At 76.2% G+C, this 56450-nt stretch carries 50 protein-coding genes, 1 tRNA gene and 1 pseudogene; 28 read left to right on the top strand and 24 right to left on the bottom strand.

What is annotated here, in order from left to right:
• Window positions 1-56: 56 nt before the first annotated feature.
• The 7 genes from MHY85_RS02905 (at window position 57) to MHY85_RS02875 (ending at window position 5499) form a co-directional block, all read left to right on the top strand.
• A complete protein-coding gene (locus MHY85_RS02905) occupies window positions 57-1067 on the top strand; it encodes a LacI family DNA-binding transcriptional regulator (protein WP_239192983.1) in 1011 nt (336 codons plus the stop codon).
• Window positions 1068-1152: 85 nt separating this feature from the next.
• Complete coding sequence (locus MHY85_RS02900; RefSeq protein WP_239192980.1) at window positions 1153-2586, top strand: PTS ascorbate transporter subunit IIC; 1434 nt, start codon at window positions 1153-1155, stop codon at window positions 2584-2586.
• Window positions 2587-2627: 41 nt separating this feature from the next.
• Window positions 2628-2930 (top strand): PTS sugar transporter subunit IIB, encoded by a 303-nt coding sequence (locus MHY85_RS02895; protein WP_158370097.1) that lies wholly within the window; start codon window positions 2628-2630, stop codon window positions 2928-2930.
• Window positions 2921-3364 carry a PTS sugar transporter subunit IIA gene (locus MHY85_RS02890; RefSeq protein ID WP_239192977.1) on the top strand — a complete coding sequence of 148 codons (444 nt, stop codon included), beginning with the start codon at window positions 2921-2923 and terminating at the stop codon, window positions 3362-3364. The genes MHY85_RS02895 and MHY85_RS02890 overlap by 10 nt, the downstream gene beginning before the upstream one ends.
• Window positions 3361-4077 (top strand): sugar isomerase domain-containing protein, encoded by a 717-nt coding sequence (locus MHY85_RS02885; RefSeq protein ID WP_239192974.1) that lies wholly within the window; start codon window positions 3361-3363, stop codon window positions 4075-4077. The genes MHY85_RS02890 and MHY85_RS02885 overlap by 4 nt, the downstream gene beginning before the upstream one ends.
• Window positions 4078-4198: 121 nt before the next feature.
• Entirely contained in the window at window positions 4199-4933 is a 735-nt protein-coding gene (locus MHY85_RS02880) for a GntR family transcriptional regulator (protein WP_239192971.1), read from the top strand.
• 104 nt (window positions 4934-5037) lie between these two features.
• Window positions 5038-5499 (top strand): hypothetical protein, encoded by a 462-nt coding sequence (locus MHY85_RS02875; RefSeq protein ID WP_239192968.1) that lies wholly within the window; start codon window positions 5038-5040, stop codon window positions 5497-5499.
• A gap of 13 nt (window positions 5500-5512) precedes the next feature.
• Here MHY85_RS02875 and MHY85_RS02870 read toward each other — a convergent pair whose 3' ends face one another.
• Entirely contained in the window at window positions 5513-5743 is a 231-nt protein-coding gene (locus MHY85_RS02870) for a hypothetical protein (RefSeq protein ID WP_205692870.1), read from the bottom strand.
• 137 nt (window positions 5744-5880) lie between these two features.
• On the opposite strand from MHY85_RS02870, the gene MHY85_RS02865 reads away from it, so the two are divergent.
• Window positions 5881-6111, top strand: coding sequence for a DUF6480 family protein (locus MHY85_RS02865; RefSeq protein ID WP_239192965.1), 231 nt, complete (start codon window positions 5881-5883; stop codon window positions 6109-6111).
• A gap of 59 nt (window positions 6112-6170) precedes the next feature.
• Complete coding sequence (locus tag MHY85_RS02860; RefSeq protein WP_239192962.1) at window positions 6171-6920, top strand: hypothetical protein; 750 nt, start codon at window positions 6171-6173, stop codon at window positions 6918-6920.
• A 55-nt stretch (window positions 6921-6975) separates the two neighbouring features.
• Here the strand turns inward: MHY85_RS02860 and MHY85_RS02855 are convergent, their stop codons facing one another.
• Window positions 6976-8094: an AI-2E family transporter gene (locus tag MHY85_RS02855; RefSeq protein ID WP_239192959.1), complete on the bottom strand. Its 1119-nt coding sequence runs from the start codon at window positions 8092-8094 to the stop codon at window positions 6976-6978.
• A 41-nt stretch (window positions 8095-8135) separates the two neighbouring features.
• Entirely contained in the window at window positions 8136-8993 is an 858-nt protein-coding gene (locus tag MHY85_RS02850) for a thioredoxin domain-containing protein (protein ID WP_239192957.1), read from the bottom strand.
• Window positions 8994-9380: 387 nt separating this feature from the next.
• On the opposite strand from MHY85_RS02850, the gene MHY85_RS02845 reads away from it, so the two are divergent.
• The gene (locus MHY85_RS02845) at window positions 9381-11000 is read left to right on the top strand and encodes a methyl-accepting chemotaxis protein (RefSeq protein ID WP_239192954.1); all 1620 of its coding nucleotides are present in this window, start codon (window positions 9381-9383) and stop codon (window positions 10998-11000) included.
• A gap of 182 nt (window positions 11001-11182) precedes the next feature.
• On the opposite strand, the gene MHY85_RS02840 is transcribed toward MHY85_RS02845, so the two are convergent.
• On the bottom strand, window positions 11183-12034 hold the full coding sequence (locus tag MHY85_RS02840; RefSeq protein WP_239192951.1) for a GNAT family N-acetyltransferase: 852 nt from the start codon (window positions 12032-12034) through the stop codon (window positions 11183-11185).
• A 203-nt stretch (window positions 12035-12237) separates the two neighbouring features.
• Between MHY85_RS02840 and MHY85_RS02835 the strand changes: the two genes are divergently transcribed.
• Window positions 12238-13350, top strand: a complete 1113-nt coding sequence (locus MHY85_RS02835; protein ID WP_239192948.1) for a glycoside hydrolase family 99-like domain-containing protein — start codon at window positions 12238-12240, stop codon at window positions 13348-13350.
• A gap of 3 nt (window positions 13351-13353) precedes the next feature.
• On the opposite strand, the gene MHY85_RS02830 is transcribed toward MHY85_RS02835, so the two are convergent.
• Window positions 13354-14529 carry a GDSL-type esterase/lipase family protein gene (locus MHY85_RS02830; protein ID WP_239192945.1) on the bottom strand — a complete coding sequence of 392 codons (1176 nt, stop codon included), beginning with the start codon at window positions 14527-14529 and terminating at the stop codon, window positions 13354-13356.
• Window positions 14526-15116 (bottom strand): TetR/AcrR family transcriptional regulator, encoded by a 591-nt coding sequence (locus MHY85_RS02825; protein ID WP_239192942.1) that lies wholly within the window; start codon window positions 15114-15116, stop codon window positions 14526-14528. The genes MHY85_RS02830 and MHY85_RS02825 overlap by 4 nt, the downstream gene beginning before the upstream one ends.
• Window positions 15117-15178: 62 nt before the next feature.
• On the opposite strand from MHY85_RS02825, the gene MHY85_RS02820 reads away from it, so the two are divergent.
• Entirely contained in the window at window positions 15179-16036 is an 858-nt protein-coding gene (locus MHY85_RS02820; protein WP_239192939.1) for an HAD hydrolase family protein, read from the top strand.
• A 120-nt stretch (window positions 16037-16156) separates the two neighbouring features.
• Complete coding sequence (locus tag MHY85_RS02815) at window positions 16157-16612, top strand: hypothetical protein (protein ID WP_239192937.1); 456 nt, start codon at window positions 16157-16159, stop codon at window positions 16610-16612.
• 206 nt (window positions 16613-16818) lie between these two features.
• Here the strand turns inward: MHY85_RS02815 and MHY85_RS02810 are convergent, their stop codons facing one another.
• The 10 genes from MHY85_RS02810 to MHY85_RS02765 all read right to left on the bottom strand — a co-directional run bounded on the left by MHY85_RS02810 (window position 16819) and on the right by MHY85_RS02765 (window position 31321).
• Complete coding sequence (locus MHY85_RS02810) at window positions 16819-17088, bottom strand: hypothetical protein (protein ID WP_239192934.1); 270 nt, start codon at window positions 17086-17088, stop codon at window positions 16819-16821.
• A gap of 189 nt (window positions 17089-17277) precedes the next feature.
• Window positions 17278-18480, bottom strand: a complete 1203-nt coding sequence (locus MHY85_RS02805) for an acyltransferase (protein WP_239192932.1) — start codon at window positions 18478-18480, stop codon at window positions 17278-17280.
• Between the two features lie 133 nt (window positions 18481-18613).
• Window positions 18614-20242: an MFS transporter gene (locus MHY85_RS02800; protein ID WP_239192930.1), complete on the bottom strand. Its 1629-nt coding sequence runs from the start codon at window positions 20240-20242 to the stop codon at window positions 18614-18616.
• A gap of 96 nt (window positions 20243-20338) precedes the next feature.
• The gene (locus tag MHY85_RS02795; RefSeq protein ID WP_239192928.1) at window positions 20339-21475 is read right to left on the bottom strand and encodes a hypothetical protein; all 1137 of its coding nucleotides are present in this window, start codon (window positions 21473-21475) and stop codon (window positions 20339-20341) included.
• The gene (locus tag MHY85_RS02790) at window positions 21475-22458 is read right to left on the bottom strand and encodes a signal peptidase I (protein ID WP_239192926.1); all 984 of its coding nucleotides are present in this window, start codon (window positions 22456-22458) and stop codon (window positions 21475-21477) included. Before MHY85_RS02790 ends, MHY85_RS02795 begins: the two co-directional genes overlap by 1 nt.
• 137 nt (window positions 22459-22595) lie before the next feature.
• Entirely contained in the window at window positions 22596-23333 is a 738-nt protein-coding gene (locus MHY85_RS02785) for an alternate-type signal peptide domain-containing protein (RefSeq protein WP_239192924.1), read from the bottom strand.
• Window positions 23334-23414: 81 nt separating this feature from the next.
• Window positions 23415-24326 (bottom strand): hypothetical protein, encoded by a 912-nt coding sequence (locus tag MHY85_RS02780; RefSeq protein ID WP_239192922.1) that lies wholly within the window; start codon window positions 24324-24326, stop codon window positions 23415-23417.
• Window positions 24327-24337: 11 nt separating this feature from the next.
• Entirely contained in the window at window positions 24338-25009 is a 672-nt protein-coding gene (locus tag MHY85_RS02775) for an alternate-type signal peptide domain-containing protein (protein ID WP_239192920.1), read from the bottom strand.
• Window positions 25010-25178: 169 nt separating this feature from the next.
• Complete coding sequence (locus tag MHY85_RS02770) at window positions 25179-28142, bottom strand: hypothetical protein (protein WP_239192918.1); 2964 nt, start codon at window positions 28140-28142, stop codon at window positions 25179-25181.
• A 167-nt stretch (window positions 28143-28309) separates the two neighbouring features.
• Window positions 28310-31321 carry a hypothetical protein gene (locus MHY85_RS02765; protein WP_239192916.1) on the bottom strand — a complete coding sequence of 1004 codons (3012 nt, stop codon included), beginning with the start codon at window positions 31319-31321 and terminating at the stop codon, window positions 28310-28312.
• A 473-nt stretch (window positions 31322-31794) separates the two neighbouring features.
• Here MHY85_RS02765 and MHY85_RS02760 point away from each other — a divergent pair, with 473 nt between their 5' ends.
• Together MHY85_RS02760 and MHY85_RS02755 are read left to right on the top strand one after the other, a co-directional pair.
• Window positions 31795-34380 carry a LuxR C-terminal-related transcriptional regulator gene (locus tag MHY85_RS02760; RefSeq protein WP_239192914.1) on the top strand — a complete coding sequence of 862 codons (2586 nt, stop codon included), beginning with the start codon at window positions 31795-31797 and terminating at the stop codon, window positions 34378-34380.
• 64 nt (window positions 34381-34444) lie between these two features.
• Window positions 34445-36079, top strand: coding sequence for a proton-conducting transporter membrane subunit (locus tag MHY85_RS02755; RefSeq protein ID WP_239192912.1), 1635 nt, complete (start codon window positions 34445-34447; stop codon window positions 36077-36079).
• 24 nt (window positions 36080-36103) lie between these two features.
• Here MHY85_RS02755 and MHY85_RS02750 read toward each other — a convergent pair whose 3' ends face one another.
• Both MHY85_RS02750 and MHY85_RS02745 read right to left on the bottom strand, forming a co-directional pair.
• Window positions 36104-37423, bottom strand: a complete 1320-nt coding sequence (locus tag MHY85_RS02750; protein WP_239192910.1) for an amidohydrolase family protein — start codon at window positions 37421-37423, stop codon at window positions 36104-36106.
• Window positions 37420-38706, bottom strand: a complete 1287-nt coding sequence (locus MHY85_RS02745) for a threonine/serine exporter family protein (protein WP_239192908.1) — start codon at window positions 38704-38706, stop codon at window positions 37420-37422. The genes MHY85_RS02750 and MHY85_RS02745 overlap by 4 nt, the downstream gene beginning before the upstream one ends.
• A gap of 304 nt (window positions 38707-39010) precedes the next feature.
• Here MHY85_RS02745 and MHY85_RS02740 point away from each other — a divergent pair, with 304 nt between their 5' ends.
• The 9 genes and pseudogenes from MHY85_RS02740 to MHY85_RS22020 all read left to right on the top strand — a co-directional run.
• Window positions 39011-39862 carry a glycosyltransferase family A protein gene (locus tag MHY85_RS02740; protein WP_239192906.1) on the top strand — a complete coding sequence of 284 codons (852 nt, stop codon included), beginning with the start codon at window positions 39011-39013 and terminating at the stop codon, window positions 39860-39862.
• 276 nt (window positions 39863-40138) lie between these two features.
• On the top strand, window positions 40139-41362 hold the full coding sequence (gene ftsW, locus MHY85_RS02735; protein ID WP_239192904.1) for a putative lipid II flippase FtsW: 1224 nt from the start codon (window positions 40139-40141) through the stop codon (window positions 41360-41362).
• A 351-nt stretch (window positions 41363-41713) separates the two neighbouring features.
• Window positions 41714-43315, top strand: coding sequence for an ABC-F family ATP-binding cassette domain-containing protein (locus tag MHY85_RS02730; RefSeq protein ID WP_239192902.1), 1602 nt, complete (start codon window positions 41714-41716; stop codon window positions 43313-43315).
• A gap of 139 nt (window positions 43316-43454) precedes the next feature.
• Window positions 43455-45785 (top strand): Ig-like domain-containing protein, encoded by a 2331-nt coding sequence (locus MHY85_RS02725; RefSeq protein WP_239192900.1) that lies wholly within the window; start codon window positions 43455-43457, stop codon window positions 45783-45785.
• Between the two features lie 240 nt (window positions 45786-46025).
• Window positions 46026-46098, top strand: a tRNA-Arg gene (locus MHY85_RS02720).
• 148 nt (window positions 46099-46246) lie between these two features.
• Window positions 46247-46606: a VOC family protein gene (locus MHY85_RS02715; protein WP_239192898.1), complete on the top strand. Its 360-nt coding sequence runs from the start codon at window positions 46247-46249 to the stop codon at window positions 46604-46606.
• Between the two features lie 91 nt (window positions 46607-46697).
• Window positions 46698-47195, top strand: coding sequence for a hypothetical protein (locus MHY85_RS02710; protein WP_239192886.1), 498 nt, complete (start codon window positions 46698-46700; stop codon window positions 47193-47195).
• Entirely contained in the window at window positions 47192-47500 is a 309-nt protein-coding gene (locus MHY85_RS02705; RefSeq protein WP_239192883.1) for a transcriptional regulator, read from the top strand. Before MHY85_RS02710 ends, MHY85_RS02705 begins: the two co-directional genes overlap by 4 nt.
• A gap of 178 nt (window positions 47501-47678) precedes the next feature.
• Window positions 47679-47843, top strand: a pseudogene (locus MHY85_RS22020) (phosphoadenosine phosphosulfate reductase family protein); the annotation flags it as partial.
• A 414-nt stretch (window positions 47844-48257) separates the two neighbouring features.
• On the opposite strand, the gene MHY85_RS02700 reads toward MHY85_RS22020, so the two are convergent.
• The 6 genes from MHY85_RS02700 to MHY85_RS02675 all read right to left on the bottom strand — a co-directional run bounded on the left by MHY85_RS02700 (window position 48258) and on the right by MHY85_RS02675 (window position 53492).
• Window positions 48258-49100 (bottom strand): aldo/keto reductase, encoded by an 843-nt coding sequence (locus MHY85_RS02700; RefSeq protein ID WP_239192879.1) that lies wholly within the window; start codon window positions 49098-49100, stop codon window positions 48258-48260.
• Window positions 49097-49816, bottom strand: coding sequence for a gamma-glutamyl-gamma-aminobutyrate hydrolase family protein (locus tag MHY85_RS02695; RefSeq protein WP_239192876.1), 720 nt, complete (start codon window positions 49814-49816; stop codon window positions 49097-49099). Before MHY85_RS02695 ends, MHY85_RS02700 begins: the two co-directional genes overlap by 4 nt.
• Complete coding sequence (locus MHY85_RS02690; protein WP_239192874.1) at window positions 49813-50685, bottom strand: ABC transporter substrate-binding protein; 873 nt, start codon at window positions 50683-50685, stop codon at window positions 49813-49815. Before MHY85_RS02690 ends, MHY85_RS02695 begins: the two co-directional genes overlap by 4 nt.
• Window positions 50686-50773: 88 nt before the next feature.
• A complete protein-coding gene (gene solA, locus MHY85_RS02685; RefSeq protein WP_239192872.1) occupies window positions 50774-51934 on the bottom strand; it encodes an N-methyl-L-tryptophan oxidase in 1161 nt (386 codons plus the stop codon).
• Window positions 51934-52698 carry an amino acid ABC transporter ATP-binding protein gene (locus MHY85_RS02680; protein WP_239192869.1) on the bottom strand — a complete coding sequence of 255 codons (765 nt, stop codon included), beginning with the start codon at window positions 52696-52698 and terminating at the stop codon, window positions 51934-51936. Before MHY85_RS02680 ends, solA begins: the two co-directional genes overlap by 1 nt.
• Entirely contained in the window at window positions 52695-53492 is a 798-nt protein-coding gene (locus MHY85_RS02675) for an amino acid ABC transporter permease (protein WP_239192866.1), read from the bottom strand. The genes MHY85_RS02680 and MHY85_RS02675 overlap by 4 nt, the downstream gene beginning before the upstream one ends.
• 180 nt (window positions 53493-53672) lie before the next feature.
• Here MHY85_RS02675 and MHY85_RS02670 point away from each other — a divergent pair, with 180 nt between their 5' ends.
• From MHY85_RS02670 to MHY85_RS02655, 4 genes are all read left to right on the top strand, one after another.
• Window positions 53673-54425: a transcriptional regulator gene (locus tag MHY85_RS02670; protein ID WP_239192856.1), complete on the top strand. Its 753-nt coding sequence runs from the start codon at window positions 53673-53675 to the stop codon at window positions 54423-54425.
• Window positions 54418-55587, top strand: coding sequence for a MalY/PatB family protein (locus MHY85_RS02665; RefSeq protein WP_239192854.1), 1170 nt, complete (start codon window positions 54418-54420; stop codon window positions 55585-55587). The genes MHY85_RS02670 and MHY85_RS02665 overlap by 8 nt, the downstream gene beginning before the upstream one ends.
• A gap of 31 nt (window positions 55588-55618) precedes the next feature.
• On the top strand, window positions 55619-55963 hold the full coding sequence (locus MHY85_RS02660) for a carboxymuconolactone decarboxylase family protein (protein ID WP_239192852.1): 345 nt from the start codon (window positions 55619-55621) through the stop codon (window positions 55961-55963).
• Window positions 55964-56253: 290 nt separating this feature from the next.
• Window positions 56254-56450, top strand: a 197-nt coding sequence (locus MHY85_RS02655) for a hypothetical protein (RefSeq protein WP_239192850.1), incomplete at its 3' end; no start/stop codon positions are given.

The raw sequence follows: 56450 nt of genomic DNA, 5'->3' as shown, positions 1-56450 counted from the left end.
CCCGCGCGTCACCTTTTCGTCGTACGCTGCCCGGAGCCACGAGGACAGGGGGACCCATGACGACCGACGCACCCGGCCGCCGCCAGGCCACGCTGCGCGACGTCGCGCAGCTCGCCGGCGTCTCGGTCGCCACGGCGTCCAAGGCGATCAACGGCAAGGCCGAGGTCAGCCCCGACACCCGCCGCCGGGTCCTCGACGTCGCCGAGCGGCTCTCGTTCACGCCGAACGCGCTGGCGCGGGCGATGCTCGACGGCCACACCGGCACCGTGGGCCTGCTCACGCACGACCTCGAGGGCCGGTTCTCGCTGCCGATCCTCATGGGCGCCGAGGACGCGTTCGGGGCCGGGCGGTCCAGCGTGCTGCTCTGCGACTCCCGCGGGGACGCGATCCGCGAGCAGCACCACCTGTCGACCCTGCTCGGCCGCCGGGTCGACGGCCTGATCGTCGTGGGGTCGCAGACCGACGCCCGGCCGCCGCTCGGCCGGGACCTGCCCGTCCCCGTGGTCTACACCTACGCCCCCTCCACCGACCCGGCGGACGCCTCGGTGGTGCCGGACAACGTGACCGCGGGCCGGATCGCGGTCGAGCACCTGCTCGCGACCGGCCGCCGGCGCATCGCGCACGTCTCCGGCGACGTCACCTACGCGGCCGCGACCGATCGCGCCGCGGGCGCCGACGCCGCGCTCGCCGACCACGGCCTGGAGCGCGTCGGGCCCGTCCGGTACGGCTCGTGGTCCGAGGCCTGGGGCCGCTCCTCGGTCACGGCGCTGCTGGAGCAGGACGTGGACGCGATCGTCTGCGGCAGCGACCAGATCGCGCGCGGCGTGCTCGACGCGCTGCACGACCGCGGCGTCCGGGTGCCCGACGACGTCGCCGTGATCGGGTTCGACAACTGGGAGCCGATGATCGCCGGGTGCCGGCCGGCGCTGACGAGCATCGACATGAACTTCCAGCTCATGGGCCGCCGCGCGGCGGAGCGGCTGTTCGCGTCCCTCGAGGGCCGGGACCCCGGGGGCGTGGAGATGATCGCCCCGCGCGTGATCGTCCGGGAGTCCACGGGCGGCTGACACGTCCCGCGACCCCCTTGTCGCGCCGGACGGATCGCCGGTATGGTCCGGTATATACCGGTCCACCCCGCGAAGGGACGATGCAATGGTGCAGGACATCCTCCAAGGCCTCGCCGACAACCTGCTCAGCCAGGTGCCCATCCTCATCGGGCTGATCGCGCTGGTCGGCCTGCTGCTCCAGCGCAAGCCCGCCGAGGACGTCATCGGCGGCACGCTCCGGGCGGCCATCGGCGTCGTCATCATGACCATCGGCATCGACGTGTTCGTCGGCGGGCTGTCGAGCTTCCAGGCGATCGTGTCCAGCGCCGTGGGCGTCGAGCCGCCCGCGGCCACCACCACGCTCGACGACTTCCTGGCCGGCCCCGGCGCCGCCGCCCCGCTGATCATCGCGGGCGGCTTCGTGCTGCACCTGGTGCTGGTGCGGGTCTTCCGGTCCGCGCGGTACGTCTACCTGACCGGGCACCTCATGCTCTGGATGAGCATCGTGATCGCCGCCTGCTTCGTCGAGGCGTTCGGCGACCTCGACCGGTGGACGCTGGTCGGCGCGGGCTCCGTCGTGCTGGCCTGCTACTTCACGCTGCAGCCGCTGTGGATCGCCCCGCTCATGCGCCGGGTGATGGGCCACGACCAGTTCGGCCTGGCCCACACCACCTCGACCCTCGCGCTCGCGACCGGCTACGGCGCGAAGGCGCTCCGGCTGGGTGACCCCGTGAAGCACGACACCGAGAAGCTGCGGATGCCGCGCGGCGTCGCGTTCCTCAAGGACATGAACGTCGCCACCGCGCTCGTGGTCGGCGTCATCATGCTGGTCGCCCTCGCGTTCGCCGACCCGGAGACGGTCGCCGCGGTCGCCGGCGAGGACCTCGCGCCGTTCGCCTGGGGCGTCATGCAGGCGCTGCGGTTCGCGGGCGGCATCGCGATCCTGCTGTTCGGCGTCCGGATGTTCCTGGCGGAGATCGTCCCGTCGTTCAAGGGCATCTCCGACAGGCTGCTGCCGGGCTCGCGCCCCGCGCTGGACATCCCGGTCATCTTCCCGAAGGCGACCACGGCGGTGATGGTCGGCTTCCTCGCCTCGACCGCGACGTTCCTGGTCCTGCTCGGCGTGTTCGCCGCCGCCGGCTGGTTCGTCCTCGTGCCGCCGATGATCATGCTGTTCTTCGGCGGCGGCGCCGGCGGGGTGTTCGGCAACGCGGTCGCGGGCTGGCGGGGGGCGGTGTTCGGCGGCGTGCTGAACGGCGTCGTCCTGGCGGTCGGCCAGTGGGTGTTCTGGGGCGTGTTCTCCGGCACCGCGCCCGAGCTCGCGACCCTCGCCGACCCCGACTGGTACGTCGTCTCCGCCGCGCTGGTCGCGGCCGGCGGGGTGCTGGAGCCGCTGGGCGCCGCGGCGGTCTGGGTGATCGCCGGCGTCGTGCTCGCCGCCTCCGTGGTCGTGCTGGCCGTCCTGAGCCGGCGCGCCGCCCGGGCCGAGCGGCTCGCCGCCGCGCAGTCCGCCGCCGACGACGACCTGGTCCGTCCCTGACCGAGCGACCCGATCCCCCCACCGAACCGAGGAGCACCCCGATGCCCGACCGCCCCGTCCCCCTGACCGTGCTGGCCGTCTGCGGCCTCGGCATGGGCACCAGCCTCATCCTGCGGATGACCTGCGAGACCGTGCTGCAGCGCCTCGGCGTCGAGGCACGGGTCGACAACACCGACCTGTCCACCGCCAAGAGCCAGTCCCCCGACGTCCTGGTCGGCCAGGGCATGCACATGGACGACCTGGCCGGCGTCGCCACCGTGAACGTCGTGGTCGACGACTTCGTCGACGACCGGGCGCTGGAGGAGCGGCTCCGCCCCGCGCTGGAGGAGGCGGGATGGCTGTGACCGCCGCACCGACCCGCGCCCGGCACGTGCCCGGGGCGGCCGACTGGGCCGCGGCCGTCCGGCTCGCGGGGGACCTGCTGGTCGACCTCGGCGTCGCCGGCCCCGAGTACGGCGAGGCGTGCGTCGCCTCCGTCCGGGAGCGCGGTCCGTACATCGTGCTGGCGCCCGGCCTGGCGCTCGCGCACGCCCGCCCCGAGGAGGGCGCCACCGGCACCGGGGTGGTCCTCGTCCGGCTGGGCGAGCCCGTGGTGTTCGGGCACCCCGCCAACGACCCGGTCGACCTGGTGCTCGCGTTCGCGACCGCCGACGCCGAGGCGCACCTCGACGTGCTGCGCGCGCTCGCCACCGCGCTCGGCGCCGGCCTCGCGGCGGACCTGCGGGCGGCCCCGGCCGACGGGCTCGCGGACCTGCTGGCCGGGGCGGTGACCCGATGACCGACGCCGTCGCCGACTACGGGGCCCGGGTCGACGCGCACCTGCGCCGGGTGGCCACCGCCAACGCGGACGCGGTCCGCGCGGCCGCCGCCGTGGTGGTCGAGGTCGCCCGGGCGGGGCGGGTGCTGCACACCGCCGGCGCCGGGCACTCGCTCGCCGGCGTGCTGGAGACGTTCTTCCGCGCGGGCGGCCTGCCGTTCGTGAACCCGCTGTGGCACCCCGAGGTGCTCCCGCTGAACGGCGCGGCGGCCTCCACCGACGCCGAGCGCCGGCCGGGGCTCGGCACCCGGGTCGCCGCCGAGGCGGGGATCCGCGCGGGCGACGGCCTCGTGGTGTTCTCCAGCTCCGGCATCAACCCCTACCCCGTCGAGATCGCCGAGGCCGCCCGCGCCGCCGGCGCGCGCGTCGTCGCGGTGACCTCCCGGGCCGCGTCCGCCGCGGCCCCGCTGCGCGCCGGGCACCGGCTCGCCGACCTCGCGGACGTGGTGCTCGACACCGGCGCGCCGCCCGGGGACGTCGCCTGGCCGCCCGAGGACCCGCGCACCGCCCCGCTCTCCTCGCTCGCGAACGCGCTGTGCTGGAACCTCGTGCTCGTCGCCGCGCTCGACGCCGAGCCGGACCTGCCCACCTGGCGGAGCGCGAACACCGGCGCGCCTGCGGACCACAACGCCCGGCTGCAGGAGCGGTACCGCGCCCTCGTGCCGGCGATCTGAGCCGGCGCGCCCGCGTGACCGACGGCAGGGGGCGGTCCGCGGGAACGGCCCCGGACGCCCCGGCGCACCCTGCACAATGGGCTCGGCGGGAGCAGCCGCCGGCCGCACCGGAAGGACAGCCGTGACCCCTCTGACCCGCGAGGTCGTCGGCACGCCGCCGCCGTCGGTGGCGAAGTACGCGTGGCTCAAGTCCGTGCTGGTCGACCACATCGACCGCGACCTCGCGCCCGGCGACCCGGTGCCGTCGGAGCGCGAGCTCGCCGACGGGCTCGACGTGTCGCGGATGACCGCCCGCCGGGCGCTGTCCGAGCTGGTCGACGAGGGGCGGATCCGCCGGGTGCCGGGCCGCGGGTCGTTCGTGAACGAGCCCACCATCCGGCTGCCCATCCAGCTCACGTCGTTCACCCACGACATGCAGCAGCGCGGCTACACCTCCGGGGCGCGCACGCTGGAGGGCGGCCTCGTCGCCGCGGACGACTGGCTGAGCAGCGTGCTCGACGTGCCGCGCGGCCACCCGGTGCTGCGGATCGTCCGCCTGCGGACCGCCGACGGGCAGCCCGTCGCGCTCGAGCGGGTGCACCTCAACGCCGACGCGGTGCCGGGCCTGGCCGACGTCGACCTCACCGACCGCTCGCTCTACGGGGTGCTCGCCGACCGGTACAGCATCGTGTTCGACGGCGGGCGGCAGATCATCACCGCACGGCTCGTCGACCCCGGCGACGCCGTGCACCTCGACCTGCCGGAGGGGTCGCCCGTCCTGCACCTCGTGCGGACGTCGACCTGGCGGGGCCGGCTGCTGGAGTACACCGTGTCCGCGTACCGCGGGGACCGGTACGAGCTGAGCAGCGCGCTGTAGCGCCCCGGTCACCGACGGCCCGGACCGGTCCCCACCGGCGGGATTCCCTGCCGGACCGGCGAGTGTGAGACAGTGCGTCTCCCCCAGCACCCGGAGGAGCCCCGATGACCGCGTCGACCGATGTGGACCCGACGTCCTCGTACCTCGACGCGTTCGCCGCAGCGGCGGCCGCGCGGGTGGGCGTGCCGACCGAGTGCAGCATCATCCTGCGCAACCACCACCTGCTCGACCAGGTCGCGAGCAGCAGCGAGCGCGCCGCCCGCTGCGACCGCGCGGAGGTGAGCTCCGGGGAAGGCCCCTGCGTGGTGGCGATCCAGCAGCTCCGCGGCGAGCTGGTCCCCGACGTGCTGGCCGAGGAGCGCTGGCCCGAGTGGCGCGCGGCCGCGACCGAGGCCGGCTTCCGGTCGACCGCGGCACTGCCCGGCCAGGTGGACGCCGAGACGACGGTGGCCCTCAACCTGTACTCCGAGTCCGTCGACCCGTGGGACCGCGACATCCTCGTCCGGATGGACCGGTTCGTGCAGGAGGTCGCGGAGGCGATCCGGACCCGGGGCCTCACCGCCTGACCACGGCGGGGCGTCAGCCCTGCAGCCTCCGGGCGAGCATCGCCTTGGACTGCTCGGCGCCCTTGTGGCTCTCGTGCTGCGCCCGGCGGAAGAAGTCGGCGAGCTCCGCGTCCCCCGCCCGGTCGGCGTCCTGGGCGTACTGCTCCAGGCGCAGGACGTTGCTCAGGCACGCCTCGGCGAACCAGATGAGGTTGTAGTCCTTGTCCGGGGTGCCCGTGACGCCCCCGGTCTCGCTGTCCGACATGATGACCCCCTCGTCACGCGACGGCCGCGTGCCCCTCACGCTAGGCCCGCCCCTCGCGGCCGGCGACCGCGGGCCGGTGACGGGCGCCCGGCCTCTCCCGGGTCGCCGGGCGGGCCGCCCGTGCCTAGCGTGGCCGCATGATGAGCACCCCCGACCCGGACCCGGAGAACACGCCCGGCCTCGAGCCCGGCGGCGGCGTCGCCCCCGGCGACACGCCCCCCGGCGAGTCCAGCACCTCCGGCGCGGCGTTCCAGGAGCCCGACCTGCCGAGCCGCCGGACCAACTGGCTCGTGTACGCCCTGGTCGGCGTGGTGGTGGTGCTCGCGCTGCTGCTGTTCGTCGGGTACGTCGTGGGTCTGCTGGGCTGAGCCGGTAGTGTCCGGACGGAGCCGCCCGGAGGCGGGTGGCCGCGACCCGAGGAGCGCCGGTGCCGACCGACCCGACCGCGCCCGGCGTCGGCGACGCGCTCCGGTTCGGCCGGGACGCCGTCCGCGCGCGCCTCGGGACGGCGACCGGGCTGTTCGCGGTGCCGGTCACGCTGCTGCTCGCCGGGACCGCCGCGCTGTCGCTGCCGGTCCTCGCGGCGACGGTGGACCTGCTCCGGACCCAGGCCGAGGCGCAGTCCGCCGCGGCGCGGGCCGGCGGGTCGTTCGCCGGGACGAGCGCGGCGGTCGCGCCGGGTGCGCTCGGCGCGTTGCTCGGCGCCCTGATCGCGCTCCAGGTCCTGACGGTGCTGCTGCAGGTGCTCGGGGCGCGGTTCGGCCTCGCGGCGGTGGACGGCCGGGCGATGGGCGCGCGGGACCTCTGGACGCCGCGCGGGCTGGGACGGCCGGCTGCCACCGCCGTGCTGCTCGGGGTCCTGACCGCCCTCGGGGCGCTGCTGCTCTCCCTGCCCGGCGTGGTGGTCGCCCTGCTCGGCCAGTACGCGGTGCTCCTGTCGCTCGACCGGGGGTTCGGGCCGGCGACGGCCCTCCGGGAGAGCGCCCGGCTCGCGAGCCGGCACCCGGGGACGACCGTGCTGCTCGCGCTCGCCGTGGCCCTGGTCGGGGTCGCCGGGTGGCTGGCCTGCGGCATCGGGCTCGTCGTGGCGTACCCGGTCGGGTGGGCGACGACCGCGTGGCTGTACCGGCGGCTCGACGGCCTGCCCGCCCGCGCCGCGGGACGCGCGGCGTCCTGACGGCCCGGGGCGCCGCGGCCGGGGGCTCGCGGCCCGCGCCGACGGGGCCAGGCCGCTAGGCGGGCTCCGCCTCGGGCTGCCGGGCCGCCCCGGGCTCCGTCCCCTGCGCCGGCTCGGGCTCCGGCTCCGCGCCCTCCGTCCCCAGGCCGGGGAACCGGTCGTGCCCGTGCAGGTAGCGGACCATCGTGTTCAGCGTCGCCGCCACCGGCACCGCGAACAGCGCACCGACGATGCCCGCGGCGATGGACCCCGCGCTCACCACGAGGAGCACCGCGACCGGGTGCAGCGCCACCGCGTGGCCCATGAGGAACGGCTGCAGCACGTTGCCCTCGACCTGCTGCACGACCAGCACCACCGCCAGCATGAGCAGCGCGGTCACCGGGCCCTGCGCGACGAGCGCGACCAGCACCGCGATGGCACCCGTGCTCACGGCGCCCACGAACGGGACGAACGAGGCCACGAACACCAGCACGGCGATCGGCACCGCGAGCGGCACCCCCAGGATCGCGGCACCCAGGCCGATGCCGACCGCGTCCACCGCGCCGACCAGGATCTGGGTGCGGGTGTAGGCGGCGAGGGTGACGAGCCCGCGGCGACCCGCCTCGTGCACCCGCGGGCGGGCGCCGGGCGGCAGCAGGCCGACGGTCCAGGCCCACATCGGCCGGGCGTCGCGCACGAAGAAGAATGCGCAGAACAGCGCCATCACGGCGCCCGCGAGGACCTGCCCGATCGTCAGGGTGGCCGACCACGCCCCCGTCAGCAGCGTGCCCGCGTTGTCGCGGAGCGCGTCCTGGCCCTGGGCCACGAGGGCGTCGATGCGGTCCACCTCCAGGCCCAGCGGGCCGTCCGCCAACCACGCGAGCGCCTGGTCCACCCCGGCCAGCGCCTGGTCGGCGAGGTCACCGAGCCCGGTCGCGATCGACCGCCCGGACAGCACCCCGAGCGCGGCGACCAGCGCGACCAGCCCGAGCACCCCGGTCAGGCTCGCCAGCCAGGGCGGGAACCGGGCGCGGCGCTCCAGCAGGCGGGCGAGCGGGGTGAGCAGGACGGCGAGCAGCAGGCCGACCGCGACGGCCACGACGATCACGCGGAAGGCATCGACCAGCCACAGCCCGACGGCGGCGGCCCCGGCGATCGCCAGCAGCCGCCAGGACCACGCGGCGGTGGCACGCACCGACGGCGGGACGGGGTGCCCGCCGGTCGCGGGACCCGCCGTCACCCGCGCGCCGCGACCGCCGCGGCGACCAGGTCCGTCAGGCTGCCGGGCTCGGTCCAGTCGTCGACGGGCACCCCGTCGACGAGGATCGTCGGCACCCGGACCTCGTCCAGGTCGAGCGCCGCCTGGTGCGTCGCGGCGGCCACCCACGGCGCGAACACCCGGGACGTCGCGGTCCGCTCCTCGGTCCCGCCGTCCGCGGTCGTCGCCCGGTACGGGGTCGCGGCCACGGCGGTGAACCGCTCCGCGACGTCCGCCGGGACGCCCGCCTCGACGGCCAGCCGCGCGATCTCCTCGTCGGGCAGGCCGGCGGTCTCGTCGGTCGGCGGCTGGGCGGCCATCAGGGCGTGCAGGACGGCGACGTAGTGCTCGGGCGACTCGTCGGCCACGACCGCCAGCGCGTTCACCACGCGGGTCGAGTACGTCCCGCCGAACCGGGCGTCGAGGAACGCGAGCGGCCGGTGCACGACGGTCAGGCCGCCCTGGTCCACCAGGTCCATGAGGGCGTCGGAGTACTGCGCGTCGAACCGCTGGCACCACGGGCACCAGGGGTCGGCGTACACGTCGACGACCACGTCGCCCTCGCCCGCCACCCCCACCCCGGCCGCGCTGATCGGGATGCCGCCGCGGTCGTCGGCCGCCGCGGGGGCGGTCACGTCCGCGAGCGCCGGCGCGACCACCGCCTCGTCGCCACCGCCGTACGTGACCTGGTCGCCGTCGTCGGACGGCGCGTCGCCGCCCCCGCACGCCGCGAGCGGGACGGCCACCAGGCAGGCGACGAGCGCCGCGCGCAGCGCCCGGGCGACGCGGGACGGACGGCCCGCACGGGCGCGTGCGGGCGTCGGTGTGGTCGTCATGTCGGATGACTCCTTCGGGTGTGCCCCCCTCGAAGTGTCGGACCCAGGATCGCACGGCCCCACGCCCCGCCGGCGGCCCCAAGGTCCCCGCCGGTGCCGTCCCGCCACGACCTCCCCGGGACCTCCACGGGGTCCACCCGGGACCTCCCGCGCGCGCTCCGGCTCCGAGGGCGCGGCTCCGGCGCGCCCGGCTCCCGGCGCCGAGCGGGCAACCGACACGTCGAGGGGGTACCCGGCGCATGCTCGCTCGACGTGTCGGGTACCCCCTCGCGGGCGGTCCTCGCGGCAGCGCCCGCCCGGTTCACCCGGGCCGATCTCTCCCGCGCGGACCGTCCCTGCCGATGGGACGCGGCGTCCGACCTCCTCCCTCACCCGAACGGCGGTCCCGTGACCAGCAGCTGGAACCGGCAGTCCATCGGCGCACGCATGGCGGCGGTCTTCGGGCTGCTGACCTCGCTCATCGTCGTCGCGATCGCCCTCGGGGTGGTCACGGCCCAGGTGCAGCGCACCTACGCCGAGCGGATCGCGCAGGCCGACCGGGTGCTGCGGCTGGCCGAGGAGGCCCGGTTCCAGATCGCCGACGCCACCGGGTGGCAGGGGCTGGTCGTGGCGGACACCGCGGCGCTGGGCCCCGAGGCGGCGCTCGCCGACTCGGCGTACAACCGCTCCAGCCTGCTCGCCACGGAGGCGGACGTGCGGGCCTGGCTCGCCGACCTCGACACCACCGGGGCGACCGCCGAGGAGCAGGAGGCGTTCGCGGGGCTGGCGGGCGCGTGGGACGCGTTCTTCGCCGGCGACGACGCCGTGGTCGCGCTGCTCGCGACCGGCGCACCCGAGGACTACGCCGCGGCCCTGGAGTCCATCAACGAGGGCGCGGCCGGCGCCTCCTACGACGAGGTGCTGACGCTAGTGGACCGGATCCAGGGCTCGGCCGAGTCCCGGGTGCAGGACCTGCAGGCGCGGCAGCAGGCCGAGCAGGAGCAGGGCCGGGCGGTGCTCATCGGGATCGGGGTGCTCTCGGCGGTGTTCGCCGCGTACGCCGGGCGCAAGGTCACCCGGGACATCGCCGGTCCGGCGGGCCGCATCTCGGAGGTGGCGGCCGCGCTGGCGGAGGGCGACCTGACCCGCCGCACCGGCCTGGACGCGGGTGGCGAGATCTCCCGCGCGGGCAAGGCGCTGGACGACGCCGTCGACGCGGTGTCCGCGCTGGTGGGCGAGGTGGCCCGGACCGCGCAGGGCTCCGAGGCGACGGTGGGCGCGCTGCGCGGGGCCGCGGCGGAGGGCGCCGCCGCCGCACGGGAGACGAGCACCCAGGTCGGGGCCGTCTCGGCGTCCGCCGAGCAGGTGTCGCGCAACGTGCAGGCGGTCGCGGCGGGCGCGGAGCAGATGGGCGCGTCGATCCGGGAGATCGCGCAGAACGCGTCGCAGGCGGCGAAGGTGGCCGCGCAGGCGATGACGGAGGTGGTGGCCACGAACGAGACGGTCGCCCGGCTCGGCACCAGCAGCCAGGAGATCGGCGCGGTCGTCAAGGTGATCACCTCGATCGCGGAGCAGACCAACCTGCTGGCGCTGAACGCGACCATCGAGGCCGCCCGGGCCGGCGAGGCGGGCAAGGGGTTCGCCGTCGTGGCCGGCGAGGTCAAGGAGCTCGCCCGGGAGACCGCGACGGCCACCGAGGACATCGCCCGGCGCGTCGAGGCCATCCAGGGCGACACCGCCGGCGCGGTCGGGGCGATCGACGGGATCTCGCAGGTGATCGCCCGGATCAACGACTACCAGCTGACCATCGCCTCGGCGGTCGAGGAGCAGACGGCGACCACGTCCGAGATGTCCCGGGGCGTCGCGGAGGCCGCCGCCGGGGCGGGCGAGATCGCCGCCGGCCTCGGGTCGGTCGCGGCCGCCGCGGACCGCAGCGCGGGCACCCTGGCGCGCGTCGACGCCGACATGGCGCAGGTGGCGGGCGCGTCCCGGGAGATGGCGACGCAGATCGCGGCGTTCCGGGTCTGACGCCCGGCGGGGTCAGCGCCGGCGCGCGGCGCGGACCAGGCTGACCGCGAGCCACACCGCGGCGGCGGCCGTGGTGCCCACCCGATCGTCCCGCCGCACACCGATCCGGCGGGTGGCGGTGCGACGAAGCGTTGGGGATCGCGCGCCCGGCGGGTGGGGTCGGCCAGGCGGCCGCCGCCGGGTCAGCGCGCGCGGCGCAGGTGGTAGTACGGGAGCCGGGCGGTCGGCACGAAGCCGGCGGACGCCGCGACCCGGGCCGAGGCGACGTTGTCCTCGCGGCACGACCACACGGGGGTGAGCCCCGCGCCCCGGACGACGTCGACGAACGCCCGGGCCACGTGGGCGCCGAGTCCCCGGTCCCGGTGCTCCGCCTCCGTCTCGATGCCGATCTCCAGGTCGTCGCCGGTGCGGTAGGAGGCGAACGCGATCGCCCCGACCACGCCGTCGGCCGCGCGCTCGGCCACGACCCCGCCACCGTGCGCGAGAAAGGCGCCGGCGTCCGGCCAGAACGCCGACGGCACCACGGTGCCGCTCCGGTCGAAGTCGGCCGCGGTGGCGGCGCGGATGCGCCAGCCGTCCGGCAGCGGGCGCGTGGGCCGGACCGCGCCCGGGTCGTGGGCGAAGTTCAGCCGCACGTGCCGGGCTGTCGCCCCCGGCGCGCCTGCCTCCGGCGCGTCGAACGGGACCGCGCCGAGCGCGGCGTCCCAGCCGAGCCCGGACCAGCGCGGGTCGATCTGCAGCCACTCCTCGCCGGCCCCGGTGCCGTCCCGCAGCCGCGCCACCACCGCGTCGAACGCCGCGGCCACCCCGGGGCCCCACACCAGCGACATCCCGTACGCGTGCACCACGTGGAAGGCCTGCGGGTCGACCTCCCGGTCCCACCACAGCGTGCCGGCGGCGGAGCCCGCCAGCACCGCCCGGGCGAAGCCGGTGTTCACCGGCACCCGGTCCAGCTCCCGGCCCGCTCGCGCGCGCACGCCCTCGAGCCTGTCCTCCACCCCGTGCCGCACGTCGTCCTCCGCGTCCTCTCCCACGGCGTCGACGCTGGCAGACCGTCCCGGCGCGCCGCCACGGCCACTGCGCGACAAGTGGCCTCGGCCCCGCCGCCCGGACCCGGCCGCCAGGTGAGCGCACCCTTGCGCGCCGCCCGGGCGCGGGAGAACACTCGCGGGCAGGTCCGAGGCCGGCCGGGTGCGGCGCGGCGCGATCCGGGCCGACCGGCCGAGGGGGCGGGCGCATGGATCTCGGAGCACGCGCGATCGCGTTCTACCTGCCGCAGTACCACCCGGTCCCGGAGAACGACGCGTGGTGGGGGCCTGGGTTCACCGAGTGGACCAACACGGTCCGCGCACGCCCGCTGTTCCCGGGGCACCGGCAGCCGCACCTGCCCGGCGACCTGGGCTTCTACGACCTCAGGGTGCCCGAGGCGCGCGCCGCGCAGGCCGACCTCGCCCGGGCGCACGGCGTCGCGGCCTTCGTCTACTGGCACTACTGGTTCGGCGGCGGGCGGCGCCTGCTGGAGCGGCCGTTCGCCGAGGTGCTGGCCTCGGGCGAGCCGACGCTGCCGTTCTGCCTCGCCTGGGCGAACGAGACCTGGACCGGGACCTGGCACGGCGCCCCGGACCGTGTGCTCGCCGAGCAGACCTACCCCGAGGGCGACGACCACGCCCACCTGACGGCGCTGCTGCCGGCCTTCCGCGACGAGCGCTATCTGCGGGTCGGCGACCGGCCGGTGCTGGTCGTGCACAAGCCCGGCGAGCTGCCGGACGCCCGGCGGTTCGTGGACCGCTGGCAGGCGCTCGCCCGTGCCGCGGGGCTGCCGGGGCTGTACCTCGTCGCGGAGGTCTCGGACTGGTTCGACTGGGGCGAGGGCTTCCCGGACGCGGAGGCGGTGGGCTTCGACGCCGGTATCCAGATGCGGCTGCCGGTGCGGTTCGGGCGCCGGGAGTTCTGGCGACGGCGGATCGGGCGGCGCCTGGGCCGCGGGCCGGAGCACTACCCCGTCGACCCGGGCTTCCTGGAGCGCCGGCCCCTGCCCCCGACCCGGCAGCCGTGCGTCATGCCCAACTGGGACAACACCCCGCGCTCCGGCCGCCGGGGCATCGTGATGACCGGATCGTCGCCGGACGTGTTCCGCCGGCACGTGGCCGACGCGACGGCGCTGCTCGCCGGCCGCCCGGAGCAGGAGCGGCTGCTCTGGGTGAAGTCGTGGAACGAGTGGGCCGAGGGCAACTACCTCGAGCCGGACGCGGAGCACGGCACGGCGTGGCTCGAGGCGCTGCACGAGGGGCTGCAGGTGCCGGCGACCCGGGTCCCCGCCGGGCGGGCGGCGGACCCGGCGCCGGCCTGACCGTCAGTCGGCTGCCCGCGCGCGCACCCCGCCGAACGGCCCGCCGGCCCCGAACGCGGACGCCGCGAACCGCTCGCCGATCAGCCGGTGCGTCGCCGCGTCCGGGTGCAGCGCGTCGGGGAGCGGGTGGGCGTCGGCATCCGCCGCGCCGTACAGGGACAGCCCGTCGAGCAGGTGCAGGTGCGGGTCGTCCGCCCGGCGCCCGACCACCGCCGCCAGCGCGTCCCGGACGACCCGCAGCGTGAGCCGGCCGTTCGAGAGGTCGGAGCCGCCCGCGGCGACGAACTGCGCCCGGCCGGCCGCAAGGGCGGCCACGTCGAACGCCCCGGGGCCGGGGGTGTCCTCGTGGATGCCGCAGAAGATCGGCGTCAGGAGCACGAGCGGGGTGTCGGGGTGCCCGTCGCGGATGGTGTCGAGGAACCCGTGCACCGCCGACTCGAAGGTCCGGCGCCGCATCCCGTCCAGGTTCACGACGTTGATGCCGAGCGCCACGCTGATCAGGTCGGCCGGCGCGTCCCGCACGACGCGGGCGGTCGCCTGGTCGACCAGCGCGCTGCCGCCGAGGCCGAGGTTCCGCAGGTCGGCGCCGCCGAGGCGCGCGGCCACCGCCGGCCAGGTCCCGGCCGGTGTCGCGGCGTTGGAGCCCTGGCTGATCGAGGAGCCGTGGTGCAGCCAGACGGGCCGGTCGTCGGGGGCGGGCCGCACGGGGGCGTCGGCCCGCAGGGCGACCAGCTCGACGGACTCGTTGTGCGGCAGCCACAGCTCGACCACCTTCTCCCCCGCCGGCAGCCCGGTGAACGCGACGGTCTGCGGGTCGCCGGGCAGCAGGGCGGAGGCGCCGGTCGCCAGGTCCGTCTCCACGGCGTCGCCGCCGGTCAGCGGCTGGCTCGCCAGCACGGCGCCGTCCACGACCAGGTCGACCGCGCCGCGCGGGCGGTCGACCTGGCGGTAGGCGAGCCGCGTGGGGTGCACGACGAGCTCGACCGCGGTGGCGGTGGTCGCGAGCGCCACCCGCACGCCGGACGGCTGCGCCTCCATCGCGAGCAGCTGCGGGTCGCCGAGCTGCCGGCCCACCCACGCGGGCAGCCGGTGCGGCCGGAGCCCGCGGGCGGTGCGCTCGAGCTCGGCGGCGCCGCGGACGGTCGCGGCCAGGTCGGGGGTCAGGGGGACGTCGATCATGCGGAGGGATCCTCGGGGTCGGGGGCGGGCCAGGCCCGCAGCACGGTGTCGAGCGCGTCGACCACCCGGTCCCACGAGTCCGCGGGGGCCGGGGCGCTGTGGTCGAAGCTGCCGATGCGCTCGAGCTGGACGAAGCCGTTGATGGTGCTGCCGAGCAGCCGGATGACGTGCACGCGCTGGTCGGACGGGACGGCGTACCCGCGGAGCAGGGCGTCGGTCAGCGCCACGACGTCGACCGCGGACGGTGCGGCCACCGCGGCGGGCCCGGCGCGGCGCTGCATCGCGGCCCACCGGCCGGGGTGCTCGCGGGCGTAGTCGCGGAACGCGTCGGCGTACCCCCGCAGGGCGTCGCGCCCGGAGCGCCCGGCCACGCCGGTGGCGATCCGGGACGCGACCTCGCCCATCGCCAGCGCGGTGACGCCGTCGAGCAGCGCGGCGCGGTCCCGCACGTGGGCGTAGAGGCTCGCGGTCTGCACGCCGAGCCGCCGGGCGACGGCGGACAGCGTGAGCGCGTCGAAGCCGGCCTCGTCGGCCAGCGCCGCGGCGTCGGCGACGACGCGGGCGGGGGTCAGTCCGGCGCGGGTCACGGCGCCAACCTACACCCTTTAGGCAGTTGACTGACGGGCATAGGAGTCGTCGGTGCGAGAGAATGACCGGCGTGACTGCTGCGCCCTCGGCCCCCCGGATCGTGTTCCTCGACGTCGACGGCACGTACGCGCACCACGGAGAGGTCCCGCCCGCCCACGCGCGGGTGGTCCGCGAGGCCCGGGCCCGCGGGCACCGGGTCCTGCTGTGCACCGGCCGCCCGAAGGCGATGCTCCCCGAGCAGCTCCTCGCCGCGGGGTTCGACGGGATCGTCGCCTCCGCCGGCGGGTACGTCGAGGTCGACGGGGTCGTGCTGCGGGACCAGCGGTTCCCCGCCGACCTGGCCGCGCGCGCGATCGAGGTGCTGGACCGGCACGACGCCGCCTACCTGCTGGAGGCTCCCGACGCCCTGTACGGGCGGCCCGGCGTGGACCGCCGGCTCGGCGAGCTGCTCGGCGGCCACTTCGGGCGCGACGACGGCGGCACGGACGGCGCGGCGAGCCCGCTCGAGATCCTCAAGGCCCTGCGCACCCCGGACGACCTCGGCGCCTGCTCGTTCGCGAAGATCACCTACTTCGGCGCGGCGATCCCGTGGCCCGAGCTCGGCGCGGAGCTCGGCGACCGGCTCGGCATCCTCCCCAGCTCGATCGCCGCGATGGGCGACGCCGCCGGGGAGATCTACCTGGTGGGCGTGCACAAGGCGCTGGGCATCGAGGCGGTGGTCGAGCACCTCGGGGTCTCGCGCGAGGACGTGATCGCGTTCGGCGACGGGCTCAACGACCTGGAGATGCTGGAGCACGCCGGCACGGGCGTCGCCATCGAGGGCGCGGACCCGCGGGTGCTGGCGGTCGCGGACCTCGTCGTGCCCGGCCCCCAGGTCGACGGCCTGGTGGAGGGCTTCGCCCGGGTGGGGCTGGTCTGACTCCAGCGCGGGGTGGCGATCGCCGACATCGGCGGTTCGGCGCGAGATCGGTGCCTACAACGACCGATCTCGGGTCGAAGCACCGACCTCGCGGCCCCGAGTGGCCTAGCGTGGCCGATCGTGAGCCTGCCCAGCGCCCCGCCGCCCCCGCCCGCCGCGCCGCGGGAGCCGCGGCTCGTGCCGCCCTCGACCGCCGCGCACCTCGCCGTGCGGATGGTGCTGCTGGCCGCCGTGCTCGGCTCGGTCGCGTACGCGCTGCTCCGGCCCGGCGGGGCCGGCGGCGCGGACGCCCGGTCGTACGGCGCCCCGGACGCGCTGCTCGCGCTCGGCGCGCTCGTCGCGCTGACCGCCTCGATCATCAGCGGCCCGGAGCCGCGGCTCGCGACCCGGTGGGCGTGGTTCTGGCTGGTCGCCTACGTCTGGCCCGCCGCGGTCGTCTACCTGCTGCTGGAGCCGACGGCCGCCTGGCGGCGGGAGCCGGCGACGGCACCGCGCCGCCGGCTCACCGGCGGCTGGGCGTTCCTGATCGGCGCGCTGGTCGGCACGCCCCTCACGGCCCTGCTCGCCACGCGCTGACCGCCCGCCCCGCCCGCCGCGGGCCGGACGCCCGCGCCCGACCGGGGGGCGCCGTCCGAGGCCGCCGAGATAGGGCCCGCGCGCCCAGATAGGACCTGCCACGGTCCTATCTCGGCGGGACGGTCCTACCTCGGGCGCGTCGGCGAGGCGGCGCGTCGGCGGGGCGGCGCGTCGGCGGGGCGGCGCGTCGGCGGGGCGGCGCGTGGTCACCAGCCGGCGACTCGGCGGAGGCCCTCGGCCGGGGTCAGCTGCACGAGCGCGAAGCCGCCGGCGTCCTCGACCTCCAGGCTCACCGCGACGGCGCGGCCGCGCTGGTGCCGGGCGACCCACTCGAGCACCTCGAGCACGTCGCCGCCGTCGACCAGCCGCCAGCGCTCGGCGGGTGCGCCCGCCGAGGCCAGGAAGTCCACGACGTACACCGGGTGCTCCACCTGGACCCACGAGTACCGCGTGCCCACGTCCCGTACCGCCTGCATCCGCCAGCCCTCTCCCGCGCGCGACCGATGGCACCGAGTGTGGCCGCCGCAGATGAACGCCGGGCGTCCGGGAGATGGGGACTTCCTGTGCGGGAGCCCGGCCGCGTCGAGATCGGCGGTCCCGCCCGAGATCGGTGCCTGCACGCGCCGATCTCGGCGCGAACCGCCGATCTCGCCGTGCCCGCCGGGTCAGGCCGCGGCGACGGGGTGGCGCCCCCGGCCCAGGCGCGCCCCGACGGTGCGGGACAGGCGGTGCGACGGGCGCTCGACGGCCCGGAAGAACGCCTCCGCCAGCAGCAGCGACACCGGCACGGTGAGCAGCAGCACCGCGGGCGACGTCCACCCCGTGAGGTAGCCGACCGCCACCACCACGGGCTCGTGCACCAGGTACAGGCTGAACGACCGCGTGCCGAGCCAGCGCACGGCGGGGTGGCTCAGCGGCCGGGCGAGCGGGCCGAGCGCGGCGACCACGAGCAGCCCGGCGCCGGCGGCCTGCAGCACCCGGGTCAGCGCGACGACCGCCGTGGGCACGTCCGCCCGGGCCCCGGCGAGGTCGAGCAGCCAGTAGCTCGTCGTCAGCAGCACGGCCGCGAGCAGCACCCCCGCCCAGGTCCCGCGCCCCCACCGGGCGGTGACCGCGGCGAGCCGGTCGCGGCCCGCGGCGAGCACGCAGCCGAGTGCGAACAGCGGCAGCTGGTACGCCGCGCCGAGCGCGTAGGGCGCGTCGACGGGGCCGGTCGCCGCGCCGAGCCACGCGATCGCGGCGAGCGCACCGAGCACCAGCGGCGCCCAGTGCCGCAGGCGGGTCGCGGCGACGACGAACAGCGGGAGCAGCAGGGAGAACAGCACCTCCCAGCGCAGGGACCACAGCGCGCTGATGGTCGACCCGGCGGGTCCGACCACCAGCAGCAGGTCGCCGAGCACCCCGGCCCGGCCGACGTCGCCGTGGTAGGTCAGCCACGGGCTGAGCCCGGCGGTGTCGCCCGCGGGCACGGCGAGGCGCAGCGCGACGGCCAGCACCACGGCGGCCCACACCGGCAGGTACAGGCGGAGCAGCCGCTGCGGGTAGTACGGGCCCCAGCGGTGCGACGGGCGGGTCGCGGCGGCGGTGAGCACGAACCCGCTGAGCACGAAGAACACCTGCACGGCGACCTCGCCCTCCCACAGCAGGTGCAGCGGCGTGGCCGACGCGACCTGGACGAGCGCGCTCCGCGGGGCGGCGGGGTCGTCGTGCACCGCCATCAGCGCCGGGGTCAGCAGCAGCGAGTGGTGGACGAGGACGACGAGGGCCGCGACGCCGCGCAGGCCGTCGAGGCCCGGCAGCCGGCCGCCGGCCGCGCCGGCGGCCGGGGCGCCGGGGACCGGGCCGCGGACGGTCGTGGGGACGGACATCGGCACCTCCGGGTCGGGGCCGGCCCGGGCGGCCGACGGCGCCCGGCGTCGCGACCCGAGGCTGTCGTTGATATCCCAGAACCCGCGGGCGCCTGTCCGTTTTGCATAGATTTCGCCCGATCGGACGCACCGGTCAGCGCGACCGGTCCGCCGCCTCCCCGGGTCGGTACCGCGGCAGCCGGCTCGCCGGCAGCGCGGCGACGGCGCTCAGGCCGGCGAGCACCAGCAGCCCCACCCGCAGCGTGTCCAGCCGGACCTGCTCGTTGACGGCCACGGCCGCGTCGACCTGCGCCGGGTCGGCGTCGGTCCGGGTCCGCAGCGCCTCGCGGAGGTCGTCGTTGCTGACGAAGTCGACCGAGTCGAGGTCGACCTGAGCGACCAGCGACGGCGGCAGCTCCGGGTGCGCGAGCACGGCCCGCCCCACCCCGATGCCGAGGATGGTGACGAGCAGCGCGCCGACCAGGGCGGTGCCGACGGCCGACGCGAGGTTCTGGGTGGTGCCGCGGATGGCCCCGACATCCCCCGCCTGCTGCCGGGGCGCGGCCGTGACGAGCACGTTGAACACGATCGTGACCAGAGCGCCCTGGCCCACGCCGAACACCACCAGCCCGAGGACGGTCGGCAGCGTCTCCCAGTTGTTCGTCACGACCAGCGACAGCCAGGTGAGCGCGGCGGTGGTGAGCCCGAAGCCCACGAGCGCGATCGTGCGCGGCGGGAACCGGCCGTACAGCCGGACGACGAGCGTCGCGACGACGAACACCGTGAGGTTGAACGGCATCATCGCCAGGGCGGTGTCCAGCGGCGTGCGCCCCTGCACGATCTGGATGTAGAGCGGGACGGTGAAGTTCAGCGCCGCCTCCAGCGCGACGACCGTGAACATCGCGTAGACGGCCGCGCGCTCCTGCGGCGACCCGAGCACCGACAGGTCGACGAGCGGGGTCCGCCCGGACGCGACCCGGCGCCGCGTCCACCGCACGAACGCCTGCCCGAGCACCACGCCGACGACCACGAGGACCGGGGCCGGCGACACCCCCGCCACGTCGAACGGCGCGTCCGGCGCGGCGAGCAGCAGGCCCCAGGCGTCGAGGTTCTGGAAGCCGACGGACACCAGGGCCACCCCCGCGCCGACGAGCACCGCGCCCACCGCGTCGATCCGGACGGTCGGGTCGCCGGGCACCGGGTGCAGCCGGGTGCTCAGCACGAGCACGGCGACCGCGAGCGCCAGCGCCACGCCGAACACGGGCCGCCACCCGACGAGCGTGCCCAGCACCCCGCCGAGCAGGAACGCGGCGACCCCGGCGATCGCGCGGGCGGACCCGAGGGAGCCGATCGCGGTGGCCTGCTGGTCGCCGGCGTAGCTCTGGGCGATCAGCGCGACCAGCGAGGGCACGATCACGGCCGCGGAGGCCCCCGCGAGCGCCTGCGCCGCGATCACCCAGCCGACCGAGGGGGCGAGCAGCATCAGCAGGCTGGACACCGCGAACGTGGCGACCACGACCCGGAACGCGCGGACCCAGCCGAGCCGCTGGCCGACCTTGGCCCCGGTCATCACCAGGGCGGCGACGAACAGCCCGTAGGTCACGATCGCACCGCTGACGGCCGTCGGGGGCACCCCGAAGTCGGCGACCATGCCGCCGATGGACACCGGCAGGGACGCCAGGTTGAAGGCCATCAGCACCTGCGCGAGGAACAGGCAGACGAGGGGCAGCCACGACGCGCGCCCCTCCGCGCGCGGCGTGGCCGCCCGGACCTCCTCGCTCATGCCCCGGCTCCCCTCCCGGCCGCGCGGGCCGCGCCCCCGCGGGGCTGGTGGGCCCAGGGTGCTCCCACCAGGGCGGGAGCGTCCAGGCGGCGCGCCTCAGCGGGCCGCGGGGCCCACCGGCTCCTGCTCCCGGTCCTGGACGCCGAGCCGCGGGCGTCCCCAGCAGTCCCCGCACTCGACGGTCCGGGTGCCGTCCTCGGCGTGGTGCACCGTCCACCGGTCACCCCGGTCGACGCGCCCGCCGCACACGTCGCACGCGGTGCGCCGCCGGTTCAGGGCCAGCAGCATCCAGCCGGCCAGCAGCAGGCCGAGCAGCAGCAGGACCGCGCCGAGCAGGTGGGACCCGGTGACGGCGAGGCCGCCGTCGGGGCCGGGCTCCGCGGGCTCCTCGGGGTCGACCGGCTCCGGCGGGACAGGAGCCGGGTCCACGCCGGTCTCGCCCTGGAGGTGCGCCAGGACGCGGAAGTGCAGCGTCGTCGAGTCGTCGCCACCGCGGTGGCCGGTCTCGGACGCCGGCATGGTGAACCCGACCGTGACGGGCACGGTGCCGCCCTCGGGGACCCGCACCTCGGCGATCGTCGGCTGCTTCTCGGAGTGCAGCACCGCGAACTGCTCGGAGCCCTCGACGCCGGCGACGTCCCAGTGCAGGTCGATCGCCTCGCCCAGCCCGGGGTTCGGCGAGCCGGCGGGGACCGTCTCGTCGAGCAGCAGGTCGACCGAGAGGACCGCGTCCTCCGGGCCCGCGTTGCGCAGCGTCAGGGTGCGCTCGACGCGGTCGCCGGGCGAGGCGACCCGGTCGCCGACGAAGTCCGCCTCGACCGTGGTGTACCGCTGCCCGGACCAGTCGAGGTGCACGGTCGGGCCGTCCCACTCGCCGACGACGGCGCCCTCGACGACCGTGCCGTCCCGGCCCGTCGCGCCGCCGTCCGCGCCGTCCCCGGCCGCCACGGCCGTCTCGGTGCCGGTGGTCGCGCCCGAGCCGGCCGCCCCTCCGGACGAGCCGGACGACCCGGAGCCGCCGGCGGTGCCGGAGCCGGTGGTCGCGGCCAGGCGCTCGCCGGTGATCGGCGTGATGCCCGCCGCCGTCAGCGCGCCCGCGCCCGTCAGCAGGAGCACGAGCGCCAGGATCCAGGCGAGCGTGCGCCCGCGCTGGGACAGGCCGCCCCCGTCGACGCGGAGCACCTGGGGCTGCGCCCCGGGGCCGGTCGGGAGGACCACGGTACGGGAGGACATCACGTCTCGATTCGGTCGAGCGGCTGTGCGGGAAGGGGCGCCAGCACGGCGACCGGTGCCGTCGGCGGCTGGGGGTCGTGCTCGGGCTCGCGGTCCGCGACGAGGTCGCGGCCGAGGTCGCGGAGCACGGGGTCGAGGTCGCGGAGGTCGGGCTCGCGGTGCAGGTCGCGCTCGAACCAGGCCGGGCCGGCCTGCAGCCGGGCCAGCTCCAGCTCGCGCTCGCGGAGCTCCAGCTCGCGCTCCCGCAGGTCGAGGTCGCGCTCCCGTAGTGCGCGCTCGTGGGCCAGGTCCTCGGCGTCGAGGGCGGGCGCGGTGGGCGCGGGCGCGGTGGGCGCGGGCGCGACGTCGACGGGGACGCCGCCGAGGCCCGCGGGCCCGTCGGTGCCGCCCGGCGCCGCGTAGATCCGGGTGCGGGGCTTGCGCATGCTGGAGGCGATGCCGAGGGCGACCAGCGCGAGCGCGGCGACGACGACCACCGTCCGCACGTTGTCGCCGACCCACTGCCGGGCCCAGCCGAGCTTCGGCACGCCGTACTGGAAGACGCCGCGGACCTGCTCCGGCGAGACGGGGTCGTCGACCGCGGAGTTCGCGTCGCCCTGGGTGACGAGCCGGCAGGAGGTGCCGTCGTCGAAGGTGCCGATGGTCTTGCCGATCACCCGGTGGCTGATCAGCGCCGGGTCGTTCGGCTCGGGGAAGAACGTGACGATCTCGCCGACGCCGACCTCGGCGCAGACCTCGGCGGCGTCGACGCCCTTGACGACGATCACGTCGCCGGGCGCGAAGGTGGGCTCCATCGAGCCGGTGAGCACGGTGAGCGAGGCCCCGCCGGACAGCCGGGGCACGACGGCCAGCGCGATCACCAGGCCGATCAGCACCAGCGCCAGGGCCGTGCCGACCGCGTGGCCGGCGATCCGCCATGGCGAGTCGTACCAGGCTCCGGAGACCCGCACCGGGCGGCTCTTCCTGCTGACGCGCGTGCCCATCCGGCGGCTCCTCCTGGCTCGTGCTGCGGTCGGTCGGTCGGGGTCGTGCGGCGGGCGCGTGGCCCGGGTGGCGCGCGAGCGCCGGGACCGGCCGCGCCGCGACCCCGGGAGGGGCCGCGGCGCGGTCGGCGGTGGCGTCAGTCCTGCGGGAGGAACTGCGCGCCGGTGTCGCGGACCTGGTTGAGCGACAGGGTCAGGTTGGACAGCGAGTCGGTCACGGTGACCTCGTCGCGGTCCGGGGTCTCGGCGTCGAACGCGCCGTAGACGACGACCGAGATCTCCTGCGTGGTCTCCTCCATCTGGAGGACCAGGTTGCCGTCGGCGTCCGGCAGACCCGCGTCCTGACCGGCGCGGGGCGCGGCCAGGTACATGAGGGCGGTCTCGCCGTCCGTCGGGAGCTCGGCCTCCGCGGCGAGCAGCTCGCCGCCGAGGTAGACCTCGTAGGTCCAGTCCATCCGCTCGTTGACCAGCGAGTTCTCACCGAAGCCGTCCAGCGTCAGCTGGCCGACCAGGTTGTCGCCCTCGAGGGTGGCCTCGGCGGAGAACGCCGCGGCGACCTTGTCGCCGGGCACGATCCGCCAGGTGTCGGCGTCGTCGATCACGTGGCCGAGCTGGGAGCCGTCCGTGCCGGTCACCGTCTCGGTGGCGTCCGCGCGGTCGGCGGAGACGTCCCAGAACGTGGTGTCCTCGAGCGCGACCAGGTTCAGGTCACCCGCAGTGACCGAACCACCCTGGAAGTCGGCGTCCGCCGACCACAGGGCGAAGGTCGAGCCGCCCAGCAGCAGCGCGGTGCCGCCGGCGACCCAGAGCATGCCCTTGCGGCGCTTCTTCTCCTCGGTGACGACGACGACCGGGGCGTTGGTGGTGGTGCTCATGGTGGTGGTGTTCCTCTCGTTCGGCCCGAGCCGGGCCCTCTGGTGGACCGTTCGACGCCCCGGTGGGGGCTGAACGGGGATCTAGCGGGTGGGGAACCCCGGCTGGTCGCCGGTCCCCACGTCGGGGTTGAGGTTGGTCACGGCGGGGTCGAGCGTGATCACCACGTCGGGCTCCGCCGAGGGGTCCGGGAACAGCTGGGCGTGCCAGCTGTCCTCGTGCTGCACCTCGGTGCCGTCCAGGCCGAGGGCCTCGGCCCACGCCCGGTTGCCGTAGGTGCCGGTCGACGGGAGCGAGCGCGGGACCCCCACGCGCGCCTCCCACTCGTCGACGGCGGTGCGGGTGTTGCCGTCCTCGCCGCGGGCGGCGACGTCGACCCGGTTGGCGTAGAAGCCGTCCGGCTCGTCGAGCCAGTCCATGGCGACGCACCACTCGCGGACGACCTCGTCGCCCGCCTTGTTGGTGCCGGCGGCCTGGAGCACGTCCTGCTCCCCGCCGATCACCAGCACGTTCTTGTGCTCCTCGCCGGGCGGCGTGGCCGGCACGGCGGAGCAGTCGCCGCCGACGGCGGCCGGGTAGAGCTTGACCACGGAGCCGCCGAGCACCGTGCTGTCCGGCGCGACGCCGTCCGCGATGTCGGTGACGGTGCCGTCGCCGGCGACCGTGGAGCCGACGGTGACGTCGAACACCAGGCCGGTGATGCCGAGCGCGGCGCCGGCCGCCTGGAACCGCCAGAACACGGGACCGGGCTGCTCGGTGCCCTCGGGGTCCATGACCCGGACGATCTCCGAGCCCGGGAGCCGCACGGTCACCGGGGCGCCGCCGTCGGACACGACGCGCGAGCCGTCCTCGCCCGGCACCTGGCCGGCGAAGGTCACCGCACCGGTCCGCATGCTCGGCTGCACGCCGTCGCGGCTGTCGGACCACAGCGCCTGCGCGCTCAGCGCGCCGGCCCAGAGCCCGAGCCCGGCCACGACGACCGCGGGGCGGGACACGCGGGGCCGCCTCACTCGGCACCCCCGGTGAACTCGTCGCCCTCGCGGACCTGCTCGAGCGAGATCACGAGGCCGCCGCTGCTCCACACGCCCGCGGCGTCGACCGGGTGGCCGTCCGTCCAGGCGTAGTCGCCCAGGACCTCGACGCGGATCACCACGACCCAGTCCTGCGGCTCCTCGTCGTTGCTGCCGGCCAGGCCGGGCACGACCACGGTCTCGCCGAGCTGGGCGCCGCCCCCCTCGGGCGCGATCGTCATCCCGGCGTCGTTGCGCACCGAGAAGGTGACCGCGATCCGGCCGGAGGCGATGTCGTCGGCCAGCCGGGACTGCGCGGCGGGCCGGAGCCCGAAGCCGCCGGCGAGGTTGTCGCCCACCAGCGTCGTGGTGACCGGCTGGGCGATCTCGACCACGTCGCCCGGCATCGTGAAGAACTCCGCGGGGACGGTGCCGTCGAAGACGCCCTGCTCCCGCTGCACGACGCCCGGGGTGACCTGCTCCCAGGTCGGCTCGCCGACCTCCAGGGCCAGGTCGCCCGACGTGATCGTGCCGCCGGTGTACCGGGCGCTCGCGGCCCACAGGGCGAGCGTGCCGCCCAGGAGGAGCAGCGCGGCCGCGAGTGCGGCGACCGCCGGCGCGCCGAGCCGCGTGATCCGCGGCGCGGTGGTCGTGGTCCGTGCGTTCATGTCCTCCTCCTTCCCGTGGAGCCGGTCCTGCTCGGCCTTGCTGATGTGTCCATCCTTGGGCGGCCCGCAGGCCGTTCAGGGGGCCTCTCGGTGGTCCCACCGGGCCGTCTGCGCGTCGTCACGGGCACCTCTCAGCACCCCGCCCCGCCGCCTCGGTGGCCCGCGCGGCTCACCCGGCGACCCGGGTGTCGCCCGGGGTCATCACCGCGCACGCGGCGACCCGCTGCGTCTCGCCCATGCCGAGCGTCGGGATCACCCCGACGAGGCCGCCCTGGCCGAGCCGGGTGTCCGTGTCGACCACCTCGACGTCCGTCAGCGCGGTGGCCCAGTCGTCGTCGGAGACGTTGGTGACGGTGTAGACCCAGCACACGGGCTGGCCGTCCAGCAGCCGGCTCCCCAGGGGCGCCTCGGTGCCGGTGGCCACGATCTGCTCGGGCGTCGAGCTGTCGGTGACCCCGTGGTACGCCCGCTTGGTGACCTCGACGGCCGGGTCGGTGGCGAACAGCCGGATGTCCAGGTCGGGCACCACGAGGTCGTGGTAGCGGATGTCCTCGGAGACCGCCGTGTGGTGCACCCGCACCCGGCTGTCCGCGGGGACGTCGCCCTCCGGCACCATGACGTTGAGCGGCCCGGTGCTGGTCGAGCCCGCGGGCATCGTCGGCGTCGGCGTGCCCAGCGTCAGGCCGTAGTCCGCCGCCGTCCCGTCCGGTGTCGCGGTGAACTGCACGTCGGACGTGGGCACCGGTGCGCCCGGCCGGGTGGTGATCCGGTAGTCCTTGCCGTCCTCCCTGCCGGCGACGACCGCCAGCAGCTCGGGGTCGACGACCAGCGGGTTCACGAACGTGATGTCCGGGTTGTCGCTGTCTGCCGGGGAGTCGTTGACCCAGCCGGACTCGGACTCCACCGTGCCGGGCTCGATGGCGGCCTCCAGCAGCGCGGAGTCGTCCGCCTTGGCGATCACCGTGAACTCGGTGCCGCCGCTGCCCTCGACCGGCTCCACCGAGACCACGCGGGCGTTGATCCGCTCGGGGTCGATGGTGTGCTCGGTGGGACGGGCCGTCAGCGTGATGGCGTCGACCGTCACCGTCTCCTCGACCAGCGGCAGCGAGGACCTGATCGTCCAGTGCTTGTCCCGGGCGAGCGTCGGGTCGTTCTGGTAGTCGGCCTGGTTGATCGACAGCTCCGGCCGGCAGGTGCCCGCGATCGTCGCGACCCGGGAGAGCTGGGACGACACCGCGGTGGCCCCCGCGTTGGGGTCGTGGGTCTGCAGCCGCAGCCCGCCGGACACGGCGCCCGTCTCCGGGTCCACGGGCAGCGCGGCCCCCTCGGGCAGGTGCGCGAGGCGCGGGTCACCGGCCACCGGCAGCGTGACGTTGATCGTCTGCCGGGCGTTCTGGGTGACCGTGACCGAGTCGACCAGGACCTCGGCCTGGTTGCGCGCGGTCCAGTACACGTCGAGCCGCGCGGGCACCGCGGGGTTCCGGGCGCCGCTGACGGTGTTGCCGCCGGTCTCCGTCGGCGGGGCGACCTCGAGGTCCACCGAGCAGCTCTCGGCGACCACGGGCGCGGCCTGCTGGTTGTTCGCGCCGCGCGCGGTCGGGAACCAGGTGTTCATCTTGCCGTTGGCGCCGCGGTTGCGGTTGTTGACCATCGTCAGCACCGTCGCGTCGACCGCGCCGGCCTCCTCGCTGACGGTGTTCGTCTGCGCGCCGGTCCGGGCCCCGTAGGTGTTGCGCTGGATCGTCACCGCGCCGGTCATCCGCATCCGGATGGTGGACCGCGCGGAGGTGGAGCCCCACCCGTCGAAGTCGTTGTCCTCGATCGTGACGCCGGACGACTGCACGTTCAGCGTGTTGGTGTGCGCGCCCTGCCAGTAGATCGCCTGCATCGACCCGGTCGCGGCGTGGAACTGGTTCCGGGCGATCAGCCCGCGGCCGGCGATCCGGTTGTTCTGCGGCAGCCGGATCATCCCGCCGGTCGCCTCGCTCGCGGCGGTGACCCCGGTGATGACGTTGTCCGTGATCTCGAAGTTCGTCATGTCGGCGCCGCGCGCGGTGGCGTCGCCCATCTCGATCAGCGGGTGGTTCACGTAGATGCGCGGGTTCGTGAGGGTGTTCCGGGCGAACACGAAGTCGCTGACGGTCGCGCCGCGCAGGTCGATCATCCGGATGCTGTTGTTGGCGGCGCGGCCGTAGTTCGGCATCGCGCTGTCGACCACCGACAGGCCCTGCACGTGCTGGTTCCGGGCGTACACCACGCCGGAGGTGCACCCCGCGGCCGTGCTGGTGCTGCACGCGCCGGACGTCTGCGACTCGTAGGTGACGCCGCTGATCGTCAGGTTGCGCACGGCGTTCGCGGCGTTGGGGGCCCCGTCGAGGAAGCCCCAGCCGCGGTCCGCGGCGCGCGCGGCGAAGCCCGAGACGGTGTAGTCGCTGACCGTGACGTCGGTCGCCCCGCCCCGCACCACCAGGAACCGGCGCGGCCGGTTGTTCTGGGTGCGGACCTCACCGCCGGTGATCGTGACGTCCCGGGCGCGCTCGCCCACGTAGAACGTCGTCTCGCCGCCCCACGCCTGGTCGACGCCCCGCAGCGTGATGTCCGGGCCGTTCACGTGGAAGACCGCGGCGTTCGGGCCGGCGAGCGTGGTCACCGAGTTCGGGAAGATCTTGTTCTCGAGGTCGATCTCCACCGGCGCCGTGACGTGGAAGACCGCCCCGAGGTCGGCCGTGATCGAGCCGCCGCCGTCCGACGGGCGCGTCGTGCTCATCCAGGTGGCGGTGTCCGCGGTGAGGTCGATCCGACCGCCGGCGAAGCCGGGCTGCACGCCGATCCGGACGATGCCCGCGGCGAGGTTCAGCGCGTTCGACTCCTGGATCGCGGCCCGCAGGGTGCACGCGCCCTCCTCGGTCGCGCACAGGCCGTCGCCGGGGTTCGCGTCCTCGGTCGTCTCCAGGGAGTTCACGAGCAGCTCGACGCCCGGCGTCGCGCTCTGCGCGACGCCGAAGGTCGTGACGACCAGCGCCGCGGTCACGGCCCCGGCGGTCGCGCGCTTCACCCAGCGGGACGGCCGCAGCCCGCGGAGCGCGCCGAGCGCACCGGGGCGGCCCGACCGGGCCTCGCGTCGAGTCGTCACGTCGTCCTCCTCGTGTCGTGCCGGCGGTCCCGCCGGCCTGTCCAGGTTCGGTCGCGGCGGGGGCCGCGCAGGGGGGTGCTCAGTGGGTCCGCCCCGCCGCCTCGGTGGGCGGCGGGGCGAGGACCGGGGTCCCGCGGCCGGGGCTCGGTGCCCCCGGCCGCGGCGGGTCAGGCGCGGGAGTCGACCGGGATCAGCGGCGCGCAGGACGCGTACCGGTGGCTCTCCCCCACCCCGAGCGCCGGGATGCGCGCGATCAGCCCGCCGTCGCCCAGCCGGGTGTCCGAGTCGCGCACCACCACGTCCGTGAGCTCGGTGGCCCAGGTGTCCCGGGAGTTGTTGGCGACCGTCCAGACCCAGCACACCGCCTGCCCGTCCCCGAGCCGGGAGCCGGCGAGCACCTCCGTGCCGGTGGCCTGGATGCTCTCGGGGGTCGACGTGTCGCCCACGTGCACGTACGCCTGCTTGGTCAGCTGCAGCGCCGGGCTGGTGGAGTACAGCCGCACGTCGAGCGACTGCACCACGAGGCCGTCGTAGTTCACGTCCGTCGAGGCGACCTCGTGGCCGACCAGGGCCGAGGTGCCGGCCTCGACCTCGCTCTCGCCCGCCGTCACCGTGAGCGATCCCGTGGAGCTGCCGCCGGCGAGGATCGTGGGCGCGGTGTTCGCGAGCCGGACGTCGAACTCGGTGGCGACCGCGTCCGGGACGGTGCTGAACGACAGGGTGTCGGTGGGCACCGGCGCGCCGGGGCGGGTGGCGATCGAGTAGGCCTCGCCCGTCTCGTCGCCCGCCAGCAGGGTGACCTGCTCCGGGTCGACCACCAGCGGGTTGACGTAGGTGATCTCCGCGTCGGTGCTCGTCGCCGGGCTGTCGTTCAGCCAGCCCGACTCCGAGGTGACCGCCCCGGCCTCGATCCCGGCCCGCAGCAGGGCCGAGTCGTCGACCCGTGCGACGACGGTGAAGTCGACCCGTGCGACGACGGTGAACACGGTGTTCTCGGTGTCGGCGACCGGGGTCACGGACACGATCCGCGGGTTCAGCCGCTCCGCGTCGACGGTCAGGTCGGTGGGCTCGGCCGCCAGCTCGACGTCCGCGGCGTCCAGGCCGGTGAGCGGGAGCGAGGAGACGACCGTCCAGCGCAGGTCGCGCGTCAGGGCCGGGTCGGCCTGGCCCTCCGCCTGGTCGATCGTCAGCTCGGGCCGGCAGGTGCCGGCGAGCGAGGCGACCCGGGAGAACTGCGACGAGGCCGTGGTGCTGCCGGCGTTCGGGTCCTGCGTCTGCAGGCGGAGGCCGCCCGCGACCTCGCCCGTCGTCGGGTTCACCGGGATCGTCGCCCCGGCCGGCAGGTGCGCCAGCCGCTCGTCGCCCTCGAGCGGGAGCGTCACGGTGAACGTCTGCGGCGCCTGCTCGGTGACGGTGACCGACTCGAGGTACACCTCGGCGGCGGTGCCGGACGTCCAGTACAGGTCCAGCGTGGTGGGCGGCTCCGGGTTGCGGGCGGTGGCCAGCGCGGGCGCCCCGGACGGGGGCGCGACCTCCAGGTCGATGGTGCAGCGCTCGGCGCCCACGAGGATCGCCTGGGTGTTGTCCGCGGCGCGCGCGGTCGGGTACCAGGTGTTGAGCTTGCCGTTCGCGCCGAGGTTCCGGTTGTTCACCAGCGTCTGCACGATGGCGTCCACGGCCCCGGCCTCCTCGGCGACGGTGTTGACCTGCGAGCCGCTGCCGGTGCCGAAGGTGTTCCGCTGCACGGTGACCGCGCCGGTGTGCCGGAGCCGGATCGTGGACCGGGAGGCCGCCGAGCCCCAGCCGTCGAACGCGTTGTCCTCGATCACGACGTTCGACGGCGCGACGCTCAGCGTGTTGGCGCCGGGCCCCTGCCAGTAGACGGCCTGCGTCGGGCCGGTGGCCGCCTGGAACGTGTTCCGCGCGATGAGACCGCGGTCGCGGATCGTGCCGCCGAAGGGCAGCCGGACCGCGCCGCTCTCGGCCTCGGTCGCGGCGGTGACGCCGGCGAAGACGTTGTCGACGATCTCGAAGTCGTGCACCGTCGCCCGGGTCGCGGCGGTGCCGCCGAACTCGATGAGCGGCAGGCCGGCGCGCAGCTGCGGGGTGGTGATCGTGTTGTTCGCGAACACGAACCGGTCGACGGTGGCCGAGCGCAGGTCCATGATCCGGGTGCTCGCGCTCACCGCGCGGTTGAAGTTCACCACCGTGTTGTTGGTGAACGTGAAGTCGGTGACGGTCTGGCCGCGCAGCGACATCGGCGACGAGGAGCAGCCGCCCGCGGCGCTCGCGCCGCACGCGCCGGTGGCGCCGGCCGTGTAGGTGACGTTGTCCACGACGAGCCCGCGGACCGGGGTGGTGGCGGTCGCGCCGTCGACGTAGCCCCAGCCCCACTGGGTGTCGTTCGACGCGTAGCCGGACACCGTGTAGTTGCTGATCCGGACGTCGCTGGCGCCGCCGCGCACCAGGACGAACCGCTCGGGGTAGTAGTTCGCGGTCGCGATCGTGCCGCCGGTGATGTGGATGTTCGAGGCGTTCGGGCCGACGTAGAACGTGGTCTCGGCGCTGAACGACTGGTCGACGCGCTCCAGCGTGATGTCGGGGCCGTTCAGGTGGAACACCGCGGCGGCCGGCAGGTCCGCGTTGTTGTTCGGGGCGGCGGTGACCTTGTTCTCGAGGTCGATGGTCACCGGGGCGAGGACGTCGAACACCGCGCCGCCGTCACCCGTGATCGTGCCGCCGCCGGCGCTCAGCGCGGTGGTCCGCATCCAGGTGGACTGGGTCGCGGTCAGCACGATCCGCCCGCCGGCGAACCCGGGGTGCACGCCGATGCGCACCTCGCCGGGGCCGGCGTTCAGCGCATTGGACTCCATGATCGCCGCGCGCAGGGTGCACTCCCCCGTCGCGGTCTCGCAGACGCCGTCGCCCGGGTCCGCGTCGACGGTCGTCGCGAGGGAGTCGACCAGCAGCTCGTGGGTCCACGCCGACTCCGCGGGCGCGGGGTCGGCGACCGCGGCGGTCACGCCACCGGCCATCAGCGCGGAGGTGGCGGTCAGGGCCGCGACCGTGCGCGACCAGCGCCGTGCGGCGAGGGCGCGCAGTCCGGGGCGGCGCGCGGCGCCGGCGCGCAGGGCGGCGCGGTCCCGGCGGGGCGCGTCGGGCGCGGGTCGAGCGGGCATCGGTTCTCCTCACGGCGGTTCGGTCCGGCCCCGGCGGGTCCGCCGCCAGGCCGGTCGCCCGCGGTCCACCGGGGGCGCGAGCGGTCTCGAGCCTCTCGGCCCCGCGACCCGGCTCAGGGCCCCGACGGTGCCTGTGTGCGCGCTCTCGGTACCCGGCGCCCTCGTCCTGGGGGCCGGCCGGCGCCGGCCTCGGTGCGCAGGGCCCGACGGCCGGGGCACCGAGATCCCCCCGTCCCGGCACCCAGTCCCCCACCGAGGCACGCCCCGCCGGCGGCAGGGTTGTCCCCGGTCGACCGGCCGGTGTTCCGGGGGGATCTCGGGCACGTCGCCGGGCGGACGACGACGCCCCGCCGGCCGGTCGACCACGCGACGACGCATCCGGGTCTGGTCAATCCGCCCGAACAGCGGTGCACTGGGGACAGGTTGCCTCGCGCGCTCGACGACGTTCGCCGACGAAGGACCAGGTGGGACCGATGACGGATCAGATCGCCGACGGCGTGGCCGCGCTCGTGGGGCGCGGGACCAGCGTGCTGCTCACCGGTCCGGTCGGCTCGGGGCGCTCGCACGCGCTGCGCCGCGTCGCCACGCAGCTGGACCGGTCCGGCCGGGACGTGCTGACGGTGAGCGGGGTGGCCGGCACGCCGCCGCTCGCCGCCGTGCGGCTGGCGCTGCCGGGCGTGCTCCCCGGGCGCGGGACCGAGCCGGGCGGCTTCGCCGGGCTGCACCAGGCGCTGCTCGAGCACCTCGAGGGCGACGACGCGGTGATCGTGGTCGACGACGGCCACCTGCTGGACCGGGAGTCCTGGGGCCTGCTCGGCTCGGTGCACCGCCGGCTCGGCACCCCGGCGGTCACGACCGTCGTGCCCGGCGTCCCGTTCGTGCCGTGGTTCGTGGAGAACGTGCGGCCGGTGGTGGAGGTCGCGATCGGCGGCCTGTCCGCCGAGGGGCTGCACGCGCTGCTCGAGGACCGCGCGCAGGCGCCCGTGCCGCCCCAGCTGTCGGTCCGGATCCACGCCGAGACCGGCGGGCAGCCGTCGCTCGCCCTGGCCGTGTTCGACGAGGCCCGGCGGCGCGGCTGGGAGCCCGGTCCCGTGCCCGACGAGCTGCTGCGCTCCGCCCGGGTGTCCGGGATGTACGCGGCCGCGGTGTCCGGCCTGCCGCCCGAGGACCGGGACGCGCTCGAGCTGCTCGGCGTGGTCGGCCCCCTGCCGCTGCGCGCCGCGCTCGCCCTGCTCGGCGGGACCCGGCTGTCCGCGCTGGAGCGCCGGGGCGTGCTCCGGACCGGCCGCTCGGCCGGGGAGCCGACCGTCACGGTCGCCCCGCCCGGGCTCGCCGACCACCTCGCGCGCTCGACCGGCGAGGCCACGCGGTACCGCCTGGTCACCGCGGCGCTCGGCACGCTGGACGCCGTCCCCGACGGGGACGACGGGGGCCTGCGCACCCGGCTGCGCGCCCTGCTCACCGCCGTCGGGGACCGCGCCTCCGGGCCCGCCCCGGCCGGCGGGGCCGAGGACCACGGCGCGGGCGGCGCGGCCGTCGCCCGGCTGCTCGCCACCCGGGTGCGGATCCAGCTCGCCGAGGCGACCCGGCGGTGGCAGGACGACCACCGCACCGAGCACGCCGCCGAGCTGCTCCGGCTCCTGCTGTCGGTCGAGGACGAGCCGGGCCGCGCGGACGACGTCCTGGCCCGCACCGACCGGTCCACCGACCTCGACGGGTTCGCGCCGGTGCAGCTGCGGTACCTGGAGGGCCGCTGGGCGATCGCCCAGGGCGCGGACCCCGCCGCCGTCGCCGACGGGCTCGCGGGCGGCCTGCCGCCCGGGGCGTCGCCCGCCCACCGGGAGGCGCTGGACTCGCTCGCCGTGGCCCTGCGCGCGGAGTACGGCCGCGTGCCCGACGACTACACCGCCGTGCTCGCGCCGCGGGCCGACGGCGACGACCCCGCGGCGCTCGCGGCGCGGGTCGCGCTGGCGGCGTGCCACGTGATCGCGGGACGGCACGACGCCGCCGCGGCCCTGCTGACCCGGGAGCGGGGCGGCTGGCCCGCGCTGCTCCGCGACAGCGCCGACGTGCTCTCCGTGCTCACGCGCTACGGCAGCGGCCGGCTGGCCGAGGGCGTCGACCGCGCCCGCGCGCTCGCGGGGGCGGCCGTCGACGACGGGTCGCCGGCGACCTGGGTCGGCGGCCTGTACGTGGCGGCGCTGTGCCTGGGCAGCCGGATGCGGCTGGACGCGGCCCGCCGCGAGCTGCTGCCGGTGCTCGCCTCGGGCCTGCGCGCCCGCGCGCTCGTCGTCGCGCCGGACCTGGCCGCCCGGGTGCTGCTCGCGACCCTGTCGCTGCACACCCAGCAGACCGGTCTGGTCCCGGGCCTGCGGACGCTCGCCGAGGAGCACGACGCCCCCGCCGACGCCCTGCCGTTCGGCGACGCGCTGTGGGTGTCGGCCATGAGCCTGTTCGCGGGCGGGGAGCCCGGCGAGGGCACGCGGCTGCTCGACCTGCTCACCGACCGGGAGCGCGGGCTGGGCCACCACCTCGCCGCGGACGCCACCCGGATCTACCGGCTGCTGCTCGCCTTCGACCCGGACCTCGCGACCGCGTTCCGGGGCACCGCCGAGCGGGTCGGCGGCGAGGCGTACCTGACCTACCTCGACGCCCAGCACGCGCTCCGGGACGGCCGCGACCCGATGGCGCTGATGGCGGTCGCCCGGCGGTTCGTCGCCCTGGACATGCGGGAGCAGGCGGTCCGCTGCTACCTGATCGCGGCCGGTCTGCTGCAGGTCGCCGGCGACGACGACGGCGCGGCGCGCGCCCGCGCGGACGCCCAGGTGCTCGGGTCGACGCCCTCGGTCCCGCTGGACGAGCAGGCCGGCAGCGCCGAGCTGACCGAGCGGGAGCGGGAGATCGCCGCGTTGATCGCGCGCGGCGAGTCCACGTCGGCGATCGCCCGGCGCCTGTTCCTCAGCCGGCGGACCGTCGAGAGCCACCTCTACAACATCCGGCGGAAGACCGGCGCCAAGGACCGCGCCGACATCGGCCGGATCGTCGACCCGTACGCCTGACCGCCGTGCGCCGCCGCCACCTACCCACGCCGACGCGCGCGACGGCGCGTGCCAGGCTGCGGCCGTGACGACGGACCTGCTCTGGCTCGGCGCGCTGGCGCTGCCCGCCGCGCTGGCCGTCGTGCTGCTGCGCCGGAGCGACGGCCCGGCGCGCAGCACGGCGGCGGCCGCGCCGGTCACGCTGCTCCCGCTGGCGGTCCTGGCGGTGCTGGGCACCGGCGCGGGGACGGGGTCCGGCGTCCCGGCCGGGGCGGCCGGGGCGGCCGGCGCGACCGGCGCGACCGGCGGGCTCGTGCTGGTCGACGCGGTGTCCCGGCCCCTGGTGCTGGTCGCGACCGTGCTGTACGCCGCGGCGCTCGTCGTCACCGCCCGGGCCGGCAGCCCCGGCGCCGTCCGGCTGACCGCGCTGCTGCTGCTGTGCTGCACCGGCAACGCGCTCGCGCTGCTCGCCGCGGACGTGCTCGCCCTGGTCGCCGGGTGCCTGCTCACCACCGTCGCCGTCGCGCTGATGGCGCGGCTGCCGGGGACCGCCGCCGCGCGGTCGGCCGCCCGGGTGCACCTGGCGCTGGCCCTCGTCGCGGACGTGGCGCTGCTCGCCGCCGCGGCGCTGGTGGTCGGGGCGGGGGCGCGGCGGCTCGCCGACGTGCCCGCCGTGGTCGCGGACTCGCCGGTGCTGGTGCCCGTCGTGGCGCTGACCCTGGTGGCGTTCGGCATCCGCGCCGCCACGTTCCCGCTGCACGGCTGGCTGCCGCTGCTGGAGTCCACGGTCGCGATCCCGGTCGGCGCCGTCCTCAGCGGCAGCGTGGTCAAGATCGGCCTGGTCGGCCTGCTGCGCCTGCTGCCGCTCGGCGAGGTCGCCCTGCCCGGCTGGGGCACCGCCGTGGTGGTCCTGGCGCTCGTCGGCGGGCTGCTGGCGCTCGTGCCGGGCGTGCTCAACGACGACGCCGAGGTGTCGCTGGCCTACAGCACCGTCGGCCAGATGGGGTTCATCACGGTGCTGGTCGGGGTGGCGCTCGCGATCCCGGAGCTCGCCCAGGCGTGCGCGCTGTCCGCGGTCGTGTACGCGGTGCACCACGGCATGGCCAAGGGCGGTCTGGTGCTGTCGGTGCAGATCTGGCAGCGGCACGGCGGCGGTCCGCTGCGGGGTCTGGTGCTCGCCGGCGCGGCCGTGCTGGCCCTCGCGGTGGTCGGCGCGCCGCTCGGCAGCGGCGCGGTGGCCAAGTACGCCGCGAAGCGCGCCATCGCCGACGGCCCGGAGCTCACCGTCATCACCGTGGCGCTGCCGTTCGTCGCCACCGTCTCGACGCTGATCCTGGTCCGCACCGCCACGATCCTGCGCCGGCACGTGCGGCCCGGCCCGGTCGGCGCGGACGTCGGCCTGGTGTCCTGGGCCGTGCTGTGCCTCGGCGGGACCGCCGCCACCTGGTATCTCGCGGCCCGGTGGGTGCCGGTGCTCTCCGTGCCCGCCCTCGACACCGTGACGCTGTGGCAGGCGACCTGGCCCGTGCTGCTCGGCCTGGCCGTCGCCGCGCTCGGCGCCGGCGCGGTCCGGGCCGGCCTGGTGCCCCGGCGGCTCCAGTCGTTCACCGTCCCCCGCGGCGACCTCGTGGCGCTGCTCGGTCGCGCGCTGGACGCCGCCTCCGGGGCGCGCGGCGGCGCACCGGCCGGCACGCGGGGCGGGCCCGACCGGCCCGGGTGACGGCCCGGCCGGGCCCGGCTGCCGTCAGAGGGTGTCGAGCTGGTCGTCGATCTGGGTGAACCGCTCCACCGTGGGGTGGTCGAGGACGGTGCCGCGCGCGACGACGTAGGCGGGGGTGGCGAGCGCCCGGAGGTCCGCCAGCGGGTCGCCGTCGACGACGAGCAGGTCGGCGGCCCGCCCGGCCTCGACCGCACCGGTCACCGCGTCCAGGCCCAGGATGCGGGCGTTGCCGCCGGTCGCGGCGTGCAGGGCGGCGGCGGGCGTCAGGCCGCCGTGCCGGACGAGCAGGTCGATCTCGCGCCAGGTGTTGTAGTGCGTGACGTAGGTCAGCGCGGAGTCGGTGCCCATGCCGATCGGGATGTCGTGCGCGAGGGCGTCCTGGATGCCCTGGAGCATCTGGTCGAGGATCATCGCCGCGTTGGCGTGCACGACGTCGTCGACCCCGGTGTCGGCCCGCGGGAGCCGGACCAGCGGCAGGCACGCCTGCAACGTGGGGACGAGGGCCGACCAGCCGCGCAGGGACCGGGGGTTGTCCCGGAACAGGTCGACGACCTCGGCGTCCATGCCGGCCCCGTGCTCGATCGTGTCGACGCCGGCGCGCAGGGCGCGGGCGATGCCCTCGGTGCTCTGGGCGTGCGCGGCGACGAGCACCCCCGCCGTGTGCGCCTCCTCGCAGATCGCGGCCATCTCCGCCTCGGTGAGCTGGGGCCGCCCCGCCTCGCCGACCGCCCGGGCGTCGGTCACGCCGCCCGTGGCGGCGATCTTGATCGCGCCGACCCCCTTGCGCAGGTTCGTCCGCACGTGGCGGCGCGCGTCCCAGGGGTCGTCCGCGACCAGGGCGATCGTCGGGGTGCCGTGGCCCCCGGTCGCCGCGAGCAGCGGCCCCGAGGGCAGCAGCCGGGGACCGACGTGCTCGCCGGCGTCGATCTCCTCGCGGACCCGGACGACCTCGTAGGCGACGTCGCCCAGGCTGCGGATCGTGGTGACGCCCGACCGCAGCTGGGTGTCGACGTTGCGGCGCGCGCGGCCGGTCACGATGCGGCGGCCGAACGGGGAGTGGAAGAACGTCGAGACGAGCTGCTCCGCCGACTCGCTGGTCAGGATCGGCGGGAGGGGCTTGCCGTCGGCGAACAGGTGCGCGTGGGCGTTGATCAGCCCCGGCAGCACGAACCTGCCGGTCCCGCGCAGCCGGCGGTACCCGGGGGGCACCGCGACGGAGGCGGTGGGGCCGACCTCGGCGATGGTGCCGGTCGCGTCCACGAGGACGGTGTGGTCGGTCAGGACGGTGCCGGCGGCGTCGCCGGTGACGACGGTGGCGCCGGTCAGCGCGAACGGGGTGCTCATCGGGGTGGTCTCCCTTCGGAGGGCGGGCTCGGGGGTGGCGCGGCGCGACGACGCCCGGGGACGTTGTCCGCGACGAGGGCGGCGAACTTCACGCCGAGGCAGATGGCGACGAACGTGGTCAGGCTCGTCGTGAGGGCGACGGAGTCCGTGCCGGTCAGCGCGACCAGCCCGACGGTCCCGGGGACCAGCAGCAGGAACGCCGGCTGGAAGGTGGCCGCGGCGGGGAGGGCCAGCGTGCGGCGCTCGCCCCAGCGGGCGATCAGGAACAGGGCGGCGGCCGCGATCCCCGCCGCGGCGGCCTCGCCGACGGCCGGGACGAGCGCGCGCAGCAGGGTGAAGGTGGCGGTCATCACCACGACGTTCACCGCGCTGAGCCGGGCCCCCGAGCCGAAGGCGAGCCCGACGCCGGCGGCGAGCACCGCGACACCGACCCAGGCCACCCACGTCGGCGGGAGCTGCTGCCAGGCGCCGGCGTCGACCGGGGCCGGACCGGCGTCCTGGCCGATCAGCGCCACCGAGCCGGGGTCGACGGCCAGCCCCGTCAGGCTCGCGCCCGCGAAGATCCCCAGCGCCATCAGCGCCAGGACCAGCAGCCCGTAGACCAGGCGCCCGCTGCCCGTGACGACGTCCGTGGCGGTCAGGTCCAGCAGGGCGTTCGTGATCAGCGCCCCGGGGACCAGGATCGCGATCGGGGCGCAGACGGCGAACAGCGGGATCGGCCCCCACGACGCCGCGGCGGCGACGGCACCCACGGCCAGCGTCGAGGCCAGCGCCACCACGAACGGCAGCACCGCCGACCCGCCCTCGAGCAGGCCCAGCAGCTGGCTCAGGGCGCCGACGCCGGCACCGACGACCAGGGCCACGAGGACCGCCCACCAGGGGCAGCGGGTCACCGCGGCCAGCCCGCACGCGACCAGCGCGCTGCCGACGACCTGCTCCGCGCGGGGGTGCCGGCGGCGCATCGCCCGCACGGCAGCGATCCGGTCCGGGACCTGGCCCAGGCCGACGGTCCCGCCCTCCACCAGGCGCGCCAGCCTGCTGGCGTGCGCGGCCTGCTCGAAGGACAGGTCGTCCCCGCCCGAGGCCACGAGCGTGGAGGCGCCGCCGTCGCGGTCCGTGACGACCACCGTCCGCGCCAAAACCGAGACCGTGACCGGTCCCGACCGCTCCAGCGAGCGGCGCACCTCGCCCACCGAGGCGCCGCCCTCGAGCATCAGCACGCCGAGGTCGCCGAGCACGCGTCGGCCCCCCGCGCCGGCGGGCGCGCTCTCGCCTGGACCCATCGACCCCCCTCGCGCGGCCCGCACCCCCGCTGCTGACGGCTCGACGCTATCCCCGGGCCTCGTCGGCGGGACGGGCCCCGGGCCGGACCCGGTGCCGGTCCGGTGGCGACGGCGTCCCGCGTCCGTGCCGTGCCGCGCCGCGTCGGTGCCGCGGCGCGGTCGCCTCGGTGCCGTCGGGCGGGCTGTGCCCGTCCCCCGCGGCGGTCGCCGCGGTCGCCGCGGTCGGGCGCCGCGGCCCCGGTTGCCGGGCGGCCCCGTCCGTGCGGGGATGGGGCGTGCTCGCCGACCCGACAGGGACGCGCCGATGACCGGCCGCCCGCCGCTGCGCATCTCCGTCGTCGTGCCCGCGCGCGACGAGGAGGACCGGCTCCCGCGCTGCCTCGCCTCCCTCGCGGCGCAGACCCGCCTGCCCGACGAGGTGGTCGTGGTCGACAACGCCAGCACCGACGCGACCGCCCGCCTCGCCGCGGCCGCCGGCGCCCGGGTCGTGCACGAGGCCGAGCGCGGCATCTGGCCCGCGGCCGCGGCCGGGTACGACGCCGCCACCGGCGACGTGATCGCGCGGGTGGACGCCGACACCGTGCTGCCGCCGGACTGGCTCGCCCGGGTCGAGGCGCTGCTCACCGACGACCCGGGGTGCGCCGCGGTCACCGGGCCGGGGCGGTTCCGGCTCGGGCCGGCGGATGCGACGGAGCGGTCTCGGCCGGGCGGGCCCGGGCTGGGCGGCCGGACGAGGCTGCTCGGCGGCTCGGGGCTGCTGGGCCGGCTGGGCGGCGGGCTCGCGCACCTGCTGTACATGCGCGCGTACTTCGTGCTCGGGGGGCTCGCGCTCGGCGGGCCCCCGGTGTTCGGGTCGGCGTGCGCCGTGCGGACCGCGGCGTGGCGGGCCGCCCGGCACGAGGTGCACCGCGAGGCCGACGTGCACGACGACCTGGACCTGAGCTTCCACCTGCCGCCCGGGTCGGTGCGGTACGACGCCGGCCTGGCGGTGTCGATCTCGGCCCGGCCGCTGCGGTCGCCGCGCGGGCTCGGCCGGCGGCTCGCCCGCGGCTGGCGGTCCGTGGTGCTGCACTGGCCCGAGCAGGCGCCGTGGCGCGCGCCCGGTCGGCGGGCGGCGTGGTGGCAGGGGACGGCGACGACCCGCGCCCGGCGCTGACCCCGCCCGCCCGGCACCCGCCGGCGCACCGCGCACCGCGCCGCGCACACCGCACACCGCGAGTGAGCAACCGACACGTCGAGAGTGCATCCGCCGACTGCTCGCTCGACGTGTCGGTTGCACACTCGACGCGAGGCGGCGGCGGCGCGGGCGCGGCGCGGGCGCGGGCGCGGCTGGGGGGCGGAACAGGGCGGAGCGGGTGAGCACCACCTAGCGGCGCCATCAGCGCCACTCAGCGCCGCTGAGCGCGCCCCGCGCCGTGCCTAGCGTGGCGCGGTGAGCCCGCCGACGGACCCGGCCCCCACCGAGCCCCGCGCCGACGGCGCCGCCAGCTACCAGCTGCTGCTCGGCGCGTCCCTCACGCTCGTGGTGCTCGGGCAGGTGATGGTGCTGTCCGCGTCCGCCGTGGACTCGATCGCCCGGGGGAACTCCCCCTACGCGCTCGCGGCGGAGCAGCTGCAGTTCGCCGTGCTCGGGGTCGCGGCCATGCTCGTGGCCGCCCGGGTGCCGCTGCGGGTGTACCGCCGGGCCGCGGCACCGCTGCTGCTGTCCGCCCTGGTGCTGCAGCTGCTCGTGTTCACCCCGCTCGGCCTCAGCCAGGGCGAGCGGCGGAGCTGGGTGGCGCTCGGGCCCGTCGTCGGGCAGCCCGCCGAGGTGGTCAAGCTCGGCCTGGTGCTGTGGCTCGCGCGCGTCCTCGCGGCCCGGCAGGCGGGCGTGCACGACTGGCGGACCGCGGCGTTCCCGGCGGTGCCGGGCGCGGTGATCGCGATCGTGGCCACCCTCGCCGGGCACGACGTCGGCACCTCGCTCGTCATGGCGACCCTCGTCGCCGTGGCGCTGTTCGTCGCGGGCGCCCCGCTGCGGCTGTTCGCGGTGGCGGGCGCCGCGGCCGCGCTCGCCTTCGTGGCGATCGCCGCGTCCGCGCCCCGCCGGGTGCAGCGGATCAGCGACTGGCTGGGCGGCGACTGCGACCCGCTGGGCAGCTGCTACCAGACGACGCAGGGCCTCCGCGCCCTGGCCTCGGGCGGCTGGCTCGGGACCGGGCTCGGGCAGTCCCGGCAGAAGTGGTCCTACCTGCCCGAGGCCCACAACGACTTCATCTTCGCGATCATCGGCGAGGAGCTCGGGCTGGCCGGGACCCTCCTGGTGCTCGCCCTGCTCGCGGTGCTCGCGCTCGGCATGCTCCGCGTGATCGGGCGGCACCCCGACCCGTTCGCCCGCATCCTCACGGGCGGCGTCCTGGGCTGGGTGGTGTCGCAGGCGCTGGTCAACATCGGGACGGTGATCGGCCTCGCGCCGGTCATCGGCGTGCCCCTGCCGCTGGTGTCGGCGGGCGGGTCGGCGCTGGTCGCCACGATGCTGGCGCTCGGCGTGGTGCTCGCGTGCGCGCGCTCCGAGCCCGGCGCGCCGGAGGCGCTGGCCGCGCGCCCGGGGGTGCTCCGGCGGTCGCTCGCCGTGCTGGGACGGCCGCTCGGGGTCCGGTCGAGCCGGGTGCGCTGACCGGGGCGGGGTGCGCCGCGCGGAAAATGCCGGGCGCGCGGCCCCGGGACCTTGCTACCGTCCTGTCCGTGGAGACGATCGAGGTCGACAGAGCCTAGCCACCGGACCGCCGGTGGCTCGCCGTCCGACGCCCGGCGCCGGTCCGCCCACGCGTGGACCGCGCCGCGACGAGTCCCCCGGCACGTCCGGCGCCGCACCGACCCCGGTGCGCGCCCGCCCGGTCCCCCGCCCTGCACGCGCCGCGCGCCTCCGTGCGCCCGCGCGTCGCCGCCGCGGCACGCGCCCGGGCCGGCCGCCCACGCCGACCAGCGCTCCCCCGCCCACAGGCCGGGGAGAGAGAAGAGCACGCCCATGTCCCCGTCCGTCACCCTGCGCGCCGTCACCCTGGTGTGGCCCGACGGCTCGACCGCCCTCGACCGCGTCGACGGCACGTTCACCGCCGGCCGCACCGGCCTCGTCGGCCGCAACGGCACCGGCAAGTCCACGCTGCTCCGGCTCGTCGCCGGCCTGCTCACCCCCACGTCGGGCACGGTCGAGGTCGCCGGTGAGGTCGGCTACCTCCCGCAGACGCTCACCCTCGCGCGGGACACCACCGTCGCGGCCCTGCTGGGCATCGACGGCACCCTGGCGGCGCTGCGCGCCATCGAGTCCGGCGACGTCGACCAGCGGCACTTCGACGCGGTCGGCGACGACTGGGACATCGAGGCCCGCGCGGACGAGGCGCTGCACCGGATCGGGTTCTCCGGGGCCGACCTGCCGCGCCGCGTCGCCGAGGTGTCCGGCGGCGAGGCCATGCTGATCGCCGTGACCGGGCTGCGCCTGCGCCGCACGCCGGTCACGCTGCTCGACGAGCCCACCAACAACCTCGACCGGCCGACCCGGGCACGGCTCGCCGAGATCGTCGACCAGTGGCCCGGGACGCTCGTCGTCGTCAGCCACGACCTGGAGCTGCTGGAGCACGTCGACCGCATCGCCGAGCTGCACGACGGCGTCCTGGAGACGTTCGGCGGCACCTACAGCGCCTGGCAGGAGCACCGGGCCGCGGAGCAGGCCGCCGCCGAGCAGGCCGCGCGCTCCGCGCAGCAGGCGCTCCGGTCCGAGAAGCGCCAGCGCGCGGAGGCGGAGACGACGCTCGCCCGCCGCGCGCGGACCGCCCGGGCGACCCAGCGGGACGGCGGCATCCCGAAGATCCTCGCCGGCAACCGCGCCAGCCGCGCCCAGGCGTCCGCGGGCGCGCTGCGGTCGACCCTCGACGACCGGGTCCGCGCCGCCCAGACGGCCGTCGACGCCGCCGACGCGCGGGTACGGGACGACGAGCACATCCACCTGGTCCTCCCCGACCCGGGGCTCCCGCGCGGGCGGCGGATCGCCGAGCTCGCGGACGTCGACAGCACGGTCGTCGTCCAGGGCCCGGAGCGCGTCGCGCTCGTCGGGGCCAACGGCACGGGCAAGACGACCTTGCTGGAGCAGCTGGTGCGCGGCACCGCGCCGGTGCCGGGCCGCCCGCACGGCCGGCTGCTGACCGACGCGGTCGGGTACCTCCCCCAGCGGCTCGACGGCCTGGACGACGACGCCGGCGCGCTCGCCGCGGTGCAGGCCGTCGCCCCCGGGACACCCGCCGGGACGCTGCGCAACCAGCTCGCCCGGCTGCTGCTCCGCGGGGACGCGGTCGACCGGCCGGTGCGGACGCTGTCCGGCGGCGAGCGGTTCCGGGTCGCGCTCGCGCGGCTGCTGCTCGCAGACCCGCCCGCGCAGCTGCTGGTCCTCGACGAGCCGACGAACAACCTCGACCTGGCGAGCGTCGCGCAGCTCGCGGAGGCGCTCGACGTCTACCGCGGCGCGCTGCTGGTGGTCAGCCACGACCGGCCGTTCCTGGAGCGGATCGGGATCGACACGGTGGTCGAGCTGACCCCGGACGGACGCATGCACCGGCGCGCGGAGCTCCCTGCCTGACCCCGGCGTCGCGGCCTGGGTGCTGGCACCCAGGCCGCGGCGGCCGGACCTCAGTTCCCCTCCGATCCCGGCACCGCCCGCCGATCGGTCCCCCGTCCGGTCCGGGGGCGGCTCCCCCGTCGAGAGAACGAGGGAACCCATGCCACACGCCCGTCCGACCTGGTGGGAGCGGCTGCGCCGCCCGGCCGCCCTGGCCGCCGCGGCGGCCGTCGTCGCGATCCTGGCGCCGGCGTCACCGGCCACCGCGGCGGTCACGGCCACCGTCACGCTCTCCGCACCGGTCGCGGGGGCGGAGCGGATCGACCGCACCGCCACCTACGACCTGAGCTGCGACTTCGACGGCCCGACCGAGCGCGCGGGCGGGTTCTGGGCGCTCAGCAGCAGCGCGGGTCGCGCCGGCGGCGGCGAGCTCACCCTGGTCGACGACGGCCTGCACCGCTCCGGGAAGTTCACCATCGACTACGCCGGGCTGCCGGCGGGCTCGTACCTGATCACCGCGGCCTGCTACACGACGTCGTCGTCCTCGGTGTGGACGACCCGGTCCGTCACGCTGGGCGACGTCGCGACGTCCACCACCGTCGTCTCGCCCGGCACCGTGGTGCTCGGCCAGCAGTCGACCCTGGCCGCGACCGTCGTCGGCGTCCCCGCGGGCCAGCTCGTCCACTTCGCCCTCGGCGAGGAGGAGATCGGGACCGCGCCCGTCGACGCCTCCGGCCGAGCGGAGATCTCCTACGCGTTCACGACCTCCGGCACGGTGTACGCCCGGTTCCTCGGCTCCGAGGGCTTCGCGCCATCGGGCTCCCTGTCGTCGGTGACCGTGCTCTCCGACGTCGCCGCGGGCACGTACTCGTACGCGCCGCGCCCGACCGTGGGCACCCGGGTCCAGTTCGACACCTGGGGCTGGAGCCCGTCCCTGCAGCAGGGCCTCACGCTCGGCTACGCGTGGTCGGTCGGCGGCGAGGTCGTCAGCCGCGAGGAGACCTTCACCCCGTCGGCCGAGCAGGTCGGCCAGGAGCTGTCCGTCACCGTGACCGGGTCGCACCCGCTCCTGGCCCCCGGCACCGCGAAGTCGTTGACGACCGTCATCGGCACCGTCGAGCGCGGGACGATCGCCGAGGGGCACGTGAGCGTCGAGGGCACCGTGGACGGCCAGGCCGTCCTGGGGCAGCCGCTCGTCGCGCGCGCCTCGGGCTGGACGGGCGCGACCGTCTCCTACCAGTGGTTCATCGGCGACGACGAGTTCTCGCGCCCCGGTGACACCTACACGCCGGTGCCGGCCGACCTGGGCCGGTCGATCCGGCTGCGCGCCACCGTCATCGCCCCCGGCATGACGACGGTCTGGGACGACGCGTGGGTCCGGGGCTCGGTCGCGACCCCGACCGTCACCGTCGGCTCGTCCACGGTGACCGTCGGCCGCGACGCCGTCGTGCCCGTCACCGTCTCCGGCCCCGCGGGCGCACCGGTCCCCGCGGGCGAGGTGCAGGTCACCCTGACGCCCCGTGCCGGCGGCGACCCGGTCGCCCTCGACCCGGCGTCGCTCACCGGCAGCGGCACCGCCTCCGTCTCCGCGGCCGGGCTCGCGGTGGGCACCTACGACGTCGTCGCGACGTACCTGCCCGGGTCGAGCCCCCACGCCGCGTACTCGGTCCCCGCGGCGACCGACCTGCCGTCCGACCCGTACCGCAGCGCCGCCGGCTCCGGCACCGTCACCGTGACCAAGGCCGCGGTCGGGGTGCGGCTCGACGGCGCGCTGACGGTGGCGGTCGCGACCCGGGGCGAGCTGACCGCAGCCGTCACCGGGGCCGCCGCGGGACAGGCGTTCGTCGTGCGCGAGGGCGGCACCGTCCTCGGGCGCGGCACGGTCACGGCGGGCGGCGGCCTGACGTTCCGCCTGCCCGTCCTCGCCGTCGGCGCCCACGACGTCGTCGTGGAGCTGCCCGAGACCGCCACCACGCTGGCCGCGTCGGCGACGGCGCGGGTGACGGTCCTCGGCGAGCCGCCCCGGGTGGGCGCCCTGCCGACCGCGGCGCTGGACACCCCGAAGGCCGCGACGGCCCCGGGCCAGCAGATGGAGCTCGTGGCCGAGGGCTTCCAGCCCGGCGAGACCGTCGCGTTCTACCTGCACTCCGACCCGGTGTTCCTCGGCACGGCGGTCGCCGGGGCGGACGGGGTCGCCCGCCTGCTCGCGACCGTCCCCGCGGACGTCCCGGCCGGCGCGCACACGGTGTACGCGACCGGCGGCACGACCGGCCGCTGGGCGACGCTGGCCGTCGAGCTGGCCGTCCCCGGCGCAGCGGCGGCTCCGTCGGCCGGGACCGGGGCTCCCGCGGCAGCGGCGCCGGTCGCGGCGGCCGGCGACCTGGCCGTCACGGGCGCGCAGACCGGCGGGGCGCTGGCCGCCGCGTGGCTGCTGCTGCTCGGCGGCGCGGGTCTCGTCGTGCTCGCCCGGCGGGCGCGCGCGGCGCGCTGACCCGACGCCCGCCGCCCCGCCGCCGCTCGGTCGAGCGGGCGTCGAGCTCGGTGGTTCTGCACGAGATCGGTACCTGCAACCACCGATCTCGACGCGAACCACCGATCTCGGCGAGGCGCACACGCGCTCGGCGCGGGCGGCGGACGGGGCGGCGGGGCCGGTGTGGCGGGGCGCACGCCGGGCCGGTTTGGGCCGAGCGCCCGCGACCTGTACTCTCTTCTACGGCCCTCCGGGGCCGATGCGCCCGTAGCTCAATGGATAGAGCATCTGACTACGGATCAGAAGGTTGGGGGTTCGAGTCCCTCCGGGCGCACAGCACGAGAGAAGCCCGGCGCCGGTGGTGCCGGGCTTCTCTCGTCCCCGGGGCGCGGGAACCCGCCACCACCTGCACCACCCGCACCCGGGTCGGCGGACGCCACCTCAGCGCGGTGCGTGCCCGGGCCGGCCCTACGGTGGCGCGCATGGACACGATGACGATCGGCATGATCACGTTCGACACCACGGACGCGCGGGCGCTCGCCACATGGTGGTCGCGCCACACGGGCGGCACCGTGCAGGGTCCCGACGACGGCGCCTCGGCGGTGGTCGCGCCCGCGCTCGGCGGGCCGATGCTGGCGTTCCAGCGGGTCGACGACCCGACGCCCGGCAAGAACCGGGCGCACGTGGACCTCATGGTCGCCGACCGGCGGGCGACCGCCGCGGCCATGGTGGCGGACGGGGCGACGCTCGTCGGCGAGCGCGCTCACGACGGCTTCTCCTGGACCACGTTGGCCGACCCGGACGGCAACCAGTTCTGCCTCGCCCAGACGGACGGCGCCTGACCGGTCGCTCCGCCCGCGGCCCGGCGGGCGACGACGGGAGGCACCACCGGTGACTTTCCCTCCCGGCAACTGATCGCATAGACTTGCCGACATGGAAACCGACGACGCCGACCGCCCCGGGCCCCGCACCCCGCCCTCGCCCGCCGAGGCCCGCGCGGCGCTGGCCGACCTCCGCGCGGACGGCGCCGCGCTCGCGGAGCGCGTCGTCACCCCCGCGTGGTACCACCCGGTCCTGGGCGCGATCGTCGCCGCCATCACCTGCACCCAGGCGATCGGGTCGCACGCGCGCCTGATCTTCCTGCCGATCGCGCTGTTCGCCCTGCCCCTCCTCGTCGTCGCGTACCGCCGGCGCTACGGCGTCTGGCTCAGCGGGCCGGCCGGACCGCGGTCGCAGCGGATCCAGCGGGCGCTGATGGTCGTGCTCCTCCTCGTGTTCGGCGGCGCGGTCCTCATCGGGCTGACCCCGATCCCCTACCCGTGGGTCCTGCCGCTGGCGGTCGTCGGCCTGGTCGTGCCGATCGTGCTCGGCCGCCGGTACGACGACGCCCTGCGCCGCGAGCTCGCGTCCCCCCGGCCGGGGGCCGCGTGACCGCCGCCGCCACCCCCGAGTTCAGCGACGTCGTGCACTCCCCCGCGCGGCTGCGCATCTGCGGCGTGCTGCGGCGCGGCGCCGAGATCGAGTTCGCCGTGCTCCGCGACATGCTCGTGCTGTCGGACGCGAACCTGTCCAAGAACCTGCGCGTCCTCGCCGACGCGGACATCGTGGCGGTCCGCAAGGAGCGGTCCCCGGCCCGCTCCGACGCGCGCCGCCTGACCTGGGTCACCCTCACCCCTGCCGGCCGGCGCATCGTCGAGGCGCACCTCGCCGCGCTCGCGGAGATCGCCGGGGACTGACGCCGGGCCGGCACCCCTCCCCGGGGGCCGACCACCTCACCGCCCGGTCCCGGGGCTGGGTGGTGCGCAGCGGATGGCACCGTCGAGGTCATGACCAGGATCCGCGGGGACGCGCGCCCGGGCGACTCCGCGGCGGCGGCGCGCACGGTGCTCGACGCGGCGCGCACGCCTCGACCGGGTGTTCGCCGACTTCGACACGGTCGTCGTCGCGTTCTCCGGCGGCAAGGACTCGGGGGCGATGCTGCACCTGGTGCTGGACCACATGCGTGCCCGCGGCATCCGCAAGCCCGTCCACGTGTTCCACATGGACTACGAGGGCCAGTACTCCGCCACCACCGAGTACGTCGACTCCGTGCTCTCGTCGGACGGTGACCTCGTCGTCCCCTGGCGGGTGTGCCTGCCGGTGGCGGTCGGCTGCGCGGCGACCATGTTCGACGACCACAGGTCGGGGGTTCGAGTCCCTCCGGGCGCACAGCGCAGAACCCCCGCCCAGGTCACCCCGGGGCGGGGGTTCTTGCATGCCCGAACGCGATCCGCGTGCTACGGCACACCCGTGCGCAGCGCCGTCCGGAGGCTCCGGCCGATGGCGAGGTCCGGGACGGTCCACGCCGCGTCGCACTCCCGGTGCGCTGACCTCCAGGCCGCGCGCACCCCGGTCGCACTCGTCCGTCCGGGTCGACGGCCTCGGCACCAGCAGCACCGCCCCGGTGCGGTCTCGGTGACCTCGGTGGACGGTCCGGGCAGCGTGACCCCCTGGTCACGCCCCGGTGAACGTCCGGGGGTCCGCACCGATCCGTGCCGCGCGGTCGAGGTCGTCCACGGCTGCCATCTCGGAGGGGGTCAGCGTGAACCCGAGCACGTCCAGGTTCGCCGCCATCCGGTCCCGGGACACCGTCTTGGGCAGCACGACGTGGCCCTGCTGCACGTGCCACCGCAGGACGACCTGCGGGACGGTGACGTCGTGCGCGTCGGCGATCGGCGTCAGGGCGGGGTGCTCGACGAGCGCACCGCGCGCGAGCGGGCTGTAGGCCTGGACGACGATCCCGCGGTCGGCGCAGAGCGCCCGCAGGTGGCGCTCCTGGTTCTCGGGGTGCACCTCGATCTGGTTGACCGCCGGTCGCGGGAGGCCGTGGTCGTCCAGGGCGTCGAGGTGCTCGGGCAGGAAGTTCGACACCCCCACCGCGCGCGCCCGGCCGGACTCGGCGATCTCGGTCATGACGTCCCAGGTCTCGATGTACCGCCCGAGCGGGGGTGCCGGCCAGTGCACGAGGTACAGGTCGACGTGGTCCAGGCCGAGGGCGTCGAGGCTGCGGTCGAACGCGGGTAGCGCCCCGTCGCGCCCCAGGTCGCGGATCCAGAGCTTGGTCGTGACGAACACCTCGTCGCGCGCGAGCCCCGAGGTCGCCAGAGCGGCGCCGGTGGCCGCCTCGTTGCCGTAGACGGACGCGGTGTCGAGGTGGCGGTAGCCGACGTCGAGGGCGTCCTCGACCACGCGTCGCGCCTCGTCGGGCGCCACCTTGAACAGGCCGAACCCGATCTGCGGGATCGCGACCCCGCCGGTGGTGGTGATCGCCGGGGAGGCGTGTGCGGGGGCGTTCACGCGGGGACCGCCACGGCGGAGCCTGCGGTGCGGGTCGCGTGTGCGCGCCGCACGAGGGACGCGAAGAGCGCGGCGGACACCCGGTGGGTCGGCGCGAGCTCCTCGGGGTGCCACTGCACGGCGTGCACGCGGCCGTCGAGCGACTCGACGCCCTCGACGACGCCGTCGGCGGTCTCCGCGGTGACGCGCAGACCGGCGCCGAGGTCGCGCACGGCCTGGTCGTGGATGCTGTTCACGGGGAAGGGGTCCTCTCCTGCGATGTCTCGGAGGGCGCCCGCGGTCGCGCGCACCTGGTGGACCAGGGCGTCGCGGGGGACGGCGGGGGCGTGCTGGTCGGCGAGCCCGTGGTGCGGCAGGTACTGCCACAGGGTGCCGCCGTGGTGGACGTTGAGCACCTGCAGCCCGCGGCAGATCCCCAGGACGGGGACGGCCTGCGCGCGCGGCGTGGCCAGGACGGCGAGCTCGAACTCGTCACGGTCGTGCTCGGGGTCGAACGCGACGCCGGCCTCGTACCCGCGGTCGTACCGCTCGGGGGCGACCGACGCCCCGCCGGCGAGCACGAGGGCGTCGGCGTCGGCGGCGTCCCACGCGGCCCGGCCCGCGGAGGGCCGCAGGAGGACAGGGTGTCCCCCCGCGGCCCCCACGGCGCGCAGGTAGGGGTCGGCGTGCGTGGTCTCGCCCGCGAGGACGACCACGACGGGCGCGGGGCGGGTCACGGCCGCTCGAACGCCACGTCGGCGGAGCCCGGGGTGAAGTCCTCGGGGATATCGGCGCCGGGGTAGAACTCCTGCACGAGCTCGTACCAGGTGCCGTCCTCGATGACCTCGTCGAGCGCCTCGTCCATCGCGGCCGTCAGCTCCGGGTTGTCCTTGGACACCGGGAACGCGATGGTGTTTCGGCTGTTGAGCTGGGAGTAGACCATCTCCATACCGGCGTCGGGGTACTCGTCGAGGTACTTGGTGCCGGTGCCGAACGGCGCGAGCCAGGCGTCGCCCTGACCGGAGATCAGCGCCTGGAACGCGGCGGTCTGGTCCGGGAACCGGGTGGGCTCCAGGCCGAGCTGCTGGGTGGCGTACTCGTCCTGGACGGTGCCGTTGGCGACGAGGACGTCCTGGCCCTCGAGGTCCTCGAACCCGGAGTAGTCCGACCCGGCGGGGGCGACGATGCCGAGGAACGCGAAGTAGATGGAGCTGGTGAAGTCGACCGTCTCCTTGCGGGAGTCGGTGATCGACACCCCCGCCGCACCGGTGTCGTACTGGCCGTTGGTGATCGACGCGAGCAGCGAGGTGAAGTCGATCGCCGAGAACTCGGTCTCCAGGCCCATGCGATCGGCCACCTCCCGCAGCAGCTCGACGTCGAAACCGGTGAACTCCCCGGTCTCGTCGATGTACGCGTTGGGGGAGCCGTCGGAGATCGCGGCGACGGTGAGGGTTCCGGGGGTGACCAGGTCGTAGTCGGCCTGGGTCGCGGAGGTGGAGGTCGCGCCTCCCCCGTCGCTCGCGGCGACGGGAGAGGAGCACGCGGCGAGGGCCAGGGCGGAGCCGAGGGCGATCAGGGGCAGGGGGGAGCGCAGACGAGAGGTCACGGGTCGTGCCTTTCCGGGGAGGGGCAGGGAGGCCGTCCGGCCGCGGGGGCGGCCGGTGCGGGTGGTGCTGGCGGTGCGGGTGGTGCGGTCAGAAGCGACGTGGGTCGAGATAGCCGGTGTCGAGCGTCGGGGCGCGGCCCTGGACGAGGTCGGCGACGAGCTGCCCGATCCCGGCGCTGTGCTTGCCGCCGTGCCCGCTCTCCCCCGCGGCGACGACCAGCCCGCGGCCGTCGCCGACCTCACCGACGAGGAACTGCTCGTCGGGGGTCCGGGTGGAGTGGCAGACGTACCCGGCGGTCGGATCGGGGTGCAGGGCGGGCAGCCACCGGGCGACCACGTCGGCGGCGGGTCGGCCGTCGGCGGGGTGGAAGGTGCGGTCGAGCTGGTCGGGCAGCGGGTCGTCGCGGCGGGCGACCGCGCCGCGAGGGCCGACCTTGACGCCCTCGCCGGGCAGCGCGCCGTGACCCCAGTAGCCGCCGCCGTCGCCGACCTCGCGGATGAACGCGCCGACCCGCTCGAGGTCGGTGGGCACCCCGGTGCCGGTGCGTGGCGCGAACCAGGTCATGGGCATCCGGGTGGTGCGCAGCGGCAGTGCGGGCAGCAGCTCGCGCGTCCACGACCCGGCGGCGACCACCACCCGCGGTGCGCGCAGCACCCCCGTGGTGGTCTCGACGCGGTAGCCGCCCGGGATCTCGACCACCGCGGTGACGTGCACACCCGACCGGGTGCGGGCGCCGGCCTTCTGCGCCGCCTCGAGCGCGCGGGCGACGGCGGTCTCGATGCGCAGGGCCCCGGAGGACGGGTCCAGGACGCCGACCTCGTCGGGCGCGACGTCGCCGTGGAACGGGAACCGCTCCGCCAGGGCGTCGCGGTCGAGCGTCTCGACCGGCAGCCCGCTGCGCTCCGCGGCGGCGCGCACCGCCGGGACGGCGCGACCGCCGGGGTGGCCGATGGTCAGCCCGCCGGACAGGGTGACCAGCGGGTCCGTCGGGTCCTCGAGTTCGCGGTACAGGTCGAGCGACAGGTCCGCGAGGCCGGACAGCAGGGGGTGCTCGAGGCAGACCCGGCGGAACAGCCGCGTCGACCCCCACGACGAGCCGTGGGCGTGCGGCGCCTCCCACCGGTCGACCGCCAGGACGTCGACGCCGTCCTCGGCGAGCCGCCACGCGGCCATCGACCCCCAGGCGCCAGTGCCGACGACGACGACGTCGGCGTCCCAGACACCGGCTCCGGCGCGTGCCGTGCTCATCACAGGACCTGCGACAGGAACTGCTGGAGGCGGGGGCTCTGCGGGCGGTCGAACACGTCGTCCGGGGTGCCGGACTCGACCACCACGCCGCCGTCCATGAAGACGACCTGGTCGGCGACGTGCCGGGCGAAGCCCATCTCGTGCGTGACGACGACCATGGTCATGCCGCCGCCCGACAGGTCCTCCATGAGGCGCAGCACCCCCTTGACCAGCTCGGGGTCCAGGGCGCTGGTGACCTCGTCGAACAGCATCACCTCGGGGTCCATGGCCAGGGCGCGCGCGATCGCCACGCGCTGCTGCTGGCCGCCGGAGAGGCTGGACGGCCGGTACGGCGCCTTGCCCCGCAGGCCGACGTGCTCCAGCTGGCGCAGGCCGATGTCCTCGGCCCGGTCCTTCGGCACGCGCTTCAGCCGCCGCAGGGCGAACGTCACGTTGTCCAGCACGGTCATGTGCGGGAACAGGTTGAAGTGCTGGAACACCATGCCGACCCGGCGGCGCAGCGCGTCGGGGTCGTCGGCCATCACCGAGCGCCCGTCGAGCAGGACCTCGCCCTGCTGCGGCTCGATCAGCCGGTTGAGGGTGCGGAGCAGCGTCGACTTCCCGGAGCCGGACGGCCCGATGACGCAGGTGGCGCTGCCCTGCGCGACGTGCAGGTCGACGCCGCGCAGCACCTTGACGTCGCCGTAGGCCAGGTGGATCCCCCGGGCGGTGAGGCTGCCGGAGGCGGTCGTGGACGACGCCGGGGCGGGGACGGTCGTGGTCATGCGCGCGCTCCGATCGGGGTGGCGGCGGGGGCCGTGGCGGGGGTCGTGGTCGCGAGGTCGTCGCCGTCGTCCGTCGGGGCGGCGACCCGGCGCCCGTCGCGCAGGCGGCGGTCGATCCAGTTGACGAGGTGCGTCAGCGGGACGGTGATCGCGAGGTAGCAGACGGCTGCGGCGATCAGCGAGGACTGGTTGCCGGTCATGGACGCGAAGTCCTGCGCGATCCGGAAGATCTCGCGCTGGTCGGCCTGCAGGCCGAGGTAGAACACGAGCGAGGACAGCTTGATCAGCTGGATGAACTGGTTGACCGTGGCTGGCAGCACCCGGCGGAGGCCCTGCGGGATGACGACCAGCAGCATCGCCCTGCCGTAGCCGAACCCGAGGGCGCGCGAGGCCTCCATCTGGCCCTTGTCGACGCTCTGGATGCCCGAGCGGAAGATCTCCGCGAGGTACGCGCTGGTGATCAGCGTGAGGGCGAGGATCCCGAGCGGGTACGGCGACGTCGTGCTGAACACGTCGCGCGCCAGCCAGAACAGGCCCTGGCCGATGATGACGATCGCCAGAATCGCGGGGATCCCGCGGAAGACGTCCACGTACACCCGGGCGGGCCAGCGCAGGATCCGCCGGCGCGACAGGCCCATGACCGCCAGCAGCACGCCGGCCGCGATCGAGAACAGGGCGGAGACCGCGGACAGGTAGAGCGTGTTGACCAGGCCGACCCCGAGCATCGTGGGCAGGACCTGGGCGATGTAGTCGAGGTCGAGCAGGTTCTGCACCAGCCGGGACAGCACGTCCATGCCTCGTCTCCCTTCGACCGGTTGTGGCGGTGGTTGATCGGTGGTTGAGGACGCTAGGCAACGCCTCCCGGGTGGTTGGTTTCCGCTGCGTAAACTCTGCGTTGCGGCTCTCAACTCCCAGTTGATCTCTTACTCTCGGCGTCGCAGGGTTCAACCAGAGATCGATGACTTGGAGGAGAGATGACCAGCGGGAACAGCGCCGCGTCGGCGTCCGGCGAGCAGGACCTCGCCGCACCGCAGGACCCGGGCGCGCTCGAGCCGGCCGCGCTGATGCGGCTGCTCGGCCAGGTCGTGGAGTCCGTGGGCTCGGCGCTGCCACGGACCATCGAGGTCGTGCTGCACGACCTCGCGCGGCTCCCGGACTCGATCGTCGCGGTGTCCGGCGACGTCACGCACCGGGTCGTCGGCGACCCGGCGACCGACGTGCTGCTGCGGGCCGTGGTGGACGGTTCCACCGACCGGTTGACCGGCTACGAGACCCGTCTCGACGACGGCCGGCTGGTGCGGTCCTCGACGCTGATCGTGCGGGACGGCGCCGGTGCTGCGGTGGCGGCCCTGTGCGTGAACGCCGACGTCACCGCGTGGGAGCGGCTGCGCACCCTCGCCGACGAGGTGCTGGCGCCCCGTGGCGGCGCGACCGCACCGCGCGAGGCCGTCGGGCAGGGCGACGCTCCGCCGGCCGAGAAGTTCGCCACCGACGTCGACGAGCTCGCCGCCCACCTGGTCCGCCAGGCCATCGCGGACGTCGGCGTGCCGGTGACCCTGATGAAGAAGGAGCACAAGCTCGCGGTCGTCGCCGAGCTGCGCGCCCGCGGCATGTTCCTGCTGCGCGACGCGGTCGAGATGGTCGCGACCAGCCTGCACGTCAGCCGCTTCACGATCTACAACTACCTGAACGAGCTCGACCAGTCGGGGCGGGCGGCCGATGACTGACCTCCTCCCGCCCCCCGGCCGCACCCGGACCTGGCAGGAGCACGCCGACGTCCTGCGCCGCCGCGGCGGGGAGAAGTGGGCGGCGGCGACCCCCGACCAGCTCGCGGCGTGGGTCGCGGAGATGGACTTCGGCGCCGCCCCGGCGGTCACCGACGCGCTGCACGACCTGGTGGCCCGCGCGGAGCTCGGCTACGTCGCCCCCGCCCGCCGCCAGACCTACCGCGAGGCGGTGGCGCGCTGGTACGCCGACGAGCACGGCTACGTCGTCGACCCGGCGCGCGTGCACGTCGTCGCCGACGTCATCGAGGCGTACCGGCAGGCGCTGGCGCACCTGTTCCCCGAGGGCGACGTCGTGCTGCCCGTGCCGGCCTACCCGCCGTTCACGATCGCCGCGCGCACCCTCGGCCGCCGGGTGCGGACCGTGCTCCTGCGCGAGCGCGCCGGCCGGTGGGAGCTCGACCTGGACGCGCTCGACGCGGCACTGCGCGGCGGCCCCCACGTGCTGGTGCTGTGCAACCCGCAGAACCCGACGGGGCGGGTGCACACGCGCACGGAGCTGCTCGCCGTCGCGGACCTGGCCGAGCGGCACGGCGCCAGGGTCTTCGCCGACGAGATCCACGCGCCGCTGGTGCACGCCGGGCACGTGCACGTCCCGTACGCGAGCGTCTCCCCCGGCGCCGCCGCGCACAGCGTCACCGCGTTCAGCCCGTCGAAGGCGTTCAACCTCGCCTCGCTGAAGTCGGCCGCGCTGCTGCTCACCCGCGACGAGGACGTGCGGGCCCTCGCCGACGTGGGCCACCTGGCCTCGCACGGCGCGAGCATCGCCGGCCTCGTCGCCGGGACCGCCGCGCTCGACGCCGCGCGCCCGTGGCTGGCCGACGTGCGGGCGACGCTGCAGCACAACCGCGACCGCGTCCTCGCCACGCTGTCCGGCGCGCCCGGCCTGCGACTCGCCGCACCCGAGGGCACCTACCTCGCGTGGGTCGACGCCACCGCGACGGGCGTCACCACACCGGCCGCCCACCTCGCCGACCGCGGCGTCCTGGTCAACGACGGCGCCGGCTTCGGCGACGCGTACGGCAGCTGGTTCCGGCTGAACTTCGCCACGCCCGCGCCGGTCCTCGAGGAGATCGTGCGCCGCGTGGTCGCCGCCTTCACCTGACCCGCCCCACCCACCACAGGAAGAGAGCACCGTGTCGCACTACACCGACCCGACCGACGCCCGGTACACCTCGGTCTACAAGGAGCAGACCCCCGAGATGCTCAAGGCGTTCCTCGCCTTCGACTCCGCGGTGTTCGCGGCCGAAGGTCCCGAGCTCCCGCTGAAGGTGCGCGAGCTGATCGCGGTGGCCGTCGCACTGACCACGCAGTGCTCGTACTGCATCGAGGCGCACAGCGAGAACGCGATGAAGGCCGGGGCCACCCTGGGCGAGCTCGCCGAGGCCTCCTGGGTGGCCAGCGCGATCCGGGCCGGCGGCGGGTTCGCGCACGGGCGGATGGCGTTCAAGTTCGCACAGCCGCACGCGCACGCCGCCTGACGCGTGCTCGTGGCGTCGCGCGCCGTCGGGCCGGGCCTCGGTGCCGCGTCCCGACGGCGCGCGTGGTCACGTCCCTGCCGGGCCGTTGCCGACGACGGGGCGCAGCCCTGATCCTGGTCGTGGTGCGCCGACCGCGTCGAGGCAGACGCCGGGCGACCCGTCGGCCGTCCCGCCGCACCGTGAGCCGCCACTGGGCCGCGGTGAGAGCCGGCCCTTCCCACGGGTACCGGCGCGCCCCCGGGCGCCGAGCCCTCCCCTGCTGATCGCGCAGAAGCCGGAGGCGTTCGACCATGACCGAGAGCACCCGCACCCCACCCCGATCCGCCCTGCTGTGGATCCTGCTCGCGACCACCTGCTGCCTGGCGGGCTGGATCCTCGGCGACCTCACCCGCGCCGACGCCGCGCCGACGCCGCCGGCCCGGATCGCGCTGGCCACCCAGGAGGCCTCGGCGAGCTCGCCCAGGGTGGCCCCGGCCTTCATCGCGTT

This window comes from Cellulomonas sp. ACRRI, assembly GCF_022346185.1.
Classification (GTDB): Bacteria; Actinomycetota; Actinomycetes; order Actinomycetales; family Cellulomonadaceae; genus Cellulomonas.
Note: the sequence above shows the minus strand (reverse complement) of the source record. Positions and strands in the feature narration are given on the sequence as shown.

What these genes read in the sequence shown, in the direction of transcription:
- MHY85_RS02905 (WP_239192983.1), top strand. Translation starts at nt 57, where the DNA reads ATGACGACCGACGCACCCGGCCGCCGCCAGGCCACGCTGCGCGACGTC.
- MHY85_RS02900 (WP_239192980.1), top strand. Translation starts at nt 1,153, where the DNA reads ATGGTGCAGGACATCCTCCAAGGCCTCGCCGACAACCTGCTCAGCCAG.
- MHY85_RS02895 (WP_158370097.1), top strand. Translation starts at nt 2,628, where the DNA reads ATGCCCGACCGCCCCGTCCCCCTGACCGTGCTGGCCGTCTGCGGCCTC.
- MHY85_RS02890 (WP_239192977.1), top strand. Translation starts at nt 2,921, where the DNA reads ATGGCTGTGACCGCCGCACCGACCCGCGCCCGGCACGTGCCCGGGGCG.
- MHY85_RS02885 (WP_239192974.1), top strand. Translation starts at nt 3,361, where the DNA reads ATGACCGACGCCGTCGCCGACTACGGGGCCCGGGTCGACGCGCACCTG.
- MHY85_RS02875 (WP_239192968.1), top strand. Translation starts at nt 5,038, where the DNA reads ATGACCGCGTCGACCGATGTGGACCCGACGTCCTCGTACCTCGACGCG.
- MHY85_RS02870 (WP_205692870.1), bottom strand. Translation starts at nt 5,743, where the DNA reads ATGTCGGACAGCGAGACCGGGGGCGTCACGGGCACCCCGGACAAGGAC.
- MHY85_RS02865 (WP_239192965.1), top strand. Translation starts at nt 5,881, where the DNA reads ATGATGAGCACCCCCGACCCGGACCCGGAGAACACGCCCGGCCTCGAG.
- MHY85_RS02850 (WP_239192957.1), bottom strand. Translation starts at nt 8,993, where the DNA reads ATGACGACCACACCGACGCCCGCACGCGCCCGTGCGGGCCGTCCGTCC.
- MHY85_RS02835 (WP_239192948.1), top strand. Translation starts at nt 12,238, where the DNA reads ATGGATCTCGGAGCACGCGCGATCGCGTTCTACCTGCCGCAGTACCAC.
- MHY85_RS02830 (WP_239192945.1), bottom strand. Translation starts at nt 14,529, where the DNA reads ATGATCGACGTCCCCCTGACCCCCGACCTGGCCGCGACCGTCCGCGGC.
- MHY85_RS02820 (WP_239192939.1), top strand. Translation starts at nt 15,179, where the DNA reads ATGACCGGCGTGACTGCTGCGCCCTCGGCCCCCCGGATCGTGTTCCTC.
- MHY85_RS02810 (WP_239192934.1), bottom strand. Translation starts at nt 17,088, where the DNA reads ATGCAGGCGGTACGGGACGTGGGCACGCGGTACTCGTGGGTCCAGGTG.
- MHY85_RS02805 (WP_239192932.1), bottom strand. Translation starts at nt 18,480, where the DNA reads ATGTCCGTCCCCACGACCGTCCGCGGCCCGGTCCCCGGCGCCCCGGCC.
- MHY85_RS02800 (WP_239192930.1), bottom strand. Translation starts at nt 20,242, where the DNA reads ATGAGCGAGGAGGTCCGGGCGGCCACGCCGCGCGCGGAGGGGCGCGCG.
- MHY85_RS02795 (WP_239192928.1), bottom strand. Translation starts at nt 21,475, where the DNA reads ATGTCCTCCCGTACCGTGGTCCTCCCGACCGGCCCCGGGGCGCAGCCC.
- MHY85_RS02790 (WP_239192926.1), bottom strand. Translation starts at nt 22,458, where the DNA reads ATGGGCACGCGCGTCAGCAGGAAGAGCCGCCCGGTGCGGGTCTCCGGA.
- MHY85_RS02785 (WP_239192924.1), bottom strand. Translation starts at nt 23,333, where the DNA reads ATGAGCACCACCACCAACGCCCCGGTCGTCGTCGTCACCGAGGAGAAG.
- MHY85_RS02775 (WP_239192920.1), bottom strand. Translation starts at nt 25,009, where the DNA reads ATGAACGCACGGACCACGACCACCGCGCCGCGGATCACGCGGCTCGGC.
- MHY85_RS02765 (WP_239192916.1), bottom strand. Translation starts at nt 31,321, where the DNA reads ATGCCCGCTCGACCCGCGCCCGACGCGCCCCGCCGGGACCGCGCCGCC.
- MHY85_RS02760 (WP_239192914.1), top strand. Translation starts at nt 31,795, where the DNA reads ATGACGGATCAGATCGCCGACGGCGTGGCCGCGCTCGTGGGGCGCGGG.
- MHY85_RS02750 (WP_239192910.1), bottom strand. Translation starts at nt 37,423, where the DNA reads ATGAGCACCCCGTTCGCGCTGACCGGCGCCACCGTCGTCACCGGCGAC.
- MHY85_RS02745 (WP_239192908.1), bottom strand. Translation starts at nt 38,706, where the DNA reads ATGGGTCCAGGCGAGAGCGCGCCCGCCGGCGCGGGGGGCCGACGCGTG.
- MHY85_RS02740 (WP_239192906.1), top strand. Translation starts at nt 39,011, where the DNA reads ATGACCGGCCGCCCGCCGCTGCGCATCTCCGTCGTCGTGCCCGCGCGC.
- MHY85_RS02730 (WP_239192902.1), top strand. Translation starts at nt 41,714, where the DNA reads ATGTCCCCGTCCGTCACCCTGCGCGCCGTCACCCTGGTGTGGCCCGAC.
- MHY85_RS02725 (WP_239192900.1), top strand. Translation starts at nt 43,455, where the DNA reads ATGCCACACGCCCGTCCGACCTGGTGGGAGCGGCTGCGCCGCCCGGCC.
- MHY85_RS02715 (WP_239192898.1), top strand. Translation starts at nt 46,247, where the DNA reads ATGGACACGATGACGATCGGCATGATCACGTTCGACACCACGGACGCG.
- MHY85_RS02710 (WP_239192886.1), top strand. Translation starts at nt 46,698, where the DNA reads ATGGAAACCGACGACGCCGACCGCCCCGGGCCCCGCACCCCGCCCTCG.
- solA (WP_239192872.1), bottom strand. Translation starts at nt 51,934, where the DNA reads ATGAGCACGGCACGCGCCGGAGCCGGTGTCTGGGACGCCGACGTCGTC.
- MHY85_RS02680 (WP_239192869.1), bottom strand. Translation starts at nt 52,698, where the DNA reads ATGACCACGACCGTCCCCGCCCCGGCGTCGTCCACGACCGCCTCCGGC.
- MHY85_RS02675 (WP_239192866.1), bottom strand. Translation starts at nt 53,492, where the DNA reads ATGGACGTGCTGTCCCGGCTGGTGCAGAACCTGCTCGACCTCGACTAC.
- MHY85_RS02670 (WP_239192856.1), top strand. Translation starts at nt 53,673, where the DNA reads ATGACCAGCGGGAACAGCGCCGCGTCGGCGTCCGGCGAGCAGGACCTC.
- MHY85_RS02665 (WP_239192854.1), top strand. Translation starts at nt 54,418, where the DNA reads ATGACTGACCTCCTCCCGCCCCCCGGCCGCACCCGGACCTGGCAGGAG.